The sequence below is a fragment of the Collinsella aerofaciens genome (genome assembly GCF_028209395.1).
Taxonomy (GTDB): domain Bacteria; phylum Actinomycetota; class Coriobacteriia; order Coriobacteriales; family Coriobacteriaceae; genus Collinsella; species Collinsella aerofaciens_AZ.
Genome location: NZ_JAQLDQ010000011.1, coordinates 1 through 57,671, shown reverse-complemented (window position 1 = coordinate 57,671; position 57,671 = coordinate 1). Strand labels below are relative to the sequence as shown.

Here is a 57,671-nt window from a genome sequence, read left to right as displayed (position 1 = left end):
GTGGAAGGACGTTGAGGACCGTACCTCGGCCGTCACGCCCAAGTATGTTGGAACCCATTGCCCCGATGCCTTTGTGGTGGGCTACGGCCTCGACTATGCCGAGCGCTATCGCAACCTTCCGTATCTGGGCATTTTGAAACCGGAGGTTTATTCGTAAGATGCCCGACGACCGTAACGATAACAATTCCCAGACTCCCCGGGAGCCTAAGATCCCGGGGATGCCCGGAGGCAAGAAGCCCACGCGTACGGGCTGGCTGTATTTTATTTTGGCTTGCGCGCTTCTGGGCTACGCCTTCTTTAACATGGGCTCCGGCTTTGCCAATTCCAGCAATACCGTAAAGCTCGCGACGAGTGAGATGGTCAATGCCATTAAGCAGGACCGTGTCGAAGATTTGACCTATACGGTTCAAGACGGAAGCGTGGCGGGCCATTACTGGAAGACAAAAAAGGACAAGGGCGACACGAGCGAGCTCAAGAGCTTCTCCTCGACCTATGTCGGCTCCGATTCGCTTGCCGAGCTTATGGCAGAGCACCCCGATACCAAGTACATCGTCAACACCAATGACCCCGATTTTTGGGCCGACTTTGCGATGAGCGCGCTGCCGACGATTGCCCTGATCGCCATCATGTTCTACTTTATGCGCCAGATGATGGGCGCCAACAACAGGAACATGCAGTTTGGCAAGACCAACGCCAAGACCAACGAGGCAACGCGCCCCAAGGTCAAGTTTGAGGATGTTGCCGGTGTAGACGAGGCAGTCGAGGAGCTCGAGGAGATTCGCGACTTTTTGAGCGATCCGGACCGCTATCGCAAGCTGGGCGCCAAGATCCCGCGCGGTGTTTTGCTGGTGGGCCCTCCGGGTACCGGTAAGACGCTGCTGGCCAAGGCCGTTGCCGGCGAGGCCGGTGTGCCGTTCTTTAGCATCTCGGGCTCCGACTTTGTCGATATGTTCGTGGGCGTCGGCGCCAGCCGCGTGCGCGACCTCTTTAAGGAGGCCAAGTCTCAGGCCCCGTCGATCATCTTCATCGATGAGATTGATGCCGTGGGACGTCAGCGCGGAGCCGGCTTGGGCGGCGGTCACGACGAGCGCGAGCAGACGCTCAACCAGCTGCTGGTCGAGATGGACGGTTTTGAGGAGAGCGAGTCGGTCATCCTGATCGCCGCCACCAACCGCCCCGACATTCTGGATCCGGCGCTGCTGCGTCCCGGCCGTTTTGACCGTCAAGTTACGGTCGACCGTCCAGACGTAAAGGGCCGCGAGCAGATCTTGCGCGTGCATGCCGAGAACAAGCCGATGGACGAGGACGTTAAGTTTGAGAAGCTCGCCCAGATGACCGTTGGCTTTACCGGCGCCGACCTGGCGAACTTGCTCAATGAGTCTGCACTGTTGGCTGCCCGCCGTCATCGTTCTGTGATCTCGATGGACGAGGTCGAGGAATCGATGGAGCGCGTGATTGCCGGACCGCAGCGCAAGGGTCGCGTGATGACCGAAGCTGAGCGCACCACGATTGCCTACCACGAGAGCGGCCACGCTTTGGTGGGTCACATCCTGGAGCACTCCGATCCGGTCCACAAGATCTCGATTGTCAGCCGCGGCCAGGCTTTGGGTTACACACTACAGCTTCCGCAGGAGGATCACTTCCTCAAGACCAAGAACGAGATGCTCGACGAGCTTGCCGTGTTCTTGGGCGGCCGCGTTGCCGAGGAGCTTATGTGCGACGACATCACGTCGGGCGCGAGCAACGACCTGGAGCGCGCAACCAAGATGGCGCGCGAGATGGTCACGCGTCTGGGCATGAGCGAGGAGCTGGGCACGCAAGTGTTTGGCGAGGCACAGCACCAGGTGTTCCTTGGTCGCGATTACGCCGATCACCAGGATTACTCCGAGGAGACGGCGCGTCGCATCGATATCGAGGTTCAGCGCATCATGCGCGAGGCCCATCGCCGTGCGGTCGAGATTCTGGATGCCCGTCGCGATCAGCTCGATCTGATGGCGACGGTGCTGCTCGAGCGCGAGACCGTCGAAGGCGACGCCGTGAATGCCCTGCTCGACAACGAGTGGGACGCTTACCTTGAGCGCGAGGGCGATATCCTGGCGGCCAAGGAGGAGCGCAACGCCAAGGCTGCCGGTATGCCGACCAAGAAGCGCACGCCTCGCATGAGCGAGGAGGAGCTTGCGGCAGACGCCGCGGCTTTTGCGCAGGCGGCCATGCAGGAGGACGCCGGCGTCGCGTCTGAGGATGCTGACGATGCCGAGAGCGCTGACGAAAAGAAGGCCGGCGGCAATACTGACGTCGACGAGTAATCTTTGTAGCAAAAGCCTCCGCGGGGAAACCTGCGGAGGCTCTTTCTTTTGAGCGATATGTTGATTGGGGACAGACTTAAATGAGCGTTTTCACGCATTTAAGTCTGTCCCCAATCAACATTGCTGCGGCACTTTGCTCAGCTAAAGCGTACAATAGCGCCTATGCGAAAGGGGAACAGATGATCAACGAAACTATGTATGCTCGCGGTGCGGAAAGCTCCATCATCCGTGAGATCTTTAGCTATGGCCTTGAGCGCAAGGCGCAGATCGGTGCGGAGAACGTATTCGATTTTTCGCTGGGTAACCCGAGCGTTCCGGCACCTGCCGCCGTGGCTGAGTCCATTAAGAAGGCCTTGGAGCTGCCGAGCGACCAGCTGCATGGATACACGCCTGCGCCGGGTCTGCCGCAATGTCGAGCAGCCGTCGCCGACTCGCTCAACCGTCGCTTTGGCACGAGCTATGAGGGCAAGGACGTCTTTATGACGGTGGGTGCCGCGGCTTCGCTCACCTGCACGCTCAATGCCGTTACGAACCCGGGCGATGAGGTTGTTGTTATCGCCCCGTACTTTCCGGAGTATCGCGTGTGGATTGAGAAGGCCGGCTGCACGTGTGTTGAGGCGCTCGCCGATGAAGATACGTTCCAGCTGAGCGTGAGTAACGTGCTCAAGGCGATTACCGATAAGACGGCTGCCGTCATCATCGACTCGCCCAACAATCCGACCGGTGCCGTATATACACGCGACACGCTGACGCGACTGGCCAATGTTCTGCGCGAGGCCAACGCTCAGCGCGATCCCGAGAATCCGATTATGCTCATCTCTGATGAGCCGTATCGCGAGATTGTCTATGGCGCCGAGGTGCCTTGGGTGCCTTCGATCTACGAGCACACCATCGTGTGCTACTCGTATTCCAAGTCGCTTTCGCTACCGGGCGAGCGCGTCGGGTGGATCCTGGTTCCCAATACGAATCCTCAGGCAGCTCGTCTAATGCCCGCCGTTGCCGGTGCCGCCCGTACGCTGGGCTTCGTGTGTGCACCGGCGCTCTTCCAGCGCGTGATCATCGATTGCATCGACGAGCCGAGTGATGTCGAGGCCTATGCTCGCAACCGCACCGCGCTTACCGACGCACTAGCGGAGTACGGCTACACCTATGTTGAGCCGGATGGTGCATTCTACCTGTGGGTGAAGGCACTGGAGCCCGATGCGAATGCGTTCTGTGAGCGCGCGAAGAAGTATGAGCTGCTTGCGGTGCCCTCGGACAGCTTTGGCATGCCTGGTTGGTTCCGCCTGGGCTATTGCGTGAGTTACGAAACGATTATCAATTCGCTACCCGCTTGGAAACAGTTGGCGGACGAGTATCGTTAAAAGTAAAGCGCTCTGCTTACAATGTTTTACGTGAAACGGGGTTTGGTTTTAAGCCAGACCCCGTTGTCTATGCCGTTGTGTGATTGGGATGAAGCAGTTTTACGACTGCCGAAAGCTATGCGTACAATGAATATACGCGACGGCCATACTGGACAAGGAGACCCGATGCCCTACCTTCTTTCTTGTGATATTCATACTCATACGATGTTCTCTGCGCATGCGTACTCAACCATCGAGGAGAACATCTATTGGGCGGCGGAGCGCGGCCTTCAGGTGCTCGGTTCCGCCGATCATTTAAGCTCGATGGTTACGCCTTGTCCCAATGACCTGCGCAGTTTCCAATTCTTTATTAACCAGGATATCTGGCCGCGCATTTGGAGCGGCGTGCTGGTGCTGCGTGGTGCCGAGGCTGATATCGTTTCGCTGGACGGCAGCTTGTTTGGCGAAGACATTCCCGTTTCGCTCGATATCGCCGGCGATTCGTATAGTCGTGAGCATTCGCTGTTCGATTTGGTGACGCGTAATTTGGATTATTTGGTGGCAAGCGTGCATAACCCGCAGTTTGCCGAAGGCGCGACGCTCGCCCAAACGACCCAGATGTACATCAATGCCCTGGAGCACCCCAAGGTGTTCATGCTTGGGCATGCGGGTCGTTCGGGCGTGCCGTTCGATATCGATGAGGTGCTGCTGGCGGCCAAGGCCAAGCACAAGATTATCGAGATCAATAACCATAGTCTTGAACACGGTGTCGACACTGAGCATTGGGCCGTATGCCGCAAGATCGCCGAGCGCTGCGCCGAGCTGGGCGTGGGTATTGGCGTGTCGACCGATGCCCACATTGGCATGGCCATTGGCAAGCTCGATCACGCGCGCAAGATGCTCGACGAGATTCACTTCCCGCTGGATTTGATCGTGACGCGCGACCGCGAGACGCTGCTGCGCGAGATGGCGGCAGCCGGCGTGTGTGACCTGCGCAAGGGGATGTAGCGGAGTTCATAAACCAAGCGAAGGGGGCGGTCCAGACGGGCCGCCCCCTTTCTTGTCTCGAAAATCTACCGGGGTGGATTAGCGGCGCTCGAGGACCGCTACGGTTTCGGTGTGGTCGGTATGGGGGAACATGTCGACGGGCGTGATCTTGAGCAGGCGATAGCCTCCGTCGAGGAGCTGGTGCAGGTCGCGCTCTTGGGTCACAGGGTTGCAGCTGATATAGGTGATGCGGCGCGGCTTGAGTGCGCAGGCGGCTTCGAGGAACTCGGGGGTGGAGCCGGCGCGCGGCGGGTCGATGGAAAGGACATCGATCCGCTCGTTGTTGTCGGCGGCGTCCAGGATGTAATCGGTGGCGTCGTCGGCCATAAACCAAGCGCTGCGGGTGAGGCCGTTGAGCTCGGCATTGCGACGTGCGTCGGAAATGCCCGCCGGGTTGCGCTCCACGCCGAGCAGCATAATGCCGATGCCCTTGTCCTGGGCATCCTTCGCGGCGCACAGGCCGATGGTTCCGCTGCCGCAGTAAGCGTCCATAAGAATATCACCCTGCTGCAGGTCCATGCCGTCAATGGCAAGTCGATAGAGCAGCTCGGTTTGCTGCGGATTGGTCTGATAGAACGCGGTGGGGGAGATATCGAACTCGCAGCCGAGCAGCTGGTCGCGCATGCATTCGGCGCCATAGACGATACGAGTCTCCTCACCCAAGATGGCATTGCCGGGGCGACCGTTGATGTTCTGAGCGACGGTGACGATATGCGGATCGAGTGCGGCGACAGCCTCAAAGAACTCCTGCGCATGCGGCAGGTCGCGCTGAGCGGTCACGAGGGTGACCATAATCTGGTCGGTGCGCCAGCCGCAGCGAACGACGGCATAGCGAAGCAGCCCCAGATGCTTGTCTTCGTTAAAGGCGGGAATATGCAGACGTTCGGCCTCGCGAGCGATGCCGTTGAGAATCTGACGAGCGCCCGGCGCCTCGACAGGGCATTCAGGAACAGCAACGATTCTGTGTGTCCCACGTTCAAAAAAGCCGCAGCGGACAGCGCCCTCTTTGCCGGGAGCAAACGGAGTGGCAGCCTTATGACGAAAACCACGCGGCGCAGGATACTTGCCCGGGTCACCCAAGGTGACACCCATACCACGAATAGGATCGACGGCAATACCCTCACGCTCGCAAAGCGAGGCAAAAAGCTCCTCCATAGCAGCCTGCTTGGCCGCCAACTGCTTCTTATAAGGACGATTGAGCGCCGTGCACCCACCGCAAGCTTTCATGATCGAACAGGGAGACTTGGGGTCCACAACCTTACGCGCAGACGAAACCGGATCTTTATGCGAGCGCTTGGAGCGAGTCTGAGATGCCTTATCCTCGCTCCGACGAGAACTGGGGCGCTTGGCCTTAGCCTTGCCCTTGGCCGACTTGGATTTCTTAGAAGATTTTTTCTCCTCCGACCCCTCAGCCGCCTCGATCAAAGCACGACGAGCCCTACGCTCCGCACGAGATTCTGCCATGAATTAACCCCACTATTAAATAAAAGAAAAGTCCGAAGCAATTGTACCGTGCATTCAACGTGCCCGTTTGGAGAGGAGGCTATTTAAGGTTCCGAACACGTTGTCTCCCGGCTGGGTGGCGCCCGGCGCGGAGTTTAATTTGTCGCGAGTTCCGCACGAACAGGAGGCCACTTAATGTGGCCTCCGTCGTGAGCAGGACTGTAGAGCAGCAAATTAAACTCCGCGCCGGGCGCCACCCAGCCGGGTGCTCCAACCTAGTGCTCCATACGTGCTTTCCGTCTTGCGCAGGACTGTAGAGCAGGAAACTTAATTACGCGCCGCTCCCCGCCCGCGCCGGGCAACCCCAACCTTGTGCTCTATCAAGGTAAAGTGTATGATTCTGAACGTTACATGACTCACTTTACCTAACTAAAGTGCTATCGAGGGGGAATACCATGAATACCGATATGTCTCGTCGTCAGTTTGTTGGTCTAGCCGGCTCGCTCGCCGCGGTGCTTGGCCTTGGTCTTGTCGGTTGCGGCGGTGGTGCTGGCAAGGGCTCCGCTGCTGGCTCTGCCGCGGCCAAGGATGTGAAGGGCGCCGCGGAGTCCAAGAAGCTCGTGGTGGGCTTTGATAAGTCCTATCCTCCGTACGGCTTTGTGGGCGACGATGGCGAGTACACCGGCTTTGATCTCGATCTGGCCAAGGCTGTTGCCGATAAGCAGGGCTGGGAGGTCAAATACGAGGCCATCGACTGGGACGCCAAGGATACGCTGCTCAACTCCGGCGCCATCAACTGCATCTGGAACGGCTTTACCATGGAGGGCCGTGAGGACGGCTACACGTTCTCCGAGCCGTACATGCTCAACGAGCAAGTGCTCGTGGTCAAGAAGGACGCGGGTATCAAGAGCTGGGACGATCTCGCTGGCAAGACCGTGATCACTCAGACCGATTCCGCTGCGCAGGATGTGCTCGAGGGCGACCAGAAGGATCTGGCCGCGACGTTTGCCACGCTCGATACCATCGGCGAGTACAACACGGCCTTTATGCAGCTCGAGAGCGGCGCGGTCGATGCCGTGGCTTGCGACCTTTCGATTGCCCAGTATCAGCTTGCCGCCAAGCCCGATGCCTATACGCAGCTCGACAAGCCGCTGTCCAGCGAGCACTACGCCGTCGGCTTTAAGAAGGGCGGCACCAAGTCGGCCGACGCCGTGACCGAGTCGCTCAAGGCGCTCTACGAGGACGGCACGGTCAAGGACCTGTGCGATAAATATGCAAGCTATGGTCTTTCCTTCGACAACTGGGTGCTCAAATAGCGGCTTTCCCAGGCACCCGATTTTGCCGTTCAAACCGTCGCTTGCGTACATTTAGTACGCGGCGCTCCTCTTTCACGGCAAACTCGGGCACCTGGAAAACCCGCTTTAGCATTGGGTTCGCTGTTCCGTTACTGTGAAAGAGAGCTTGGGTTGTCTATTCAGGTCATGATGCAGATGCTTGGCCAGGGCTTCTTGGTCAGTTTGCAGTTGTTTGTGCTGACGCTGCTGGGGTCGATTCCGCTGGGAATCCCCGTGGCGTTTATGCGCATGAGCAAAATTGCGCCGCTCCGCTGGATTGCGCGCATCTACATTTCGGTCATGCGCGGTACGCCGCTCATGCTGCAGATGTTTGCCATCTACTTTGCCCCGTACTACGTGTTTGGCATTTCGCTCACGCCCGATTCCAAGTGGACGGCGTGCGTCGTGGCGTTCATCATCAACTACGCTGGTTACTTTGCCGAGATCTATCGCTCGGGCTTGCAGTCCATTCCGCGCGGTCAATACGAGGCTGCCGAGGTGCTGGGCTATTCGCGCGTGCAGACGTTTCTGTATATCGTGATGCCGCAGGTCGCCAAGCGTATTCTGCCGGCGATGGGCAACGAGATCATCACGCTGGTCAAGGACACGTCGCTGGCGTTTGCCATTGGCGTGGGCGAGATGTTCTCGACGGCCAAGGCGCTGGTTGCCTCGCAAGTGAGCATGGTGCCGTTTGCGATTGCGGCGCTGATTTACTGGGTCTTTAACTTTGTGGTCGAGATGCTGCTGGGTGCCGCCGAAAAGAAGCTGGACTATTATCATGACTAACTCAGTGATGAAAATCGAAAGCGCGCGTAAGGCGTTTGGCGGCAATGAGGTGCTCAAGGATATCTCACTCGAAGTCAAGCGCGGTGAGGTCGTGGCGATTATCGGGCCTTCGGGTGGCGGTAAGTCCACGCTGCTGCGCTGCGCTACGCTGCTCGAGACACTCGACGGTGGCTCGCTTTCGTTTGGCGACCTTGCGGTTGCGACGGATGTGGGATCGGGCGCGGTCTATGCGAAGGGAGATGTTCCCAAGCAGGCGCGCTCGCGATTCGGCCTGGTGTTCCAAAATTACAACCTGTTCCCGCACTATACCGTGATGAAAAACATCATCGACGCGCCGATCCGCGTGCTTAAGCGCCCGCGCGAGCAGGCGGAAGCTCGTGCTTATGAATTGATTGCTCAGATGGGGCTTATGGGCAACGAGAATAAGGTTCCGTGTGAGCTTTCGGGCGGTCAGCAGCAGCGCGTGAGTATTGCCCGCGCCCTAGCGCTCGACCCGGAGATCCTGTTCTTTGACGAGCCGACCTCGGCGCTCGATCCCGAGCTGACGGCCGAGGTGCTGCGTGTCATTAAGGACCTGGCGGCGCAGAATATGACGATGGTAATCGTGACCCACGCGATGCAATTTGCGCGCGATGTTGCCGACCGCGTGGTCTTTATGGACGGCGGTCGCATTGTCGAGGAGGGATCTGCCGAACAGGTTATCGACCATCCGCGCGAGCAGCGCACGCGTGAGTTCTTGAGCCGTATCGAGGGGTAGACTCAGGTATTTACTCAACTATTAATTGAGGCGAAGCCGCCACAGGTCTTACGGTCTGTGGCGGCTTTTTGTTTACATCGACGGGGTTCAATAATTGCCCCACAAGCTTGTCTCTTCCTCTCGCCGCCTGTATTCATACGTGTGCCGAAAGGTATGCATGGACAGCCGTCCGTGAGGGTAGGGTGGTGGCATAGGACATTTGGAGGGTGAGTCGGCTCGGCTGCCGACCATGCTGCTCCCGGGACGGCACCGACCGCGAACTCTCCCCGTTGGCGTCGCGCATTGCGCGCGGCCCTGCAAGGAGGTCATCATGGGTGCTCCCAAGACCGGTAACGTAAGGAACGTGGTGCTCGTAGGCCAAGGCGGGGTGGGCAAGACTTCACTCGCCGAGGCCATGCTCCACCTTTCCGGCAAGACCGCCCGCCTGGGCGGCCACGACGGCACCAGGCCCACGCTCGACTATGACCCCGAAGAGGTCAAGCGTGCATTTTCCATCTCGACGACCATTGCGCCGATCGACTGGAAGGGCGCGCGCATCAATGTGCTCGATGCCCCGTGCTACCCCGATTTTATCGGCGACGCCTTTGCCGCGATGAGCGTCTGCGAGACGGCTCTGTTTGTGGTCGACGCCGAGGCCGGCCCGCAGCCTACGACGGTTAAGCTCTGGTATGCCGCCGAGGACCTGCGCCTGGCGCGTGCGGTGTTCGTAAACCGCCTGTCGCGCTCCGAGGCCAGCTTTGCGACCACAATGGACCTGCTGCAGGAGCGCTTTGGTACGCGCCTGGGCGCCGTGACTCTTCCCTGGGGCGAGGGCGAGGACTTTGACGGCATCATCGACCTGGTGCGCATGAAGGCGCGCCACTGCAACGGCGCCGAGGCCGTTGAGTCGGAGATTCCCGAGGAGTATCGTGCCCAGGCCGAGGAAGCCCATGACCATCTGTGCGAGTTGGTGGCCGAGGCCGACGATGAGCTGATGATGAAGTACCTGGAAGGCGAGGAGACGCTGACGCAGGAGGAGCTTGAAGGCCTGCTGTCGAAGGCGATCGCCGAGCGCATCTTTGTGCCGGTCTTTGCGGGCGATTGCATTAAGGAGCAGGGCGTTAACTCGCTGATGGACGACATCGCCACATACTTCCCAGCGCCGACCGACTATGGCGAGATGCCGCTCATCGACGGTGATTCGCTTAAGATCTCGAGCGACGATGACCGTCCGGTGGCGTTTGTGTTTAAGACGCTGGCCGATCCGCAGCAGGGCCGCATCAGCTTTATCAAGGTACTGACGGGCACGCTTGAGCCGGGCCTTGAGCTGGTCAACGCGCGTACCCGCAAGAGCGATCGTCTGGCTCACCTGTATGTGATGTGCGGCCGCGACATGACCGAGGTCGGTCACGCCTATGCCGGCGACATCATCGTGGCGCCTAAGCTGGCCGCCGAGACGGGCGATACGCTCTCCATTACTGGCAAGGTCGAGGCGGCGGCATTTAAGTTCCCCAACTCGCAGTACCGCATCGCCATCGAGGCCGAGAATCGCGGCGACGAGGAGAAGCTCTACACGTTTATCGAGAAGGCCTGCAAGGCAGACCCGACCATGAGCATCGACCGCGACGAGGAGACTGGCCAGACCATTATCTCTGCCGTTGGTGAGGCACAGGTTTCGGTGCTGCTCAACCGTCTGGAGGACCGCACCAAGGTCGCCGCCAAGAGCGTGCCGATCCGCATTCCGTATCGCGAGACCATCCGCCGCACGGCGAGCGCCCAGGGTCGCCACAAGAAGCAGACCGGCGGCGCCGGTCAGTACGGCGACTGCTGGCTGCGCGTGGAGCCGCTCATTGGGCCCGACGGCACGAGCGACGGCTATGAGTTTGTTGACGAGGTCGTGGGTGGCCGCATTCCGCGCTCGCTGATTCCCGCCGTGGACAAGGGCGTCCAGGAGACCATGAAGGACGGTATTATTGCCGGCTACCCGCTCACGGGCATTCGCGTCGCGGTGTACGACGGTTCGTATCACAGCGTCGACTCCAACGAGATGGCGTTCCGCGCGGCGGCTCGCATCGGCCTGCGCAAGGCATGCGCCGATGCCGATCCAGTGGTGCTGGAGCCTATCGAGGAAATCACGGTGACGATCCCCGAGAGCTACGCCGGCGCCGTGATGGGCGACATCTCGGCCTCGCGCGGTCGCGTGACGGGCATGGAGACCGATGAGCGCGGAGACACCGTGGTCATCGCTCAAGCGCCGCTGGCCGAGCTGACGGATTACTCGACGCGTCTGCGCTCCATCACGCGCGGCACGGGTGACTTTACCATGAAGCCCGCCGGCTACGAGCAGGTTCCCTATGACGTTCAGGCCAAGCTGGTCGAGCGCTATGAGGAGGGTCGCGCCAAGTAGCGCGTGGCGTTGCCTGCAACATGCATGCCGGTGCAAGGGCCGCTCTGGGCAATCCAGGGCGGCCCTTTTTGATCCCTGGGGGACGGAGGAAAACGGATCATTTTAGGTTTTGGGGCAGCTTGGTCGGCCCTAGTCCCCCGAGGCCTGATTGCGGCCGGTGGCGTAGTCGATCTGCACGTGCGGCTGCAGATTGTAGCAATATACGTGGAAGCAGAGGGTCTTGCCGTGGTCCTCGACCGATTGCGCCTCAAGGCGCACGCCGCGGCAGACGAGCTCCTCTTCGTTATACATAGGCGTGACGCGGTAGAGCACATGGTTGCCTGTGTCGTGGATGTAGTCGAGGATCTGCTCTTCAAACGGCAGCATGCCCGTTTCGTTGAGATAGCGCGTGCCGGTGAGCAGATTCTTGCGGTTGGCGTTTTCGCCGCAGAGCGACCAGGCGATAAGGTGGCAGCGGTTGTAGAGGCTCTGACCCGGAATAAAGTCGTAGCGCTGCTGGTGCCACCCGGCGGGATGGATACGCGAGATATCGCCGCGCTTGCCCTGACCGAGCGATTCGGGACCCACGCAGGCGAGTGCCTTGCGGGTGCGGCCCAGGCTATCGAGCTTGGAGAACTTCTTAAAGCAGCCCTCTTCGGTGGCTCGCTCGTATTCGTCGAGCGTGAATGATGGCGTGCCCAACGGGTGCGTGCTGTCGGCGCGAAGGGCAACGTAGGGGTTGCCGGCGTAGTCGGGAATGCTGCTGAGATATACGCCGCGGGCGCGGTCGAGATCGGGGTTTTCGACCTCGTCGATGGGGGTGACGTTTGAAGAGGCATCGTCAGCGGTGTCGGTCGTGGCGGATTCAGAGCCATCGCCGGAGTCCTGATCATCTTCGGAGTCCGTGGAGCTCGCTGTTCCCGATTCGAGCCGGGCGACCAAGTCCGCTTCGTCGTCGGTGCGGTTGGGGCTCTCGCTTTGCTTCTCGGCCAGAGCAGCCGCCTGCTCATCGCTTTGCGGCGAGAGCAGCTTGGGCGCTCCGTCGAGCGACCCTGTGAACAGCGCAAACCCCAGCACCACGGCGGTGCCGATGGAAAGTACTTGCTTGTAGGCGGACTTGCGCGACATTGAGGCTCCTGGCTAGACGGTTCGGAATTTACCAGTCTAGCAGGAGCCGGCAGGGGCCGTTCTATCGAACAAATACTTAAGATTTGGGACAAACACTCCTGATTTATTTGTCCCGCGGTCTAGATCGAGGTGGAGTCGAGCCAGTTGAGCTTGCACTCGAGAATGCGCTGCTCGCCGGGTTCGCTGCTGCCGTCAAGTAGGGCGAGCAGCATCTCGGCTGCTTCGCGACCTTCCTGGTCGACGGGCTCGATGATGGTGGAGACGGTCGGTGTGGTGAGATTAGTCCAGTCTTCGCAGTTGAGTCCCAAAAGGCCGATTTGCTGCGGAAGCAGATGGGCCATGGGCTGAAGTGCCTTGTAGACGCGGGGGAGCGCCCATTGGTTTTGGACAAAGATGAGCGTGCGCTTGGCGGGGTTGAACTTGTATTTAAAGTATTCGGTGAGCTCGTTGATTGACGGCTTGTTGTGATCGATGGGGATGGCTTTGTAGAGCTGCCCATTCGCGGCTAATGCCTCGGCATATCCCTGAAAACGTTCCATGCGGGTGCGCATTTCGGTCATATTGGCGGCAATGGAGAAAAAGTCCTCGTAGCCGGCATCGAGAAGCGCCTGCGTGGCGTTGTACACGCCGTCGTAGAGGTTGGTTTTGATCCAGCTGGTGCCTGGGCTGTAGATGGCCGCGTCAAAAAAGACGACGGGCTTGCCGGCGCGTCTAATGCGGTCGTGCACGGCTTTGAAGTTTGCCGTGGGCTGGATGATAAAGCCATCGACGCCCAGCGAGAGCATCTTGTCGACGTACATGAGCTCGGTCTCGGGGTTAAAGTTGCTCGTGCAAACGACCGTCTGGTAGCCCGCGGGGAGCATGACCTGCTCCATGCCGTTGAGGACGAGGCCCGCCCACTTGTTGGTGTTATCCAAAATGATGATGGCAATGACGTGGGTCTGTTTGCCGGTGAGCGTTTGCGCTTGGGCGTTGGGAACGTATCCGAGTTCCTTGATGACGCGCGCAATCTTTGTCTGCGTCTTCTCGCTAAGCTTTTCTCGTTTGTCGTTGAGGTAATACGAGACGCTTGCCGTCGAGGTTCCCGCCTCTCGAGCGACGTCTGCAATCGTAACGCGCTGTTTTGCCACAGCGACTCCTTCCGACAGATGAGCATTTTCCAACATGATGACTTTGAGTCTTGGTGAGGGATGCGCTTCGGTGAGCGACCTTTTCCTTTCATATGAGTATGCAACAAATGCGGTATACGGGTGGGGTCGAAATTTGTGACCGGCATGCGTATCTGCCGTCTACCGAGAAAATCAAATACTTCTTGACTTTTGAAATCGAGGGTAAAATCGCAGGATTCATTTTTGGTTAAACGCATAACTAAATAGCGTAACCAACGCTCTGACCTGCGCGTTTACCGAAATAAGCTGGCATTAAGAAAATTGAGCACCTATATTGGTCTTGTCGAAAAGACAGCAAGTCCAAACGGCAGGGGATGCTCCGGAGGCCTCCGCAAACGGTGTCTTGCGCACGCAACTCTATGAAAAGAGGGAAGCAATGAAGATCGTAGGCGTTGCCGCCTGTACCGTGGGTATCGCCCACACGTATATGGCCCAGAAGGCGATTCAAGATGAATGCGCCGCCCGTGGCATCGAGTGCAAGGTCGAGGCTCAGGGTGGCCTGGGTATCGAGAATGAGCTCACGCAGGAAGACGTGGACTCCGCCGACCTGGTCCTGGAGTCCGTCGACGTGGGTGTCGAGAACGAGGACCGTTTTGAGCAGAAGATGGCCGAGGGCAAGTTCCTCAAGGTCGGCACCTCGGATGTAATCGCCGATCCGGTGAAGATCATTGACCAGGCCGTTGAGATCATCAAGGCGACGGGTGGCGCCGTTGACGCGCCCAAGGCCGAGGCCAAGGCAGAGAAGAAGGCCGTCTCCGCTGCCCCGCAGGCCCCGACACCGGCGTCCAAGCAGTCCATCTTTGCCGATCCTGGCAAGACGCTGCTCAATGCATTCAATACCGGCGTTTCCTATTTTATCCCCATCGTCGTTATCGGTGGCGTGTTCCTCGCCTTCTCGTTGGCATCCGGTACTGCCGGTGCTAGCGGCATGGAGGTCACCAACCCGTTGATGGTGAGCCTTAACACCATCGGCATGGCCGGCATCTCTATGATGATTCCGGTGCTTGCGGCATACATCGCTTACTCGATGGCCGGCAAGCCCGCACTTGCCCCTGGCTTCGTCCTGGGCTACTTGGTCAACAACGCCGTCGTCACCCCGAGCGGCAACAGTGTTTCGACTGGCTTCTTGGGTGCCATGATCATGGCTGTCATCTGCGGCTACTTTGTCCGCTGGATGAAGACCTGGAAGGTCAACAACACCATCCAGACCATCATGCCGATCCTGATCATCCCGATTCTGACCTCGCTTGTCCTGGGTATGGCCTATATCTACATCCTGGCCACGCCGCTTGGCTTTGTGATGGACTGGCTCACCAGCGTGCTCGGCAGCCTGCAGGGCGGCTCCGCCGTCGTCCTGGGCCTGGTCATTGGTGTTATGACCGCCTTCGACATGGGTGGCCCCATCAATAAGACCGCCTCGACCTTTACCATGGCTATCATGGCATCCGGCATCTACGGCCCTAACGGTATGTTCCGCGTTGCCGTCGCCGTTCCCCCGATCGCCTGTGGCCTCGCTGCGCTCATCGCCAAGAACAAGTTCGATGACGCCGACCGTCAGATGGGCATCTCCGCACTGTTCATGGGCTGCATCGGTATTACCGAGGGCGCCATTCCCTTCGCGGTCAAGGATCTCGGCCACACCCTTCCCGGCATCTGCATCGGCTTTGCCGTGGGCGCTGCTCTCGCCGCCTTCCAGGGTATCGACTGCTACGTCCCGCACGGTGGCTTTATCGTCGCCCTTGCCACCAACAACGTCGCGCTGTTCTGCCTGGACATCGTGATTGGCTCCGTGGTCGCCGCTGCAATCCTGATTGCCATGAAGCCCACGCTCGATAAGCAGGCCAAGTAAACCTTTAAGGACTCCGGTTGTGCGGAGAGATGGATTTGACTCCGCACAACCGCCCCTACACAACAAAATCCATCCGTACTGATAGGGCCCGCATCTGGGTCCCAGGGAACTTTTGTCAAAAATCCTCTGGAGAAGGAGAACAAAATGTCCAACCTCACCATCCGCCAGGCCGTTCAGGGCATGCTCAAGCTGCAGGATAGCGGCGATCACGCAACCATGGTCGGCATTGGCCCCATGAGCCCCAACCTGATTCAGGCCGTGTTCGAGCTTGCCAAGGACGAGGATTTCCCGCCCATGTTTATTGCCAGCCGCAATCAGGTCGATATGGACGAGATGGGCGCCGGCTACGTCAACGGTTGGGACCAGACGCGCTTTGCCGCCGACATCAAGAAGGTTGCCGACGAGGTGGGTTACACCGGTCCGTACTACCTGTGCCGCGATCACGGCGGTCCGTGGCAGCGCGACGAGGAGCGTAACGCCCACCTGCCCGAGGACGAGGCCATGGAGCTCGCCCGCAAGTCCTTTGTCGCCGACATGGAGGCGGGCTTTGACCTGCTGATGGTCGACCCCACCAAGGACCCCTATCAGATCGGCAAGGTTATTCCGCTCGACGTGGTGCTTCGCCGCACGATCGATCTTATCGACTACCTTGAGCAATACCGTCGCGAGCATAACCTGCCCGAGGTTGCCTATGAGGTCGGTACCGAGGAGACCAATGGCGGCTTGACCTCTACCGATAAGTACGAGGAGTTCATTTCTCAGCTGCAGCCCGAGCTCGAGAAGCGCGGCTGCCCCATGCCCACCTTTATCGTCGGCCAGACCGGCACCCTTACCCGCTGGACGGAGCAGGTCGGTCACTACAACTTCAAGAACGCTCGCGAGCTTGCCGATATGGCCAAGCGCTACGGCGTGGGTCTGAAGGAGCACAACGCCGACTACCTGGATGACGCGACGCTGCTCGAGCATATCCCGGCACACGTGACCGCCTCCAACGTTGCTCCGCAGTATGGCACCGAGGAGACCCGCGCTTACCTCAAACTCTGCGCTACCGAGCAGATTCTGGTCGACAACGGCCTGTGCGACGATCCCTCCGACCTGTATCACACGCTGCTGGTCAAGGCTATCAAGACCGAGCGTTGGCGCAAGTGGATGACTGGCGACGACGTCAACCTGCAGGTTGACGACATCCTGGCTGACGACGAACTCAGCCTGAAGATTCTGGATGTCTCCGGCCACTACGCCTTTAACGATCCCGAGGTCAAGGAGCAGGTCGAGAAACTCTATCGCAACCTCGCTGCCCAGGACATCGACGGCAAGCGCTTTGTGATCGAGCACATCAAGCGCCCGATCAAGCAGTACGTCGTCGGTCTTAACCTCAAGGGCGTCACGAGCCGCATCGAGAAGGCTCTCTAAGTAGCTTTTCCTACACGACGCCGGGTCCGGGGCATGTCCCAGCTGCGGGCCCGGCACATAGGACAAAGGGACATCCCCTTTGTCCTATTTTTTGAGTTTTGGATTCCTTAGAAGGAGTTTGCACCATGAAGTTCTTTATCGATACCGCCAACCTTGACGAGATCGCCGAGGCCAAGAGCTGGGGCTGCCTGGCCGGTGTTACCACCAATCCGTCCCTGTATGCCAAGACCGGCGGTAAGCTCGCCGACTTTGAGCCCCATATGCTCAAGATTGCCGAGCTCTGCGAGGGTCTGCCCGTGTCTGCCGAGTCTACCGCCACCACGGCCGAGGGCATGATCGAGGAGGGCAAGCGCCTTGCCGCTCTGGCTCCCAACATCGTGGTTAAGCTTCCCGTGTGCGAGGCCGGCCTCGCCGCCTGCCGCGCGTTGGCCGATGCAGGCGTGCGCGTCAACATGACGCTTGTCTTCTCGCCGACGCAGGCCCTCATGGCCGCCAACGCCGGTGCCCGCTACATCAGCCCGTTTGTGGGACGCTTCGACGACATCGCCGAGGACGGTATCTCGCAGCTCGACAACGTTGTGACCTGCATCAAGAACTATGACTGGACTGGCAAGAACGTCGACGACACCGTCGAGATCATCACCGCATCTGTCCGCACGCCCAATCACGTGACCCAGGCGGCGCTGCTCGGTGCCGATATCGCGACCGTCCCCATGGTCGCTCTCAAGAAGTGCCTGCATCACCCGCTGACCGACCAGGGCCTCGCCTCTTTTGAGGCTGACTGGCAGAAGGTCGTCGCTCAGGCTTAACGAGTGGATTGCCCCGGCATCGCGTCATCCGGTGCCGGGGTTGTTCTCAAGAGAGGAATTCGTATGACCAACCAGGAGCTGGCGAAGGTCGCCAATGAGGTCAGGAAGGGTGTCGTGACTGCGGTGCACGCGGCCAAGTCGGGACATCCGGGTGGATCGCTCGGTGCTGCCGACATCATGACGTATCTGTACTTTGAGGAAATGAATATCGATCCTGCCGACCCTCACAAGGCCGATCGAGACCGCTTTGTGCTCTCCAAGGGTCACGCGGCGCCGGGCCTGTATTCGGTGTTGGCAAATCGCGGCTATTTTTCCGTCGAAGAGCTCGAGACGCTCCGCCATATTGGCAGCCGACTGCAGGGCCATCCCAACATGAACGACACCCCGGGTGTTGATATGTCCACCGGATCGCTCGGTCAGGGTATCTCCGCCGCGGTTGGAATGGCACTCGCCGCAAAGCACTGGGGTGACAGCTACCGCGTCTACACGCTGTTGGGCGACGGTGAGTGCGAGGAAGGCCAGGTGTGGGAGGCGGCAATGTTCGCCGGCAACCACGACCTGGATAACCTTGTCGCTATCGTCGATCACAATGGCCTGCAAATTGACGGCAGTATCGACGAAGTTAACTCGGCTATGCCGCTTGCCGACAAGTTCCGCGCCTTTAAGTGGCATGTGATCGAGCTAGCCGATGGCAATGACATGGCGCAGATTGAGGCGGCTTTCGCCGAGGCTCGCGAGGTGACCGGCGCGCCCGTCGCTATCATCGCCGAGACGGTGAAGGGCAAGGGCGTCTCCTTTATGGAAAACCAGGTGGGCTGGCACGGCAAGGCACCCAACGATGAACAGTTTGAGCAGGCCATGGCCGAGCTCGCAGCAGCAGGGGAGGAGCTCTAATGGCAGACGTCAAGAAAGTCGCCACGCGCGTTAGCTATGGCGAGGCACTTGTCGAGCTGGGCAATGAGCACGATGACTTTGTGGTTCTCGATGCCGACCTGGCCGCCGCCACGCAGACCGGTAAGTTTAAGGCTGCGCACCCTGAGCGCTTCTACGATGCCGGCATTGCCGAGAGCAACTTGATGGGGCTTGCCGCCGGCATTGCGACCACGGGTCGCGTCGCCTTTGCGAGCACCTTTGCCATGTTCGCCGCCGGTCGTGCGTATGAGCAAGTGCGTAACTCCATCGGCTATCCGCACCTCAACGTCAAAATTGGCGCTACGCATGCGGGCATCTCGGTCGGTGAAGACGGCGCTACGCATCAGTGCTGCGAGGATATCGCGCTCATGCGCACGATTCCGGGTATGACGGTGATCGTCCCCGCCGATGACATCGAGGCTCGCGCTTGCGTGCGCGCCGCCTATGAGTTTGAGGGACCGGTCTACATGCGCTTCGGCCGCCTGGCAACACCGGTTATCAACGACCGCGAGGACTATGAGTTCAAGATTGGTCGCGGCGTGGTCGTGCGCGAGGGGTCCGATGTGACCATCGTCGCTTGTGGCCTCATGGTCGCCGAGGCGCTTGAGGCTGCCGAGGCGCTCGCTGCCGATGGTATCGACGCCGAGGTCATCAACATGCATACGATCAAACCGCTCGATGAGCGCCTGGTGGTTGCCAGCGCCAAGAAGACTGGTCGCGTGGTCACCGCCGAGGAGCATTCGATTATCGGCGGTCTTGGCGAGGCCGTGGCCTCGGTGCTCGCGGAACAGCATCCGGTGCCGATGCGACGCGTCGGCGTGCGCGATGTATATGGCGAGTCCGGCCCTGCGGTCGATTTGCTGCACAAGTACGGTTTGGACGCCGACGGCATCGAAGCCGCGGTCAGGTCCGTGTTGTAAGGAAGGTTTTCCATGGGGTTTGTATCTGCCAACCAAGTGACGATTGGCTACGCCGCCGCCTCGCGCGAGGACGCGCTGCATTATCTGTCCGAGCAGGCTGTTGAGCTTGGTTTTGCCGATGACGCATCTGCTGTAGAGGCGGCTTTTATTGCTCGCGAAAACGAGGCCGAGACTGGCCTCGTCGCCGGTTTTGCCGTTCCGCATGCCAAAAGCGACGCGATTCATACGCCGGGCGTGGCCGTGCTCAAGCTGTCCGAGCCTGTTGAGTGGCCGAGCTTTGATGGCGTGCCCGTCGATGTGGCACTCGCGCTGTACGTGCCCGCCGGCGAAGCGGGAACCACGCACCTGCGTCTGCTCTCCAAGGCTGCCGTGATGCTGATGGATGCCGGCTTCCGTGACAAGGTGCGCACGAGCGCCGATCCCGCCGAGATCGCGGAGCTTATTAACGCCGGGCTCGAGGGCTAGGTGCAACCAGCCCGCTCAATCTATTGATCCTTCTCCAAGGAGCAGGGCCGCGACGCTATAGGCGTCGCGGCCCTGTTTGCGTTTCCCCAGATAAAACCTGCCAAAATAAACCTGTCCCTTTTTGGCAGGTTACGTCATAAAGTTTCTGTCTATGTAACGAAAGTACAATATGATATATACGTTATATACAAGTTTGTGACGTGCAGTAGATTTGCGGCAACGCAAGCCGATGAAGGGGTCGATATGATCAAGGCTGTCATTTTTGACATGGACGGAACGCTGGTCGATACCGAGCGTTTGGACATGAGGGCATGGAAGGTGGGCGCTGCCGAGCTGGGGATTGCGATTGATGATGCGTTGATCCATCAGTTTATCGGCCGTTCGAATGCCGATGTTAAGGACATCCTTGAGGCGCATTACGGCAAGGGCGAAACCGCCGACGCGATTTTTGCCCGCAACATTGAGCTACACAGCGAGATGGCCAAGACCGACCTGGAACTTAAGGCCGGCGCCGCCGAGTGCCTCGACGAGCTGCTGGCTGCGGGCTATCACGTGGGCCTTGCGACGTCGTCGCGCCGCGTTGCGGCCGAGCGCAACCTTAAATCGGTCGGCCTCTTTGACAAGTTTGAAACGGTGACCTTCGGCGAGGATGTCGCATATGGCAAGCCCGACCCCGCGATTTACCTGCTCGCTTGCGAGCGCGCGGGCTTTGCTCCCGAGGAATGCGCCGTGGTCGAGGATTCGCGCAACGGCTGCGTCTCGGGTATCACGGCCGGCTGCCATGTCTTTGCTGTGCCCGATATTGTGCCGCTGCCGCAGGACGTGGCGGATGGCTGCGAGGCCGTGCTCGACACGCTGTTCGATCTGACGGCGGCGGTCAAGGCCGTGCGCTAAAGGTATGCGCCGAGGTCGATGGCGGTGGCTTCGACGCAGCTGCTTGCCTGGGTGCTGGCGCGCTCGGCGATCTGGGCGCCGATGCCGTAGCTGTCGGCTGCGGTGTTCCATTCATTAGAGGGGTCGCGCTCGTCTCTCTAAAGATAAAGTCGGTTAGAGAGACAGCCTTAGGTAATCTAGCAGCGAATTCGTTATATCTCTCTAAAGGTCTCTCTAAAACAAAGTGCTTATCTCTCTAAAGTTAGAGAGATAAATCTATTGGTTTAGAGAGACGGAATGCCAATGCTGCCGGATAAAGGACTCATTGAAGTAATGGGTTCATCGACGAGCTGTAACCGCCGCTATCGGAAAAAGTAGGTGCGGCCGAGACGCCTCTCAAGTGCCTCTCGAAGTTAGAGGGGTGCTAGAGAGGCAGTTGTCTCGTGACATTTTCCCAGATAAAACCTGCCAAAATAAACCTGTCCCTTTTTGGCAGGTCTGCGGGTCAATGCCCATCAAACGAAGTTGCGGTGGAATAGTTCCTGTTTGGGCCCGATAGGCCGCAAAACAGGAACTATTCCACCGCAACTTATTTGGGATGCGCTATTGATTCATGTTGCCGTGGATGTAGGGGGTGACCTCGGGGGAGATATGGCCGCAGCCTAGGTTGCGCAGGGCAGATTCGATGGCGGCGGGAAGCGGGGCCTTGCCCTCGTCGTTGACCGCGGTCCTGCCGAGGGCGGCGATCTTGGCGACGTCTGCCGGCGCGGCCTCGATATGCATGCAGCCGCCGACGAGGCGTGCGCGGACCTGGTCCAGGCCAAGGTCGTGCAGGTAGTCCTCGCAGGCGCGGATTACATCGACCTTCTCGCGCGTAAGCTCCTCGCCCGTGGGGACGCGGGTGGCAAGACATGCTCCCGCCGGCAGGTTCCAGACGGGGTATCCCCAGGCGCGTAGCAGCTCGCGCTCCTCGTCCTTGGTAAAGCCGACCTCCATGAGCGGCGATCGCACGCCGAGCTCCTGGGCGGCGCGCATGCCGGGGCGGTAGTCGCCGCGGTCGCTTGCGTTACTGCCGTCGATAACGGTGGGAAAGCCCAGCGACCTGGCGTGATTGACGATGGCGGTAAAGCCGGCGCGCTTGCAGTGGTAGCAGCGGTCGGCGTCGTTGCAGGCTACCTGGGGGAGCTGCAGCTGATCGACCGAGAGGTTGAGCACGGGGAGCTTGAAATGCGGCCCCTCATCGGCCTGCCCGTCAACCGCCCACTCAAACGAAGCCTGCTCGGGCGTGCCGATGAGTGGCGTGGTGAGGTGAACGAGAAGCGTGCTGGCGGGCATGATGCGGGCGCAGACCGCGGCCAAAAAGCTGCTGTCGACGCCACCGGAAAAGCCGATGGCGACGCGTCCGTATGCCAAAAGCAGCTGCTCGAGCGCTGTGAGTTTGTCCTGAAGCCCCTCTGCAGGTGCAGTGGTGTCTGAAAGCATGAATCGATCCTTGCCGTTGAGTACTCGGTCGAAAACTATAATCCTACCGAGCCGCTTGTCATAAGACTTCTATCTATGTAACGAAAGTGCAATATGCTATATACGTTATATACAAGTTTACAGGTGCGGTAAAGTTGCGGGGGTACAGCAGCGCGAAGCGATGGGGGACCGATATGATCAAGGCTGTTATTTTTGACATGGATGGAACGCTGGTCGATACCGAGCGTTTGGGTATCAAGGCGTGGAAGGCAGGCGCCGCTGAGCTGGGGCTCGCGATTGATGAAGCGCTGCTCCATCAGTTTATCGGTCGCACGCTGCCCGATGTCATGGAGATCCTTGATGAGCATTACGGCAGCTGCGAAACCGCTGAGGCAATCTATCGTCGCCATAGGGAGATTCGCGACGAGATGGTCAAGACCGATCTGGAGCTTAAGGACGGTGCCGCCGAGTGCCTCGACGAGCTGCTGGCTGCGGGCTATCACGTGGGCCTGGCGACGTCGTCGCGCCACGTTACCGCCGAGCGCAACCTTAAGACGGTTGGCCTCTTTGACAAGTTTGAGACAGTGACCTGCGGCGAGGACGTCGTGAACGGCAAGCCCGATCCCGAGATGTACCTGCTCGCCTGCGAGCGCGCGGGCTTTGCTCCCGAGGAGTGCGCCGTGGTCGAGGACTCACGCAACGGCTGCGTCTCGGGCATCACGGCCGGCTGCCACGTCTTTGCCGTTCCCGATATCGTGCCGCTGCCGCGGGACGTGGTGGACGGCTGCGAGGCTGTGCTCGATACGCTGTTCGATCTGACGGCCGCGGTCAAGGCCGTGCGCTAGCGTTTGCACGCGAGTTGCCATGCCCCGCGCCCGATCCCGCAGGACGGTGACGGTAACGGCGCCTGCGTGGAGGCGCTGACGCAGTCAGCCCCTCTTATCACGCCAAGATTGCTGTTTTGGCCGATAAGAGGGGCATTGTGCTTTAAGCGACTGGGGCTGCGGCCTTGGTAAGGAGCTGGCGGAGGGTTATGACGCTACAAGTTACTCCAGGAGCCAGTCGATCACGTTGCGCTTGCGGACTCCTTCGTAGTTCGCGTCCGCAAACAGCGTGTCGAGCGTAAGAAGCGTCTTGGGGTAGTTGTCTCGGACCTTCTTAAAGGGGGCCAACTCTCGATTGAGGGTAGTTTCGTCGAGCGTTGTGGCTGAAACCTGAAAATAGGCTGTCTCGTCTGACTTTAGGGCAACAAAATCGATTTCCCCGCCGTCGATATCGCCCACGTAGACGTCGTATCCACGGCGTAGGAGCTCGAGATAAACAACATTTTCGAGGATATGACCGATATCGCTGCTTTGGGTTTTGACGAGAGCGCCTCTAAGTCCAAGGTCAACGGCGTAGTATTTGCCGTTTGTTGAAAGAAGCTGCCGACCGCGCACGTTATAGCGCGGAGCAAAGTACAACACAAGGCTGTCTGTTAAGCCTTTGAGGTACTTGGCTACGGTTTTCTGGTCGGTTTTGTTGCCGTTGGACGAGAGCGTGTCGGAGATTTTTTTAATCGAGATCCGGTTTCCAATGCTATGGAGTAGGAACTTGGTGATATCGCGCAGGGTCGGGACGTCCGAGACCTTCAGGCGTTCGATAACGTCGCGTATGACGATGGTATCGTAGAGGCTCATAAGATAATCGCGCGCCTGGGGTCCCTGAATACCCGTCTCGGCGATAAAGGGAAAAGAGCCCCGGGTGATGTACTCGTCAAACAACTGCGCGGGAGCCTTTCCGTCATTGGTTTTTGCCGAGCAAAACTCTTTAAAGGATAGGGGCAGCATCTTGAGCTCTACGTAGCGGCCGGAGAGCAAAGTTGCCAGCTCGCTCGAGAGCAGATAAGCGTTGGAACCGGTTATGTAGAGGTCGACATTGTCCTTGATAAAAAGACTGTCGACGGCTTTTTCGAAATGCTCGACGTGCTGTATCTCGTCCAGAAAAACGTAGTTCATCTTATCGGGGACGAGTCTGGCGGAAATGTAGTCGTAGAGTGCTCTATACGACGTAAGCGACTCGAACTCCAGGTCTTCAAAGTTGAGGGATATAACCTGGTCGCCTGTGATTCCATGATCGCGCAGGTAGCTACGGTAGATTTCGAATAGCTTTGATTTGCCGGACCTTCGCACGCCCGAAACGACCTTGATGACGTGCGAGTCTTTCCACGAAATGAGCCAGTCGAGGTACTGTTTGCGATCAATCAGATTCATGAAACCCCTTTCTTGGCGAGAAAAAACTGGAGCAAAATCAATACTTATAGGAAATATCTAAAAATATGGAATTGAGTCTATTTTAACAAAAAAGTTAATGAAAAAAAAGGATTACATTCCATAAATATCCGTAGTCGCAGGTCCGGCTAAACGGGGAGGGAACATGGGGCCAGCAAAACGCCGCAGCGGGACTGTTCCCGTTGCGGCGTTTTTTGTTACAGGTAGGCGCCCAGGTTGATGTCGGTTATTGGGGCCGCGGATGGGCCCGTCGGGTGCTGCTCGGCCTTTTGGGTGCTCACACGTTCGAGCAAGAAGGGGCGCACGAGCTCCTGACGGTTAATGTCCTCGGCGGCCGTGGCCGTGGTGACGGTGCGCGCGGCGGAGCCGATGCGGACTCGTTTGGTCTTGGCGGCAGGTTTATCCTCGATTTGCTCCATGAGCAATTGAACACCCTTGCGGCCAATTTCGTAGCCCGGCGGCGCCACGGTGGTAAGGGGGACCGACCCGCTCCAGGCAAGTGGATTGCCGTCGCAGCCGGCCACGCGGACCTGCTCGGGGACGGAGATGCCTTTGTCTATCAGCGCCGAGATAACGCCCGACGCCAGTACGTCGGTCAGGCCGATGACAAAATCGGGGCGTTCGTCGGCGGGGCGCGCGGCGATTTGGGCGCCGATGCCGTAGCCGTCGGCGGCGGCATTCCATTCGCCGGCGTCGATGACTTCGATCTTGATATCGGGGTGTAGGGCGAGTGCCTTATGAATGCCAAGGACGCGCAGGGTGAGTTGCATAAATGCTGCTCTACCCACAACGGTGATATGACGTGCACCGCGGGCGATGGCAAGTTCGGCAATGATGCGACCCTGGGCCTCGTTGTCGGCCGCTACGTAGTAGCCGGGCTCGGAGCAATGGATGTCCAGATGGACGATCGGCACGGGCATCTTGGCCATGGCGGGGTGCCAGTCGGGGGATGCCATGGGCTGAACCATGACGCCGGACATCTGGGTGCCCATAAAGTAGCGCAGGTAATGGTCCTGGAGAATATCGTCGTTATCGGCGTTGGCGATGAGCAAGTCATAGCCGTGCTTGCGAGCCTCGTTGTGGGCGCCGCTGGCGATTTGGAGCGAAAAGCCGTGATCGAGACGGGGGAGCACCAGGCCAAAGGACTTGGTGGCGCCGCCCGCGAGCTGACGAGCGCTTTGGTTGGGCAGGTAGCCAAGGCGATTGATGGTCTCGTTGATGAGCTTGAGGGTCTCGGGGCGCAGCTTTTCGGGGTGGTTGAGCGCGTTGGAAACCGTGCCCAGCGAAACCCCGGCCTCGCGCGCGACGTCGCTGATTTTTACCTTTGCCATAGCGGCCCCTTTGATGCGTTTCAAGTACAAGCCAGATTGTAGCATCCCAAACCTTCCAAAAAGGGACAGGTTTATTTTGGCAGGTTTTATCTGGGGAAACGCCGTTGCCAGCGCGACCACCACGAAGGGGACAGGCACCTTTGCGGTGGTTTGGACCGGCTGGGCATGTGTGCATCGGGTGGTATCTAAGTTGAGATACCACTTCTGGTATATCAGCTTGCGCTTGCGTGAGTACAATACTCGAACGTTATACGTCTCAGCGCCCCCTGTGCGTGGACGTCTTGCAGTCACGCGAACGAAGGGATTTATCCTATGTGCGGAATTGTCGGCTACACCGGCTCTGATATTGCAAAGAACATCCTGATCACGGGCCTCAAGCGCATGGAGTATCGCGGCTATGACTCCTCGGGCGTCGCGCTCGAGGTGGGCGAGGGCGCCGCGGCGCACCTCGACGTCATCCGCCGCGTGGGCAAGGTCGCGGGCCTGGAGAGCGAGCTTTCCAACATTGACAGCGACGCTACCTGCGGTATCGGCCACACCCGTTGGGCCACCCACGGCAAGCCTTCGGTCGTTAACGCTCACCCCCACACCAGCTGCGACGGTCGTATCGCCATCGTTCACAACGGCATCATCGAGAACTTCGCCGAGCTGCGCGAAGAGCTGGAGGACCGCGGCCACCACTTTAAGAGCGAGACCGATACCGAGGTCTTCGCGCATCTGATCGAAGAGGCTTATGCCGAGACGCACGACCTGATGGCCTCCGTGCGCGAGGCTTGCACCCACGTGGTCGGTGCCTATGGTCTGGCCGCCGTGTGCGCTGACGAGCCCGGCGTGATCGCCGTGGCCCGCAAGGATTCCCCGATCGTAGTCGGTGTGGGTGAAACCGGCTCCTATGTTGCTTCTGATGTCATCGCGCTCATCGACGCCACCCGCGATGTCGTGGTGCTCGAGGACGGTCAGTTTGCCAAGCTCACGCCCGCAGGCGTCGAGTACACCGACGAGGCCGGCAACGTTATCGAGCCCAAGGTCACCCACATCGACTGGGACCTGGACATGGCAGAAAAGGGCGGTTATCCCGACTTTATGCTCAAGGAAATCCACGAGCAGCCGCGCGTCGTGCGCGACACGCTGGTCGGTCGTATGACGCCGGCCGGCGAGCTCGACATCGACGAGCTGGGCCTTTCGCTCGAGGAGCTCAACGACATCGACCGCGTCTACGTGATCGCTTGCGGCACCAGCTATCACGCTGGCCTCATTGCTAAGAATCTCATCGAGGGCTGGGCTCGCATCCCCACCGAGGTTGAGGCGGCCAGCGAGTTCCGTTATCGCAATCCCATCATTACGCCGACGACGCTCGTCGTTGCCGTGTCCCAGTCGGGCGAGACGGCCGATACCCTTGCCGCCATTCGAGACGCGCGCATCAAGGGCGCCAAGGTCTTCGGCATCACCAACGTGGTGGGCAGCCCCGTGGCGCGTGAGAGCGACGGCGTCATCTACACTAAGGCCAACAAGGAGATTGCGGTCGCCTCGACCAAGAGCTTTATCGGCCAGGTCGTGAGCCTCACGCTTTTGGCCCTGCTGCTGGCGCAGGTCAAGTACCGCTTGACCACCAAGCAGGCGCGCATGCTGTTCCGCGAGCTTTCCGATACGGCCGAGCAGATCCAGTGGATTTTGGATACCCAGACCGAGGCCGTGCATGAGGCTGCCCTGCTGTGCAAGGACGCGCAGTCCGCACTGTTCGTGGGCCGCGGCATGGGTGCCGCTATTTCCTACGAGGGCGCGCTCAAGCTCAAAGAGGTCAGCTACCTGCACGCCGAGGCCTACGCCGCCGGTGAGATGAAGCACGGCCCCATCGCCCTGATCGACCCGGGCTTCCCCGTCATCGCCGTGGCAACCAAGAGTGCCACCTACGACAAGACCGTGTCGAACCTCATGGAGTGCAAGGCGCGCGGCGCCAAGGTCATCGTCGTTGCCACCGAGGGCGACGGGGAGATCAACAAGATCGCCGACTGCATCATCCGCGTGCCGGCCGTCCGCGACGTGTTCAGCCCCATCACGGCGAGTGTCCCGCTGCAGCTGCTCGCCCGCGAGGTCGCCATCCTGCGCGGCTGCGATGTTGATCAGCCCCGAAACCTCGCTAAGAGCGTGACCGTGGAATAGTTGGTTCCGCCGTTCTAGCGACCAAGGCCCGGCTCCGTTGCAGCGGAGCCGGGCCTGGTTGCATTTGCCCAGATAAAACCTGCCAAAATAAACCTGTCCCTTTTTGGCAGGTTAGCGGAGCTTGCTGGTCTCGAAGTACTCGGGGAACTGGTCCAGAACCTCGGTTTGGTTGCGGAACATCATATGCAGGTGCTTGCTGACCAAAAAGCTCGCTTCGATGGGGTCGCGACCGGCGATAGCACGGCGAATCTGCTTGTGTTCGTTCACAATGTCCTGATTGTCGAGAACTTGCGTGGCAGCGCGCAGCCAGCGGAAGCGCTCTAGGTCGGCATTGGTCTCTTCGAGCCACGACCACACGGTGCTGCGACATGCGATGCTAAAGATCATGTGGTGCATGAGGTTATCGCTCAAAAAGAAGCCGATGCGATCCTCATCGGCCATGGCCTTTTCCTGCAGCGCGATGGCTCGGTCGAGCTGCTCGATGCCTGCCGAGGTGGCGCGCGCACAGCACTCCACGATTACCTGCTTTTCCAGATGCTCGCGGATGTAACAGGCACTCTCGGCAAGGGTGAGGTTGATGGGCGAGACATAGGTGCCGCTTTGGGGCACGGTGCGCACCAGGCCTTCCTGCGCCAAGCGAACCAAAGCCTCGCGCACAGGGGTGCGCCCCATATCCAGGTCATCGCAAAGTTGCTTGACGCCCAGCTTTTCGCCCGGCTTGTAGTCCAGGTAGACGATTTTGCGTCGAATGGTGTGGTAGGACTGGTCCTGTAGGCTCGTTTCCTGCTCGCCGACGTGCATCGATTCTTCCATAGCGCCTCGCAACTGTTCTATCAAACTCATATGTCAGTTGTTAATTATGCCGCGAATCAGCTCTCCGCGGTGGGTAATTCGGCTGTTGCCTGAGAACTATTGCGGCATCTTAGTCTGTGTTTGCGCAAGGCTGCGCTCAATGTTGCCGTATCATAAGCCGTCGCAAACGTGAAATAGAAAGAAGGAGTCCCATATGCAACTGGCAAATATCGTACGCGAGCGCTGGAAAGGCGTCTTGTTCTGCCTGATCGTCGCCATTCCCGCGACGTTGCTCGGCAAACAAATTGAGGTGGTCGGCGGTCCGGTATTTGCCATCCTCTTTGGCATGGTCCTGGCGCTCGTCTTTCCCAAGAATCGTCGCGAACAGCTCGCCGCCGGCGTTACCTATACGTCCAAAAAAGTCTTGCAGTACGCGGTTATCCTGCTTGGCTTTGGCATGAACCTCTCCCAGATTCTGTCCAAGGGCGCCCAGTCGCTGCCGATTATCGTGGCGACAATCTCGACCTCGCTTGTCATCGCCTTTGTGCTCTGCCGCGTTATGAACGTGCCGGGCAAGATCGCGACGCTTGTGGGTGTGGGTTCGTCGATTTGCGGCGGTTCTGCCATCGCCGCGACCGCGCCCGTCATCGATGCCGACGATCGCGAGATTGCCCAGGCCATCTCGGTCATCTTCCTGTTTAACGTTATCGCGGCGCTCGTGTTTCCGACGCTCGGCGGCATGCTCGGGCTGACCAACGAGGGCTTTGGCCTGTTTGCCGGCACCGCCATCAACGACACCTCGTCCGTAACGGCTGCGGCGAGTGCCTGGGACAGCATGCATCCCGGCGCCAATGTGCTCGAGAGCGCCACGGTGGTCAAGCTCACCAGGACGCTGGCCATTATCCCCATCACGTTGGTCCTCGCATGCTGGCAGATGCATCTGGCGCGCAAAGCCGGCGGCGACGCCAAAAGCACGTTCTCCCTTAAACGCGCGTTTCCCATGTTTGTGCTGTTCTTTGTGCTGGCGAGCGTGATCACCACGGTGTTTCAGCTTCCCGTGTCCATCACGGCGCCCATCAAGGAGCTGTCGAAGTTCTTTATTGTGATGGCCATGGCGGCTATTGGTTTTAATACCGATATCGTCGAGCTGGTCAAAAAGGGCGGCAAGCCCATCGCGCTGGGCTTTTGCTGCTGGATTGGCATTGCGTGCATGAGTTTGGGAATGCAACACGTGCTGGGAATCTGGTAGAGAAGTAGCTTATTTGCGTGCTGCGTGCCGGTGAGCGCATTCTCACGGTGGAGCGATAGGAGCTCTTGCGGGTATGGCTTGTCCGCAGGTTTATAAGTCCCGAAGAGCTCTTATCGCCCCGCCAGGATGGCGATGCGGGGCAACACCTATACTCGCAGGACGGCGCTTTCTGCCCTATAGTGTTTGGTGAGCAATATCGTTCAATTTTGAAACACTCGGTCGTGCGACCGGCGGCGGTTGCACGTCGCTGCGGACAGGGGCAAATCATGGATAGCGATGACAAGCTGAACATCTTGACCGATGCCATAGCTGCCGCCGGGGCCTCGGCATTGGCAATCGATGCGCGTGGGGACGTCGCGATCTCGACCATGAATGACGCGGCGCTTGAGCGGGATGTGGCGGCTTTTGTTGCTGAGCGCCTCGACCGTATAGGAGACGGCGCGCGTCTTGTTATGGGGCGTGCGGGTACGCACCTGAGCCTGACCGTTCGCCCCACCGACAAAGAGGGCGGGGGCCTTTGGGTGGTCGTGGCGCGTGAGGTGCGCGGTGCCGCGGCGCATGCGGGCATCGAGTGGCTCAACGCCGACGAAGTTGAGGCCCGCTACGAATCGAGCGCGTACGGCATCGTTGAGGGTGCCGCTGCGGTGGCTGCACCGGTTGCCGAGAGCTACGCGCGCGGTGTGCCCCTTATGCTCGAGGGCGAGCTGGGAGCGGGTCAGGTCGAGATCGCCAAGCGCCTCTATCTGGACGGTCCTTTTGCCGATCAGCCCTTTGTTTCCGTCGCGCTCGATGAACTCACCGATCGCGGTTGGCGCCATGTGCTCAAAAGCTCCGAATCGCCGCTGTTCCAAACGGGGCTGACACTTTGCATTGAGGGCTGGAACGCGGTTGGTCCCCAGCGCCTTCGCGAGCTCGTTTCCACGATGGCCGACACCGCGTTGGCGACGCGCTGCCATGTGGTGCTGACGGCGAATGACATGCCGGGCGGCAGCGAAAGTGATCAAGCCGCCTTTGTGTCCGAGCGCTTCGCCTGTGCGGTGAGCGTGGCGCCGGCAATCGCCGAGCAGGGAGCCGCGTCGACGAAGGTCGCGCGCTATTTGGAATATCTCGCTGATGCATTTGGGACGGCAGCGCCCACGCTGTCTGCCACGGCGACGAAGACGCTCGATACTTACCGCTGGCCGCGCAACTATCTGCAGCTCCGCGAGGTCTCGGAACGACTGTATATATTGGTGGGGGCGGGCACGGTGGGCCGCGCTGTGGCGGAGGAAGTGCTCGCCCAAGAGGACGTGATTAAGACCGCAACCTTTGGCGCCCCGACGCTCGAAAGTGACCTGTATATCCTGCGACCGCTGGCCGATACCGAGCGAGATATCGCGCATCTGGTTGTAGATCATCTCCACGGCAACCGGACTCGTGCGGCAGAGGTGCTGGGTATAAGCCGTACAACGCTGTGGCGCTTGCTGAAGGACGATGACCGTTGAGCGAGGCGCCCGTGACCGCGCGCGACGCGTGTGCTACAGTCCAAAGCGTTATTGTTTCGATTTGGTTACGGCGTGCGAGGGCATATGGCTGAGACTTCCAAACCGAGCCGCAGAAGACGGAGTGCCGCGCCGGTCAACCGACGCACAACATCGGTGACGTGGGGTAAACACGCCTCGGGGTTTGATGGCTCATTCAAGCGCACTAAATACGGCTATCCTTCGGCAAGCGCCCGCTTGGCAATGCAGGCAGAGTCCTCGCTGTGGGGCCGCAAACGCGTGGTGGGCTCAAAGCTCAAGCACGACGGCACGCTTGGTTACATCAGTCGCGGGGCGGCTCGCCGCAGCGGGCTCAACCCGGCTGGTTGGCATCGTTATGTGCCGATCGTGGCCGTCGTTGCAGTTATCGTCATCGCACTCGCCGCGCTCGGCTACGCCGGCGGTGGCGCCAACTTGGACGCAGTGTTTAAATCGCCCGAGCTCGCGCATGCAGGCACAGAAGTTATCGAGGGCGCTCAGACCCAGACGGGCGTTGCGCCCCAGCGCGGTATCGTCGCGGCGGCCTCCACCATCGCCGATGCGCAAAAGGACGAAGACGAACAAGGCAGCGAAGCCGAAACGGCCCAGACGAACGAAACGACGACAACTCAAATATCAACATAGCTTGCCGGCAGAAGGGGACGTTCCTTTTCTGCCGGCAGTTTGGGACACTCCTGCGCTACTTGACGTATACCACGTTGTCGCGGCGCGGCTTTGCCTCGGGTAGCGTGTCCTCGGCGTAGCCAAGAATGCAGTTACCGACACCGCGCAGACTGCCGTCGGCGGGCAGGCCCCAGCTGGCCAGCAGCTCCAGGCCCTCGGGCGAGTCAAAGACCTCATGCGCGCGGTGAATCCAGCACGAATCGACACCCAGCGCATAGGCGGCGTTGAGCAAGTTGCCCATGGCGAGCGAGCCGTCTTCCAGATGTGTGGGCACGCTGCGGTCAACCAGCACCACCACAACGGTCTTGGCGCCATAGAAGGGGTCGCTGTTGCTGCCCATGACCTGGGCGTTGAGCCGTGAGAGACGCTCGACGGTCGCGGGGTCGTTGACGGCGACAAACGTCACCGGCTGGCGGCCCATGCCGCTCGGTGCATATTGGCCGGCTTCGATAATACGTGCAAGCTTTTCGGCCTCGACGGGACGATCGCTGTAGTTGCGGCAGCTGCGGCGGTGAATGAGTGCTTCGATAGTCTCCATGGTGTCTCCTTGCGGTGGCGTTGCAGATGCCCCGTTCATACCCGTCGGGCTCAAACGATAGACGGTCAATTGCCTGGCCAAAAGGATAGATTCCAATTGGGAAAGTAGGTTTGCATAAAAGTACCTTCAGAATGTGACAAACAAATGGGATGGTTAAACGTTTTATCCCGTCTACCCTGCGGTTTTTTACCACTTGCCTAAATGACGAACGCATAACCTTTGATAAAGGTTTTACTAAAGGAGTACCAACGTTTATCAATGCGCCGTGGTGGCGCCGGGCCAGGAGGTAACATCATGTTCCAGGCTGGAGATGTCGTCGAGACCGATTTCGAAGGATTTCTGAAGCTGCTGCGTTCCAAGACGCGCGCTTTCGTGTCGATCAACGATCACGAGTACTACATCACGCACACCGATGGCTATTGGCGTGTTCAGGATTGCGAGGCCCTCAACGACAAAGGCCACTTTACTGACTGCTCTGAGTTGGTCAACACGGTCTGCGAGGTCGTCGAGCTGCCGTGGATTGCCGGCAAGAGCCTGCATGACAGCTTCTCGGGCGCTACGGTCTATGAGGCCGTCGCCGCTTAACAGGCAATAAAACTCGATTTTCACGTGACCGCTGGCGCCGCCCCCGCGCCGGCGGTCTTTTTCTGCCGATAGGCCATAAAAATGCACGCATTTGCGGAGAGCCTGTTGACGATAGTCAAAACTCGGACTAATCTAGAGACACATAATTGGTCAAAAATCGGACAATTGAATGGTGGGATAGATGAATAGTGCGGTTACGCTGGTCGACTTCGATCGGTTGCTCAATGGACTCGACCATATCTATTCGGAGTTCTCGCGTGCCTGCGGCCTTTCGGACTGCGCTTACTGGATGCTCGTCGATACCAGCACGGCGGGCGGCAGTATTGCCGTAAGCCGTCTGACAAGCGAATGGTTCTACAGCAAGCAGACCATCAATTCGGCAATTAAAACCTTGACGGCGCGGGGCTTCGCAACGTTGGAGTTTGCCGAAGGCAGTCGTAAGAACAAGGTTGTGAGCCTGACCGAAGAGGGCAGGCGATTTGCCGAGCGTTATGCGCTGCCGGCACTCAAGGCCGAGCAGCGAGCCTTTGGCGCGCTTGAGCCATGTGAGCAGCGCGAGATTATGCGCTTGATCGGCAAATTCTCTCAGGTGCTCGGCGATGAGTGCGATGCCTTTAAGCAGCATATCGCTGCCGAGAGCCAGGCCGAGAATCAAGGTGAGGGGGAGTCGTGCGACTGTTAATGAGGTTTTTGAAGCCCTATCGAGGGCTTGTCGCAGTGACGCTGCTGGTGCTGCTGGTGGATAACGTCGGTACGCTGTTGGTTCCCACGATGCTGGCGAACATGGTCAACACCGGTATTACCACGGGCGATGTCGACTACATTTTACGCAACGGCCTATACATGTTTATCGCGACCAGCATGGCTAGCGGCGGCACGGTGCTGGGCTGCTATCTTTCGGCGCGCCTGGCCGCCAACGTGGCTTGCGATATCCGCAATGCCGTGTACGACAAATCGCTCGAGCTCGCGGCCAGCGATTTTGAGCGCTTTGGCACCGGATCGATGATCACGCGCTCGCTCAACGACATCAACGTGATTCAGCAGGCGATTCTGCAGACGATTCAGCTGGTGCTGCCCGTGCCGTTTTTGGCTGTGGCGGGCATCATCTTCGCCTGGTTTATCGATCCCGCCATGGGCACGCTGCTGGGCGTAGTCGTTGCGATTGTGCTGGTGGCGGCGGTCTTTACGGTTGCCAACGCGGCGCCGATTTTTATGCGCCTACAGGGCTTTATCGACCGCATGAACGTGGTGCTGCGCGAGAATATTGTGGGCGTGCGCGTCATCCGTGCGTTTAACAAGGAGCGCCACGAGGAACGGCGTCTGGACGAGGTGTTTAGCGAATACGCCGCCAACGCCATCAAAGTCAACCACCTGTTTGTGGGCCTCGACAGCTCAAGCTTCTTTTTGATGAACATCGCCGAGGTGGCGGTGCTGTGGGTGGGCGGCAACCGCGTAGGCGCCCACGCCATGCAGATTGCGAGTATCTCGGCGGTGCTGGAGTATGCAATTCTGATCCTGTTCTTTGTGATGATGGCGCAGATGGTGGTGCTGACGCTTCCGCGTGCTGCCGCGTGCCTGAACCGTGCGCAGCAGGTGTTGGAGATTGAGCCGAGCATCGTCGATGGCGAGCGCACGCTGGATGACGGGGCGCCTGCCTCCGAGGACGATGCGGATGCTGTTGCCGTGTTCGATCATATGTCGTTTCGCTTTGACGATGCCGACGAGGACACCCTGTGCGACCTGAGCTTTGCCTGCCGTCGCGGTCAGACGACTGCGATCGTTGGCTCGACAGGCTCGGGCAAATCGACGGTGGCAAAGCTTCTGCTGCGCTTCCACGATGCCACCAAGGGCTCCATTCGCCTGAATGGTGTGGACCTGCGCGAGCTTACGCAAGACGAAATCCGCGGGCGCATTGCCTATGTGCCGCAGAAGGCGTGGCTGTTCTCGGGCACGGTGGCGAGCAACCTTCGCTTTGGTAACGAAGGCGCGACCGAGGGCGACATGCTTCACGCGCTTGAGGTTGCCCAGAGCACCTTTGTACTCGACCAACCGCAGGGGCTCGATACCCCGGTTGCCCAGGGCGGTACGAACTTTTCGGGCGGCCAGCGCCAGCGTTTGGCAATCGCCCGTGCGCTCATGAAGCATGCCGATCTATATATCTTCGATGACAGTTTTTCGGCCCTGGACTTTAAGACCGATGCCGCCCTGCGCCATGCTTTGCAAGGCGAGACGCGCGATGCCGCGGTGCTCATCATCGCGCAGCGCATCTCGACGATTTTGCACGCCGACCAGATCGTCGTGCTCAAGGATGGCGAGGTTGTGGGCCTGGGCACGCATGGCGAGCTTATGGAAACCTGCGAGGTGTACCGTGCCATCGCGGAATCGCAAATGAAGGGAGGTGAGTAGCATGACCGGGGAGCTCAAGAAGCAGGGCGGCGTTGATGACGCCGTTGCCGCGGGGCTGGTCGAGGAAACGGTTGCCGTGGCACCCGAGCTGGATGACGCCGCCAAGGCTGCAGCCGAGCGCGAGGCTCGCCGCCAAGCGCTCTACGAGGAAAACGAACGTGCCGAGGACGAGCGCGCCCGCGCCGAGGCAGAGCGCATGCGCGACGTGGACGACGAAGACGACGACGAGACGCCTCGAGATACCTGGGCGACGGTGCGCCGCCTGTGGAGCGAGGCTGCCGGCGACCATTGGCGCTTCTATATCGTGTTCGCGAGCATTGTGTTCTATGCCATCTTTAACACTGCCGCGCCGGCATATAGCGCCCGCGTGATCGATGAGCTGTGGAGCCACATTCAGGTGGCGTTTGCCAACGATACCACCTTCAACATCACCTGGGAGAACTGCGGCAGGACCATCTTCATCTACTTTATGATTTGGACGGCCGCTGCCTCGTTCTACGCGCTCCAGAGCTTTTTGATGTCGAGCGTCGCTGAGCGTCTCAATCTGCGCCTGCGCAACCGCATCGCGCAAAAGCTCAACCGTCTGCCGCTTGCCTTCTTTGACGCGCATCGTCCCGGTGAGGTCGTCAGCCGTGCGACCAACGACTTGGACAAGATGTCCGAGAGCATGCAGCGCGGCTTGCTGCAGCTTCTGGTGTCGATCGGTACCGTGGTGGGCGCTGTGATCGTGATGTTCGTGTTTAGCGTGCCGCTCACGCTCGTCTTTTTGTTCTTTATGACGCTGTCGCTGCTGGTGACGAAGGTCGTTTCGCGCCGCACGCACGATGTGACGGGCGAGCGCCAGGAGTGGGTGTCCAAGATTACGAGCGCGGTCGAGGAAGGCTATTCGGGCCGTTTGGTGATTCGCGCATTCAACCGCGAGCACCAGAGCTCTGCCGAGGTGCACCAGGCCTCGGGCGAGCTGGCGCGCGTGAGCACCAAGGCCGACTTTATGATCAATGCCGTCGGCCCCGCGGTGCGCTTTATCGGCCGTTTGGCGCAGATCGTTATTGCGCTTGTGGGCTGCAGCATGCTGGTTGCCGGTCACATGACCGTCGGCGTGTTCCAGGCGTTCTTCCAGTTTATTTACGAGGCGTCCGAACCCATGACGCAGCTGTCGTTTACCTTTAACTCGCTGCAGAGCGCGCTGGCGAGTGCGGAGCGCGTGTTCGACCTGCTCGATGAGCCCGAGATGGAGGCCGATCCGCTGCCGGACGAGGCCGCCAAGCTGCCGGGTCGCGTTGAGGGTCGCGTCTCCTTTGAGCACGTGCGCTTTGGTTATTCGCCCGACAAGCCGCTTATGCGCGACGTGTCGTTTACCGCCGAGCCGGGCCAGAAGATTGCCGTGGTGGGAACCACGGGCGCAGGCAAGACGACGCTCATCAACCTGCTCATGCGCTTCTACGAGATTGACGGCGGGCGTATTACGCTCGACGGCGTGGATACGAGCCGCATGGATCGCGGCGAGCTACGTCAGCAGTTTGGCATGGTGCTGCAAGACGCCTGGCTGTTCGACGGCACGATTGCCGAGAACATCGCCTACGGCTGCCCCGAGGCAACGCGCGAGGAGATTGTTGCGGCTGCGCGCGCCGCCCAGGTTGACTTCTTTGTGCGCACCATGCCGCAGGGCTACGACACGCGCGTGGCCAACGATGCCGAAAGCATCAGCCAGGGCCAGCGCCAGTTGCTGACCATTGCGCGCGTGCTGCTCAACAACCCGGCGATTCTCATCCTGGACGAGGCGACCTCAAGCGTGGACACGCGCACCGAGCTTGCTATCGGCCGCGCCATGGACGCGCTTATGCGCGGGCGCACGAGCTTTGTGATCGCGCATCGCCTGTCGACGATCGTGGACGCCGACCTGATCTTGGTCATGGACCACGGCAACATTATCGAGCAGGGCACGCATAAGGAGCTGCTCGCAGCCGAGGGCGCTTACGCCGACCTCTATCTGAGTCAGTTCGCATAATGTGACAAAGGGACAGTCCCGCATGTCACATCAAAAGGAATGGCGCGCCGGGGATTGATTCCCTGGCGCGCCTTTTGCGTCGGTGCCGATGTCGTTTTGTGCCGCTTGCGTTCCTAACGTTCGTCCACGAGCTTGGCGACGAGGGCCTTGAGCTCGGCCACCTCTCGCTCGAGTTCCTTGACGCGGCGGGCATTCTCGGTGATGCCCTGGCGGTTGAGGGCGGACTGCTCGGCGGCGTCATCGGGCATGTACTCGCGATGCTGCTTGGCGTCGAAACTCTCCTCGAACACACGGCAACCGTTGCGCTTGATGATACGTCCCGGCACGCCCACGACGGTGCAGTTGTCGGGGACGTCCTTAACGACGACCGAGTTGCCGCCGATTTTGACGTTGTTGCCGATGCGGATGTTGCCGAGCACCTTGGCACCCGTGCCCACGGTGACGTTGTTGCCCAGGGTGGGGTGGCGTTTGCCGGTCTCGTTGCCGGTACCGCCGAGCGTGACGCCCTGATAGAGCACGCAGTTGTCGCCCACAATGGTGGTCTCGCCGATGACGACGCCCATGGCGTGGTCGATAAAGAAGTGCTTGCCGATCTGTGCGGCGGGATGAATCTCGACGCCGGTGATATGACGGGTGATTTGCGAGAGCACGCGGGCGAGCGAGCGATGTCCATGCTCCCACAGCCAGTGCTCGGGCACGTGGTTCCACTTGGCGTGCAGGCCAGGATAGGAAAGGAAGATGACCAGACCGTTTTGCGCGGCGGGGTCCTGCGCTTGGACGGTCTTGATGTCCTCGCGAATGGTATTGATAAAGCTCACCGGCCGCCCTCCCTTAGCGCCATGGCAATGCGATTCAATAAAGTATAGCGATTCGCTAGGGATTAGGAAGGACAATCTTGGCGGCATTGCGCGACAGGTGTCAGTTATGCAAACTTGCTGGTAATGGAGTCATGCTTTTGTGGGGTTGCGCACGAGGGGGCACCGCAACCGTATACTGGTCAACTTGGACGTATCCGCGCCCACAACTGAGAGGTTTTACTTCATGGGTTTCATCAATTTTATTGCCGAGCTGCTTAAGGACCCGCGCACCGCGATCGCCAGCTGGATCGCCGCCGGCCCGCTTATGGCCTACGGCTGCGTGTTCCTGATCATCTTTATCGAGACGGGCGTGGTGTTCTTCCCGTTCCTTCCCGGTGATTCGCTGCTGTTCGCCTCGGGTTTCTTTGCCCACAATGGCGGCTTTAACATTGTGGCGCTTCTGGCCACCGCATGGGCCGCTGCCATTTTGGGCGATCAGTGCAACTTTATGATCGGTCACTTCTTTGGCCGCAAGATCATCGCTTCGGGCAAGGTCAAGGCCATGACGCCCGAGCGCATCAAAAAGTCCGAGGACTTCTTGGACAAGTGGGGTCACCTGGCCATCTTCCTGGGTCGCTTCTTCCCGTTTATCCGCACCTTTGTGCCCTTTATCGCTGGCATGGGCGGCATGCACTGGCGCAACTTTGTCGTCTTTAACGTGCTGGGTGGCATTACCTGGTCGACGGTCTTTACGCTGCTGGGCTACTTCTTTGGCGGCATTCCCTTTGTGCAGGAGCACTTTGAGCTGCTGATTATCGGCATCGTTGCCGTGTCGATCATCCCGACCGTGGTCGGTCTGGTTAAGGCCAAGCTGGGCAAATAGAACGCCTAGCTCGAGCCAGCGCGCAGACCGTACAGTTGAGGCCCGTCACCGCTTACGGTGGCGGGCCTCTTTAGCTTCGGTCAAATGAAAATACTTTAGTTAGTTAAAGAAAAACGTTTTATCCGACGCGCGTGCGGAGTACAATCTCGTGCATGCGAATCGACGTGCCATCGGCTTTGATGCCGTTTGCGTGTCCCGTCCGGCTCTACGCTCCGGGCGTGCGACGTTGCGACGCGGTCGGCCTCGGTCCTTGCGTGCGGGTTCGCGAGTATGCAACTGTGTATGTAAGGAGCGACATATGACTGTCGAGAAGAAGGATATCGATTGGGGTAGCCTCGGCTTTGGCTACATGAAGACCGATTACAGCTACGAGGCTCATTGGAAGGATGGCGAGTGGGACGAGGGCGGCCTGACCACCGACCACACCCTGCATGTCTCCGAGTGCGGCGGTATCTTCCATTACTGCCAGGAGGTCTTTGAGGGCCTGAAGGCCTACACCGCCGAGGACGGCAGCATCGTCTGCTTCCGTCCCGACATGAACGCTGAGCGTATGTATAACTCTGCCCAGCGCCTCGAGATGCCCCCGTTTCCCAAGGACAAGTTCGTTGAGGCCGTCAAGCAGGTCGTTTCTGCCAACGCCGCCTGGGTTCCGCCCTTCGGTTCCGGCGCGACCCTGTACGTGCGTCCGTTTATGATCGGCTCCGGTGACGTGATCGGCGTGGCTCCCGCTCCTGAGTACACGTTCCGCATTCTCGTGACCCCGGTCGGTCCGTACTTTAAGGGTGGCCTCAAGCCCGTCAAGCTGCGCGTTTCCGAGTATGACCGTGCAGCACCGCATGGCACCGGCAACATCAAGGCCGGCCTGAACTACGCCATGTCCCTCAAGCCCACGATGGAGGCTCACCGCGAGGGCTATGCCGAGAACCTGTATCTCGATTCCGAGTCCCGCACCTATGTCGAGGAGACCGGTGGCGCTAACGTCCTGTTCGTGAAGGAGGACGGCACCCTCGTCGTTCCGCAGTCCCACACCGACTCCATTCTGCCTTCCATCACCCGCCGTTCGCTCGTTCAGGTTGCTCAGGACCTGGGCATGACCGTTGACCAGCGTCCCGTCGAGTGGGCCGAGGTCAAGGCCGGTACCTTTGTCGAGTGCGGCCTGTGCGGCACCGCTGCCGTTATCTCCCCGGTTGGCGAGATCGACAACAAGGTTTACGGCGCCGACGAGACCGTGACCTTCCCGGCTGGCTACACCGAGATCGGTCCTGTGATGAAGAAGCTCCGCGAGACCCTGACTGGTATCCAGTCCGGTGCTGTCGAGGATAAGCACAACTGGGTTTACACCGTCGCGTAATTTGTCTTACCTATCCGGGCAGAGAACAAGTTCCCTCCCGGCGCGTCCTCGGACATGCAAGAAGCCCTCGCTGCGCACTTCGTGCGGCGAGGGCTTCTTGCGTCCTGCGGAGTGCGCCGGGAGGGAACTTGTTCTCTGCCCTGCGGGTTCGGCGATGTCACAACGGGCAATGATTAATCTGAATAAAGATGGTGCGCGGCCTTTTAGGCTGCGCTTTTGCTTTGCTTCGCGCCATGTGGGGGCGGTGGCGACGTGCATTTTTGCGAGTATTCTGCAATCGAAGGCCCCTGCATACCGGCCTCGGGCAAAAAATCGGGATTTCTCGATGTTTTCTACGAATGATGGGCGGGGTTATGGGCTGACAGCGTTTGGTTTGCAGGGATATTCGCGGTCTTTGGCATTTGCCGTGGCGCCCGAAGCTCTTGGTTATGTTGAATACTCCTAAAAATGCACGACGCTTAGAGGGGGACCTTCGCGAAAAAGGAAACCGCCCCGTCGAAGTATGCATTCGACGGGGCGGTTTATGCATTTGGCCGATTAAGGATGCGCTGTCAAACTACTAGAACTTGACGGTCGGGGCCTGGCGGGCTGCTTCGGCGGCCTCGAAGCCCTGGCGCTCCTTAAACTGGAAGATGCCGGCAAAGATGACAGCCGGGAACGTCTGAATGGCGTTGTTGTAGCTGAGCACGCAATCGTTGTAGCTCTGGCGTGCATAGCTAATCTTGTTCTCGGTATCCTCGAGCGATGCCTGGAGCTGCGTAAAGTTGGTGTTTGCCTTAAGATCGGGATAGGCCTCGGCTACGGCGAAGAGCTGGCGCAGCGCACCGGTCAGCACGTTGTCGGCTTCCATCTTGGCCTCGGGCGTGGTGGCCTTGACGGCGGTGTTACGCGCGCTGATCACGGCGGAGAGCGTCTCCTGCTCGTGCTTGGCGTAGCCCTTGACGGTCTCGACCAGGTTGGGGATCAGGTCGTTGCGGCGCTGCAGCTGCGTATCGATGTTCTGCCAGGCGTTATCGATGCGGTTACGCTTGGTGACCATGTTGTTGTAGATGCCGGCGATGGCGCAGACAATCACAATGACAACAACGATGCCGATGATGACGGTAATCATGATGTCTCCGTTTCGAATGGCCGCGGCGGCATGCGCCAGCTGCCGTTGGTATAACGCTACTAGTATACCCGCAACGTTTTGCCGTGCCGAACTTTCCGGTAAGCGTTGTGTTTTCGGCGGGGTTGGCACCGGGGCAAAGCGCGCGAGGTACAGGTGTAAGATATGCGACAGATTGACGAGTGTTGTCTTTGCCCTGAGGATGGCGATACCAGTGGACCTTCGCATTAAGAAAACCTACCGCGCCCTGTTCGATGCCTTCACCGAGCTTCTCGAGGAGCATCGTTTTGAGGACCTGACGGTTGCCATGCTGTGCGACCGCGCCATGATTCGCCGCACGACGTTCTACAAGCACTTTCGCGACAAGAACGATTACTTTGCCTTTTATATCGATGAGCTCATGTCGGGCTTGCCGCAAAAACAGCCCGATGAGGCCGGTGCAGTGTCTGCCGAGGACGTGCACGCGCTTCGGCACGCGATTTTGGACGATGCCATGGATTTGATTCTGGCGCACGAGCAGCTCATGGATAACATTTTGGCAAGCAGTATGTCGGGCATGTTGACCAACGTTATTTGCGACCGCATTGCCCGCTCCATCCGTGAGCGTGTGATGAACGTGCTTGCCGAGGATGCCCTGGCTCCCGTGTCGCTCGAGACGACGTCTGAGTTTGTCGCCGGCGGTATTATTCGACTTTTCACGATATGGTGGGAATCGGGCCACAATCTTGAGCGTCGACCCGAGATAGCCGACGTGGTCGATGCGCTGTTTGAGCGGACCATGACACCGGTGAATCACTAAAGTGGCGGAGAGAGGGGGATTCGAACCCCCGGAACGCTCTCGCGCTCAACGGTTTTCAAGACCGCCGCATTCAACCGCTCTGCCATCTCTCCGTGAGTCGTAATGATAGCATCGTTTTGAATTTGCAACAGGGAAGGCGAACGATGACGATCACCGAAATCGACGAGAAGTTCATGCGCGAGGCGCTGGCCGAGGCGCGCGCCGCCGCGGCGGTGGGCGAGGTGCCCATCGGAGCCGTAGTGGTGCGCGACGGCGAGATTGTCGCGAGGGCGCATAATCGACGCGAGCTCGACCAGAACCCTTCGGCGCATGCAGAGTTCGCGGCCCTGTGCGCCGCCGCCCAGGCGCTTGGCCGCTGGCGCCTTTCCGATTGCACGGTCTACGTGACGCTCGAGCCCTGCTGCATGTGCGCGGGGCTTATGGTCAACGCGCGCGTGGGGCGCTGCGTGTATGGCGCGAGCGACGCCAAGGCGGGCGCGTTGGGATCCCTATACGATTTGAATGCCGACTCGCGCCTGAACCATCGGTTTAATGTGACCGCCGGCGCGCTGGCAGACGAGTGTCGTGAGGTGTTGAGCAGCTATTTTAGTGGGCTGCGTGGCACCGATGGTGCTGGCTGCGGTTGCGGGGCCGATCTTGAGGCGCATGCCGCTCATGCCGAGGCGCTCGCGTGTGCCGAAGATATCGCCGTTGAGGCGCTCAACTTTGGTCCTGTGTGCCGCCGGCCCCGCCGTGTGCTGTTGGCGATTGATTCCTTTAAGGGCAGCGTTTCGAGCGCGCAGGCGGAGGCGGCCGTTGCCGAAGGCGTACGACGCGTTTGGCCCGATGCCGAGGTGCGCACATTGCCGCTGGCAGATGGTGGTGAGGGAACGCTCGATGCCGTTGCCGCCTGCGGTGGCGAGCTTGTGACCTGCGAGGTTGCAGGGCCCTTTGGCGAGCATGTGCCTGCCCGGATGCTGGTTGATGTCGAGCACGAGTTGGCTGTTATTGAGATGGCCGAAGCCGCGGGCATCGGGTACTCGCCTTGCACGGAGTCGTCGGCGCTGGCTGCTACAACCTATGGCGTGGGTGGGCTGATGCTCCGTGCGGTTCGTGCCGGGGCAAAGACTATCTATATTGGCTTGGGCGGCAGCGCCACCAACGACGGTGGCGCCGGTATGCTGCAGGCGCTGGGCGCGCGCCTTGTCGATGAGCACGGCCGCGATATCGCTCCCGGTCTCGCGGGTCTCGAACACGTGGTGAGTATCGATTTGGCGCCAGCGCTTCGGGCGCTGAGCGGCGCGCGTGTCGTGGTGCTTTCCGATGTCGAGAATCCGCTTGTGGGACGCCGAGGCGCCCTAGCGGTGTTCGGTGGGCAGAAGGGCCTGCCGACGGATGATGCCGAGGCGCTGAGCAGGTGCGACAGCTGGATGGTCGACTACGGTCGCCTGCTCGATGCGGCGATTGCCGAGGCACGGGCTCAGGGGCTACTGCGCGTGCCCGAGGGTGCGCGGACGTTTGGCTCGGTGCTCGGCGTGCCCGGTGCCGGTGCCGCCGGCGGCCTGGGTGCCGCGCTGTTGGCGCTTGGCACGGAGCTGTGTTCGGGCGTGGAGACGGTGCTCGATCTCGTGGGATTTGACGAGCGCGTGCGCGATGTCGACCTGGTCATAACGGGCGAGGGCAATATGGATGAGCAATCCGCTGCCGGCAAGGCGCCGGTGGGTGTGGCTCGTCGTGCGAAGCGATATGGCAAGCCGGTGGTCGCCGTCGTGGGCGGTCGCGCCGTCAACCTGGATGCGGTGTATGGACAGGGTATTGACTTGGTTTTGCCGATATGCCGCAAGCCTATGTCCCTCGACCAAGCGCTTAATCCGCAGGAAGCTACGGCCAACCTCATTTGCGCCGGCGAGGCAGCCGCTCGATCCTACGACCTCGCCCGCCTCTAAAACCCATCTCTCTATAAGTTGCGGTGGAATACGGAGTGTTTTTGCCTTTAAGGTGCCAATTCAGTCCGTATTCCACCGCAACTTCGTGAATGGTCATCCGAGGCTGGCCGCCTTGGGCCTTGGGTCGGACCTTCCGTCACGAAATGCGGCCATCTACTACGTTTAACCGAGCTACCTCGACCATCCCGGATTTTGTGAAATTAAAACTGCAGGTAAACGGCTTGCCGATTTTCGAAAAGGCCGGCTATGGTTGACCCCTGCGGTCTAAACATAGTAGATAGGCCCTTTTCGTGGCGCAGTGTCAGACCAGTCTTTTTGGGACGGGGCTATTTTGACTACATGCCGATCTGATTGCCCAAGTAGTCAAAAAAGCCCCGTCCCAAATTAGCTACCTTGTGGGGCTGTGGGGATAAAGATTGCCGACGGTTTTATCCCGCCGAACCCCTTTGATGGCGCGAATGGTTCGATTTGACGACCGAGTGGCAACCTGACGCGGAATAGTGGGTCGTTTAAATTGCTACAATTTTAAGTATATTGCGATGTCCCGCCTTGCGTTTCTGCGCGGGGGGGGGCGTATATTTGCATCGATGGGGACGACACACATATATAGCGAGCCGCTGCTTGCCGTCCTCATGGATTTGGGGAGGGCCTTCATGAATCGCGTGTGTGCGAGAGCTCGAGAAATGCTAAAGCCTTTTGGCAAGAAAACCAATACCGCCAAGCGTGCCCTGAGGGTTTTGGCCGTCCCGCTGGCGGCGTGTGCGCTCATGTTTGGTGCGACGAGTGCGTCGGCCGATCAAGCGGTTCCTTTTAGCAACCATACCGTGCAGACGGTGAATCCCACCGGCACTACGGTCAATCTGTTCGACTACTGGGTCGTGAACGGCGACAACGACAGCTCGAAGAACATAAACAACGACAACAAGAATGACAACACCGGCATCAATAAAGACCATCAGCTCAAGTTCAATGGTGGCGCCGGATCGGGCATTAATAAATGGACGGGAAAAGTGTTATTGGCGGCTTTGGACGTCTTTCGTTTGTGAAGAACACACTGGTAAAGGGCTATCCGTCGATCAATGCTGGCACCTACACCTCGTATAACACGCACGGTACGTACAAAGACGAGTCGCTCGATTATCTCTTTAATAACGACAGCCAGGCAAATGGCAAGCAGGACGGCAAGGCCGTTTACAACAACGTACAAGGCCTTTTCCAGCTCAAGGATGGCTATTACGTTTACGACTCGTACGGCTCTGACGGCAACTATGCTGTGTATAACTTCACGACTAACTCCTTTGACGTCTACAATAAGGCGGGCGTATATAAGGACAGCGTGTCGGATGCGAATCGGGGTCAGTTCTTCCCCTTTGACTCGGCTGACAAGGTTTTTGAAGAGAGGAACGGCCGGCTCTCTCCTATAGGAATAACGGACGGAACGAACGATAAGCTCAACCACCACTTTGGCATGTCCATGACCACGGAGTTTGTCCAGCCTGCGAGCGGCAAGACCACCGGTGACAAGGACATGGTCTTTGAGTTCTCGGGCGACGACGACGTCTGGGTGTACATCGATGGCGTGCTCGTGGGCGATCTGGGTGGCATCCACGAGAAGGCGACGCTCAAGATCAACTTCGCCACCGGTGGCGTGCATGTCGGTCATGTTGACAATGCAAATGATCCCGAAAAGACAATTCAAGACACCACCATTAAGGCGATGTTCCAAGCTGCCGGCGCAGATACCACCAACTTCTCCGGCAACACTTTCCGCGACAGCACCAAGCATACGCTGAGTTTCTTCTATCTGGAGCGCGGCGCTGGTGCATCGAACATGTCGCTTAAGTTCAACCTCACCACCCTGCCGTCGTCCGAGGTCGCGAAGGTCGACCAAAACGGCGAGGCAGTCAATGGCGCAACCTTCGAGCTGTACCGGTCCGATGGACCAGTTAGGGACTGGAATAAGGGTGAGCTCGTCGCTCAGGGCACGACGAAAGACGGGGGTCAGCTGATACTTCAAAAGCCGAACGGCTCCGTCCTCTCGTTTGACGAAGAGCACAACACCAATCATTGCGACTACTTTGTACTCAAAGAGGTTGGCCTGCCCGCGGGATATCGCTCGAGTCTGACCTCATCGACCACTGCAACGCCAGGTGAGCTGCACCTGCAGTACAAGGCCGCGGCAGGTGGCACGGGTGGCGTGGTGGTTGCGCCGCAAACAACGGTCACAACAGCCAACAACGAACAATGGACGGGCAGCCGCATGTGGCTGAACGGTGGCTATCTGGCTGCCAAGGAGACCATTTCCCTAGATAAAGATACGCAAGACAATAAGGGCAACGCCATTAGCTCGGGTACGACCTTCGCCGTCGTGCTCAAGCTCACCGGTGCGAGCGAGGACCACACAAGCGAAGACGCGTGGACGGCGGTTACGGGCAACCCGCTCAATGGCTATAAGCTGTGCTCCAAACACGGCATTGAGGGCGCGGTCGAGGCTGCTAAATCGGCGGACACGAGCGTCTTTGGCGTCAACACCAAGGGCGACTACGTAGTGACGGTCAGATCGCTGCCTGGCGATATCGAGACGTACGCCGCCATGCTGCAAGATGAAGACAAGTCGAAGGCGGAATATACCGTGGCGGTGTATCACACCACGGCATCATCTCTGGCGGAGGCAACCAAAGACAACACCTCTATGGTCAAATATCAAACGATAAACAGGCAGTTCTCTACGGTGATTCACCTCACCAACGTCCAGAATCGTCTGTTTGTGCAGAAGGTTGACGACCTGGACAAGCCCGTGAACGGCGCAACGTTTGAGCTGTACCAGGCCAAGGACGTTACCGGCGACAGTCCCAGCACGTATGCCATTAAATCGGGTGCCGAGCCGTATGACACCGTGAAGGCAAACGGCATGACCTATCCGTATGACATTGAGGATGCTGCATGCTTCCCACTCGATTCGACAAAGCATGCACCCCTTATCAAGGGTACGTACTACCTGCGTGAGTCTAAAAGCCCGGATGGTTATGAGATTAACAACACTATCACCAAGGTGATCGTGGATGATTCGGGCGTATACGTGGACGCCGGTGAGGAGAACGACGGCGTGCGTAGCATGAACGGCCCGGGTTCGCTGATTGCCTCGTTGGCGCAGTTTGGCTCTCCCGACTCGATCGATAATACGCTGACGCACATCAAGGGCAAGCTGCAGAGCGCGGCCGTTGACACCAACGGAAACCTGACATGGGCCCCGACAAGTCCTACGGACAACTGGATGCATATGCGCTATGACAGGACGACGCAAGGTGCCAAGACCGTCTTGCGCTATGTCGAGGATGGTGGCGATCGCGACGGTCAGCTGGCGACGATCTTTGCCGATACGGGCGTAAACCGCATGGCTCTTTATCAAGAAGACGATTCAGCATATATAGACGATGCCTCCAAGACCCGTACTAAGCTGGGCACACTCCAGCTCAATCATCTCTTTACCACGGCAACGGCCGTGCAGTATACCGATCGTCGCGTGGCACGCCTGCAAGTGACTAAGACCGTGACGGCGGACAGTGGCCTTACCGCGCCCACCAAGGATGCGAACGGCAGCGATCTGACGTTTACGTTTAAGTTCACCCTGCCGGAGTCCCAGAAGGGCTACGAGGCGCACGTGTTCGATGCGAGTGGCAAAGCTGTGGGCAAATCTTTCACGCTCAAGAACGGCGACACCCATTCCATCAAGGCCGGCGAGACCATTCGCGTATATGACCTTAAGCAGGGCGACAAGTATAGCGTGAGCGAGCTCACCACCAAGGGCGAGGCGTCCAACGGTGACGTGCTGGCGAGCATCGTTAACACTGTTACCGGCTCTGCTGACGAGTCGGTGCTTCCGGCCGGCTTTAGCCTCGTGAAACGTAAGGTCGGTGGCGAGGAGCAGTCGGGAACTGGCAACACCATCGAGGGCAAGATTGTCGCGCTTGCGGGCGGACAGATTCCCGCTGAAAACACGCTTGAGTTCACCAACAACTACAGCGCCAACCGCGTAACACTTGAGGCCAAAAACGGTCTGAGCGCCAAGAAGGTGCTCGAAGGTCGCGATTGGGCCGATGGCGATTCCTTTACCGCGCAGCTTACAGCCGACGACGGCGTTCCTATGCCCGGCGGTGCCAAGAGCAAGGTGGCGACGGTCGAGCTCACCAACGACCAGCCGGCGACGTTTGGCGATATTACCTATACCAAGCCAGGCACGTACACCTATACCATCAAGGAGGTTATCCCCGGCTCCGATGCCGGTGCGGACGGCATAAGCTATTCTGCTGCCGTCTATACCGCGACAGTCGTGGTGGAGGATAACCATGCCGGTGCTCTGGCCGTTGCGAGCGTGAAGGTGGTGCAGGAGTGCGACGACGCGGGTGCCGACACCAAGACGGATGTTGCCGGTAAGGTTGCAACCTTCACCAACCACTACGATACACACGAAGCGAAGATCACCATCCATGCTCAAAAGATCCTGACCGACAACGCCGGGAGTTTCCCGCTTTCCCAGAACGCCTTTAGCTTTACGCTCGAGGGCGTTGGCGGCTATGCGGATGTCAACGCTGTGTTCAGTCCCAATACGGTCGATGCGAGCGTGACGGCTCCCATGCCCGAGGGTGCCGAGGACAATACCGTAACCGTGGGCAACAACGCTGACGGTACGGTGGCATGGCCGGCGATCTCCTATACCGCCAAGGCGGATGCGGGACGCGCCTACGTGTACAAGTTCGCTGAGAATCTCGGTAGCATTACGGGCATGACCTACGACGGGTCGGTCTATTATGCCTTGGTGCGCAACGCCAAGAAGGGTGCCGGCATCCAGACTTCGATCGAGTACTACAAGGTTGCAGAGGACGGCTCGGTAAAGCAGCTGGACAAGGATGCCACACCTTCCTTTACCAATATATATAGCGTGGAGCCCACGAGCGTGACCCTGCAGGGCCAAAAGACTGTGAGCGGTCGCGACTGGAACCAGGGCGAACGCTATACCTTTAACCTCACCGCTGCTGCGGACGATGCCAACGCAACTGGTTTGAGCAAAACCACTGCACAGGCGGTGAAGGATGGGGTTGTTGCCGTTAACGCCAACCAGGCAGTCGCCAGCACGCCCGAGTCGGGACGCGTGGCCTCGTTCTCCTTTGTTGGCACCGAAGCTGCTCCGACCGTGACGTTCAATCGCGCGGGCACCTTTAGCTTCAACATCACCGAGAATGCTGCGCAGGATGGCCAGGCGGGCATGTCCATGGACAAGCACACCGCACGCGCGACCGTCGTGGTGACCGATCTGGACGAGTCGGGCAACCACACGGGCAAGCTGCGCGTGTCGAGCGTGACCTACGCCAACACCGGCGCCTCCGATGCGGACAAGGCCGTAACCGACAAGGCCGCCTTTACCAACGCATACCATGCGTCGGGCACCTTTGATGGCGTGACGGTCAGCAAGACCCTTGAGGGTCGCGCTTCTGCCGCGGGCCAGTTTACCTTTGCCGTGACGGGCCTTTGGTACAACGGCGTTCAGACATCGGTCGACGGCGCCGAGGCTAGCCTATCCAATACGGCTGCGGGGGCCGGCGTGTCCGGTGCCGTGGTGGGCGCAAGCGGGCAAGAGAAGCTTTTTGCCCGTGAGCTCACGGAACAGGACCTGGGGCGTACGTTTGCCTATCGCATCCAAGAGAACCAGCCTGCGGCTGCCGGCTACGCCTATGACACCAGCTACACGGGTGATGCCATCGTGCTCGTTAAGGTCCTTGCGCGCAAGAACGACCCTGCCAAGCTCTACACCGTGACGACCGTGCTCAAGGGTGCGGGTGTGACGGAGCTGCTGGGCGCCGGCGCCGACGCGAGCGCGCTGACGGACGAAAAGATTGTCCAGCTCAAGCAAGATTCGCATACTTACGTGCAGCAGTACGATACAAGTGAGGCCGGCGCCACGACGCCTACTGTCTCGTTTGTGAACCGTTACACGGCAAGTCTCGACTATGGCGCCGCTGGCGGCCTGTGGATCGAGAAGACGTTGACGTATCCCAAGGACGCGACCATTTTTGGCTCGCCTAAGAGCTCGTTCCGTTATATCGTCAAGCCTGCTGACGAGACATCTGCCAGCAAGGTTGGCATTTCCACGAATGGCAAGGTCTTTGAGACCGCAAATGTCGAGGCCGATGCTCTCAAGACCGTAAGTTTGGCACCTGCGGGTGGGCTGATCTTCAATCAGAATGATGCCGGCAAGACGTTCACCTATACGGTGAGCGAGATTGACGACAAGGCGACGGGCTATACGTACGACAAGACGGTCCATACGGTTAAGGCTGTCGTGGCGGATAACGGCGACGGTACGCTTAGAGTCACGACAGCGGTAAGCAAGCAGGTCGATGGCAAGGACGAGCTCGAGGGCCAGTGGATCTATCCGTCGGGTGCAACGTCCACCGGTGTCGCGACGGTCAAATTCAAGAACACCTATACGGTCACCGAGGCGGCAACCTACACCCCGTCCGTGACGAAGGTGGTTGCCGGTGCCGATGCTCCGGGCAAGTTCACCTTTGCTATGACCGCGGCTGACGATGCTACCAAGACTGCCATCGATGGCAAGCTCATCACCGGATCTTCGATGAGCGTGGACAACGGCTATGCTGAGGAGAAGCAAACGACGGCGGCCCTCAAGGACGGGGAGCACGAAAAGATTGACTTTTCGAAGCTCACCTTCAACAAGCCGGGCACGTATATGTTTGCTATTAACGAGCTGGCCCCGAATGGCGGCCTCGGCGAGTGGACGTATGACGCGCACACCTATAACCTGACCATCACTGTAACCGATGAGGGCGGCAAGCTTGTGGCCCGCGCCGATGGCGCGACCGGCTCGGAAGACTTCATCTTCACCAATAGTTACCAAACTTCAACGAGCTACGAGCTCCAGGGCGGTCTGGAGATCGTCAAGACGCTCAATGGGCACGACCTGCATGCCGGCATGTTTGGCTTTACGGTAACGGGCGAAGACAACGCCTCGACCGTTAAGCTCAACAAGCTGCTGCGCGCAGATGAGGGCAAGCTCACCGTGACAAACGATGAGCCGCAGGCCGATGGCACGTCCCATACCGACATTTTGGGCGGCCTGACCTTCGCGACGGAAGATGCAGACAAGACGTTCACCTACAAGGTTGTCGAGAATGGCGGCGGCAAGCACGGCTATCAGTACGACTCCACCTATTGGAAGGTAGAGATTACGGTTAAGAAGCGCGATAACGGTTCGCTCTATACCGTGACCACGGCCAAGCACTATGACGCCAAGAACGTCGAGCTTTCCGCTGATGCGAAGTTTAGCTCCGAGAGCGGTACCGCCAAGGCCCAGGTGTCCTTCACCAACAGCTACATCGCGACCGGAACCTTTGAGGGCCTTGCTGCCGAGAAGGTAATGGACTCCCGCGACAAGATCGAGGCGGGTCAGTATACGTTTGACCTGTATGCCGAGAAGGCCAACGGCTCGCTCGAAAAGATGGATGAGGGCACGACCCAGGCGGGCGAGAACGGTACCGCAACGGTCGACTTCGGCAAGGTTTACTTTAAGCTCGGCGATGCCACCAGCGGAACTGATGAGCAGACGATTGACCTTGCCGACGCCGTCAGCGATGGCGTTGCCACCAAGCGACACAATGCCGACCACACTACCACCTATAGCTTTAACCTAGTGGCAAAGGAGTGCTTGGCCAACCTGCCCGATGGTGTGCGTCCCGTGGATACGTCCGCGACGTGCCGCGTGCTGCTCGAGGTGACCGACAACAACGACGGCACGCTGACGTCCAAGGTGACCTATCGCGATGGTACCGAGAACGGCAAGATCGTTTTCCACAACACGCACGATAAGGTCAAGACGATCGGCACGGTCGCGGAGCCTAATGTGGACATCGACGGGCAGCTGCTCTCTGTGGGCGACTCCTACGTCTACACCATCAACTGGGCCAATACTGCGGTCGATGCCGACGGTAACCTGGTTCCGGCCAACGTGACCGTAACCGACGAGCTGCCCACTGGCGTCGTGTTCGAGGCCTTTGAGGGCAAGTATGCCGATAAGGGCGCCGCGAGCGGCCAGTCGCTTTCCTGGAACCTGGGCGAACAGCCTGCGGGCGGCTATGGCTTGGTGCGCGTGCGCGTAAAGATTACCGAGGACGCCGTGAAGGACGCCCAGGGTGCGGTCGGCGCCGTCAACAATGCTGCCACCATTAAGGTCGGCAACAAGAGTTATACCGGCACCACGACCAACTACGTGCCCAAGAAGTCCGAGAGCGATGCCCAGGATTCGAATGAGTCGGGCGTGGCGCTGGGCGACGAACTCACCTACACCATCGGCTACAAGAACACCGAGGGCGCGTCTGCCACGGTGACGATCACCGATGCCGTTCCCGCGGGAACCGAGTTCGTGGAGTTCGCCGGCGACCATAAGGATGTCGGCTCCAAGGACAATGACGGCAACCTCACCTGGACGCTGGCGGACGTTCCCGCCGGCAAGGAGGGCACGGTTCAGTTTAAGGTCCGCGTGACCGAGGACGCGTTTAAGAACGGTGGCGCTTCGGGCAATATTTCCAACCAGGCGTCGGTGGCGGTCGGCAACAACCCTGCCGTCAAGACCAACACCACTACCGATGAGGTCACTGACGGGCGCCTGACGTTGAGCAAGACGGTCACGGCCGCCGAAGGCATCACCGCGCCCAACAAGGCATTTACCTTTAAGGTGCTGCTCTACCAGGCCGATGGCACAACGCCTCTGGTCGGCACCTTTGCGTTCGCCGGTCGCCCCGGCGGCACCAATGGCACTTATATAAGCGGACAGATCAAGAGCGGTGACACCATCGCGCTCAAGGCTGGCGGCTCCGTCACGGTTACCTTGCCCACGGGTGCGCACTACGAGGTGCAGGAGCTCGACTCCAAGGGTGAGCTCATGACGAGCGAGGATGGCTTTGCGGTTGTCGATAAGGCGAACCCCCAGAAAGGTACCGTCGGACAGGCGACGCAGGTGGGCTTCACCAACGTCTACAGCGTGGAGTCCACAAAGGTGGAAAACGCCTTCAAGGTCCAAAAGAAGATTTCCGGACGCAACTGGATGACATCGGATGCCTTTACCATGACGCTGACTGCCCAGGGCGAGGCACCTATGCCCAAGGGCGTCAAAGACGGCGTGTCGACGATTGAGCTGCACAAGGATGCCCAGGTCGGCAACTTCGGTACCATCGAGTACACCAAGCCCGGTACCTATACCTATGTGATTACCGAGCAGTCGGGTGACGAGGCGACACTCACGTTCTCGAAGGCCACCTATCGTGCCACCGTCACGGTGACCGACGGCGGCGCCGGTAAGCTGTCTGCCAAGACCAAGATTGCACAGCTGACCGACGATGCGGGCGACGCTGCTGAGCGCACGGTCGAGGCGGCGGTCTTTACCAACATCGCCAAGACTGGCAGCCTCACCGTCAAGAAGACGGTCGTCGGCGGCGACAGCCAGCGCGAGTTCGGCTTTACGGTCGCGCTGACCGACGGGGACGGCGAGCCCGTCTCCGGCACCTTCGGAAAGGGCGAGCACGCCGTGACGTTCGCGGACGGCAAGGTGGCCTTCAAGCTTAAGGACGGCGAGGAGAAGACCGTCGCCGGCCTGCCTGTGGGCGCGCGCTACACCGTGGCCGAGGACGCCGCCGAGGGCTACACGACCGCGGTCAACGGGGCTGACGGCTCCAAGGCCGAGGGCGCCGTGACCGAGGACGGCGCGACCGTCGCGTTCACCAACACGTACGGAACGGCCGCCGAGGGCAGGGACGTCTCCACCGCGGGGCTCTTCACCAAGACGCTCAAGGGTCGCGACTGGGCGGAGGGCGACAGCTTCCAGTTCGCGCTCGCGGGCGAGGACGGCGCGCCCATGCCCGAGGGATCTGCCGACGGCTCCAAGACCGTCAGCGTGACGGCCGCCGGCACCAAGGCGGGCGATAGGGTCGCCTTCGACTTCGGCCCCATCCGCTACACGCTCGATGATATCAAAGATGCCGAGTTCGCCGAGGTCGGCGGCAAGCGCGTGCGCGCCAAGACCTTCACCTACACGGCGCGCGAGGTCAGGCCCGATGACGGCTCTGCCATCGCCGGCGTGGCCTACGACGGCCACGTCGCCACGATGACGGTGACCGTGACCGATGACGGCTCCGGCAACCTCGCGGCCACGACGCCCGCGATCGCGGAGGTGAGCGGCGGCGACTTCGTCAATACCTACACGACCGAGCTCGACTACTCGGCCCGCGCGGGCGTGCGCCTGTCCAAGACGCTCTGTGGTCGCGCCATGGAGGCGGGGCAGTTCGCCTTCACCGTGACCGCGGACGCCGAGACGGCCGCCAAGCTCGGCCTCAAGACCGACAAGGACGCCTACGCCGTGGCCGCGGCCGATGACGGCGCGGCCGACCTGGTCGACCTCATCGGCGGGACCGCGGGCAGCGATGTGAAGTTCACCGACGCCGACGCGGGCAAGACCTACAGCTTCACCGTCACCGAGACCAAGCTCGGCGGCGAGGGCTACGCCAACGACACCGCGCCGCGCACGGTGACCATCGCGCCCGCCTACGACGCCGCGACGGGCAGACTCACGGTCACGACCGCGGTTGCCAAGGACGGTGTCGAGGTCGCACGCAGCGAGGTCTCCACGGCAGATGACGCCATGGCGGCGCCCGCGCCCGTGACGGTCGCGTTCCAGAACTCCTACGAGGCCAACGGAACGCTCGGCGGCGAGGGCAACGTGGCAATTAACGCCACCAAGACGCTGACGGGCCGAGCCGCGGCGGCGGGCGAGTTCTCGTTCTCCGTCCGCGATGCCCAAGGTAACGTGGTCGCGACCGCGACCAACCAGGCCTCCGGCGACGGCGAGGCCGCGGGACTTGCGTTCTCGCCCATTGCCTACACTACCGACGCTCTCGAGCGGATGGTGGCGGACGGCATCGCCACCAGGGCCGCCGACGGCTCCTGGGTCATTCCCTATACCGTATCCGAGGACGGCACGGACCGGCTGTCCGCGGGCGTGACGGCGACCGCCTCGAGCTTCGATATCACGGTCAAGGTGACCGATAACGGCAAGGGCGGGCTGGATGTGGCCGTGGTCTACCCCGAGGGCTCCGACGGCACGCTGTCGTTTGTGAACGGCTACGGCACCAACGAGGCGACGGTCGACCTTGCGGGCACCAAGACGCTGGCGCTCGGCCAGGCCGGACTCGGCCTCACGCAGGCCGACATTGCGGGCAAGTACACCTTTAAGATCACGCCGTTGGACGGCGCGCCCGCGCCGGTCGACGCCTCCGGCAAGACGGTGACCGAGGCGACCAACGACGCCGCCGGCAACGTCGAGCTGGGCCATGTCACGTTCAGGCAGCCGAGCGATCTCGATGACGTCGAGATTGACGGCGGCGGCCTGCGCACCAAGACGTTCGCCTACCGGGTGAGCGAGTCCGGTTCGGTCGACGGCGTGGTCAACGACGCGACGGCGACGAGGACCTTCACGGTCAAGGTGGTCGAGGACACCAACGCGGGCACGCTCGTCGCGGAGGTCCTGCCCGCAGAGGGTACGCCCGAGGGCAAGGGCGCGTTCGAGTTCACCAACACCTACGGCGTGAACCCGACGCCGAGCTCCGTCACCGACCAGATCAAGGTGAACAAGAAGCTCAAGGGCCGTGACCTGGCCGAGGGCGAGTTTGAGTTCCAGTTGGTCGAGATTGCCGCCGACGGCAGTGAGAGCGTCGCGGCGACGGGCAAGAACGCCGCCGACGGCACGGTCGCGCTCAGCCCCGTTACCTACACCGCGCCCGGTACGCACGGCTACGAGCTGCGCGAGATCGCCGGCACGGCGGGCGGCGTGACGTACGACAGGGCGGCGTACCGCGTGCGCACGACGGTTGCCGACGCCGGAAACGGCACGCTCACCGTCAGGCACGAGCTGGCGGATGCCGAGGGCAATCCCACGGGCGGCGACTCGGTGACGTTCACCAACGGCTACGAGGCCGCGCCCGTCACCCTCAAGCTGGGCGCCGCCAAGGTGCTCAAGGGCGCCGAGCTCAAGGCGGGCCAGTTTAGCTTTGAGCTCAAGGGCCGGGACGGCAAGGTCATGTCGACCGCCAAGAATGCCGCCGATGGCAGCGTCACGTTCGATGCGCTGACCTTCAAGCAGGCCGGCACCTACACCTTCACGGTGGGCGAGGTCGACGACGGCCAGGCGCACGTGACCTACGACAAGGCGGTGCACAAGATCGTCGTCACGGTGAGCGACGAGGTGGCAGACGGCACCAGGACGGGCTATCTGTCGGCGAAGGTCTCCTACGAGGGCGACGCCAACCTGCCGCCGGTCTTCACCAACAGCTACACCGAGGAGCCCGGCACCCCCGGCACCCCCGAGAACCCCGGCACGCCGGGTGGCGGCTCGGGCGGCGGTTCAGATAACGGCTCCGGCAGCGGCTCCAAGGGCGGTATGCCCGACACCGGCGACCGCAGCCTGCCGGTCGAGGCGCTCGGCGCCATGGCCGGCATCGGCGCTCTGACCGTCGCGGGCGGCGCGGTCCTGTACCGCAGGCGCCGCTAGCGATATGGACGAGTGGGGCGAATCCATCCGATGGGTTCGCCCCACTTGCCGTGGCGGACGGGAGCAGGTAAGATATACCGAGCGCCTAGCGCGTTCGATGGGTTCGGATGACGACATGTTCCGAATCTGGTCAGGTCCGGAAGGAAGCAGCCATAAGGAGCCTCTGTCGGGCATCCGAATCCATCGAGTGCGCAGGCGTTTTTTGGTGCCGCGGCTACCCGCGAGTGCCGGCAGGGCGCTTGGTGTCTCGCTGGTCCTCGGCTTCGCCTGCGGGATCGCTCGACTACCAAGCGCCC

Annotated in this window: 40 protein-coding genes, 1 tRNA gene and 1 other RNA gene (1 of these 42 running past the window's edge); 31 read left to right on the top strand and 11 right to left on the bottom strand. The window is 59.9% G+C overall.

The genetic code is table 11. From position 1 onward, the window contains the following. The 4 genes from hpt to PMW67_RS05920 form a co-directional block, all read left to right on the top strand. Positions 1 to 157: the end of a hypoxanthine phosphoribosyltransferase gene (gene hpt / locus PMW67_RS05935; protein ID WP_055251779.1), read on the top strand. 392 nt of this gene lie to the left of the window's left edge; 157 of the gene's 549 nt are visible here — the last part of the coding sequence; the start codon falls outside the window, past its left edge; its stop codon occupies positions 155 to 157. A 61-nt stretch (positions 158 to 218) separates the two neighbouring features. Continuing rightward, complete coding sequence (gene ftsH / locus PMW67_RS05930; protein ID WP_271739073.1) at positions 219 to 2,306, top strand: ATP-dependent zinc metalloprotease FtsH; 2,088 nt, start codon at positions 219 to 221, stop codon at positions 2,304 to 2,306. A 179-nt stretch (positions 2,307 to 2,485) separates the two neighbouring features. After that, a complete protein-coding gene (locus tag PMW67_RS05925; RefSeq protein ID WP_117736948.1) occupies positions 2,486 to 3,670 on the top strand; it encodes a pyridoxal phosphate-dependent aminotransferase in 1,185 nt (394 codons plus the stop codon). 165 nt (positions 3,671 to 3,835) lie between these two features. After that, positions 3,836 to 4,657, top strand: coding sequence for a phosphatase (locus tag PMW67_RS05920; protein ID WP_117629855.1), 822 nt, complete (start codon positions 3,836 to 3,838; stop codon positions 4,655 to 4,657). Between the two features lie 78 nt (positions 4,658 to 4,735). On the opposite strand, the gene rlmD is transcribed toward PMW67_RS05920, so the two are convergent. Continuing rightward, positions 4,736 to 6,160, bottom strand: coding sequence for a 23S rRNA (uracil(1939)-C(5))-methyltransferase RlmD (rlmD, locus tag PMW67_RS05915; RefSeq protein ID WP_271739072.1), 1,425 nt, complete (start codon positions 6,158 to 6,160; stop codon positions 4,736 to 4,738). 434 nt (positions 6,161 to 6,594) lie between these two features. Here rlmD and PMW67_RS05910 point away from each other — a divergent pair, with 434 nt between their 5' ends. From PMW67_RS05910 to PMW67_RS05895, 4 genes are all read left to right on the top strand, one after another. Further along, on the top strand, positions 6,595 to 7,455 hold the full coding sequence (locus PMW67_RS05910; protein ID WP_271739070.1) for a transporter substrate-binding domain-containing protein: 861 nt from the start codon (positions 6,595 to 6,597) through the stop codon (positions 7,453 to 7,455). A 150-nt stretch (positions 7,456 to 7,605) separates the two neighbouring features. Next, entirely contained in the window at positions 7,606 to 8,259 is a 654-nt protein-coding gene (locus PMW67_RS05905; protein WP_006235606.1) for an amino acid ABC transporter permease, read from the top strand. After that, on the top strand, positions 8,252 to 9,016 hold the full coding sequence (locus PMW67_RS05900) for an amino acid ABC transporter ATP-binding protein (protein ID WP_117767258.1): 765 nt from the start codon (positions 8,252 to 8,254) through the stop codon (positions 9,014 to 9,016). The genes PMW67_RS05905 and PMW67_RS05900 overlap by 8 nt, the downstream gene beginning before the upstream one ends. A 310-nt stretch (positions 9,017 to 9,326) precedes the next feature. Further along, positions 9,327 to 11,402 (top strand): elongation factor G, encoded by a 2,076-nt coding sequence (locus PMW67_RS05895; protein WP_271739069.1) that lies wholly within the window; start codon positions 9,327 to 9,329, stop codon positions 11,400 to 11,402. A gap of 129 nt (positions 11,403 to 11,531) precedes the next feature. Here PMW67_RS05895 and PMW67_RS05890 read toward each other — a convergent pair whose 3' ends face one another. Next, positions 11,532 to 12,509 (bottom strand): DNA/RNA non-specific endonuclease, encoded by a 978-nt coding sequence (locus tag PMW67_RS05890; protein ID WP_161194823.1) that lies wholly within the window; start codon positions 12,507 to 12,509, stop codon positions 11,532 to 11,534. A gap of 119 nt (positions 12,510 to 12,628) precedes the next feature. Beyond that, positions 12,629 to 13,639 (bottom strand): LacI family DNA-binding transcriptional regulator, encoded by a 1,011-nt coding sequence (locus PMW67_RS05885; protein ID WP_233540442.1) that lies wholly within the window; start codon positions 13,637 to 13,639, stop codon positions 12,629 to 12,631. A gap of 415 nt (positions 13,640 to 14,054) precedes the next feature. Between PMW67_RS05885 and PMW67_RS05880 the strand changes: the two genes are divergently transcribed. From PMW67_RS05880 to PMW67_RS05850, 7 genes are all read left to right on the top strand, one after another. Next, a complete protein-coding gene (locus PMW67_RS05880; protein ID WP_271739066.1) occupies positions 14,055 to 15,527 on the top strand; it encodes a PTS fructose transporter subunit IIC in 1,473 nt (490 codons plus the stop codon). Positions 15,528 to 15,671: 144 nt separating this feature from the next. Continuing rightward, complete coding sequence (locus tag PMW67_RS05875) at positions 15,672 to 16,940, top strand: class II D-tagatose-bisphosphate aldolase non-catalytic subunit (RefSeq protein ID WP_055251764.1); 1,269 nt, start codon at positions 15,672 to 15,674, stop codon at positions 16,938 to 16,940. Positions 16,941 to 17,065: 125 nt separating this feature from the next. Continuing rightward, positions 17,066 to 17,749: a fructose-6-phosphate aldolase gene (gene fsa / locus PMW67_RS05870; protein ID WP_117877177.1), complete on the top strand. Its 684-nt coding sequence runs from the start codon at positions 17,066 to 17,068 to the stop codon at positions 17,747 to 17,749. A 63-nt stretch (positions 17,750 to 17,812) separates the two neighbouring features. Next, positions 17,813 to 18,643: a transketolase gene (locus tag PMW67_RS05865; RefSeq protein WP_117800247.1), complete on the top strand. Its 831-nt coding sequence runs from the start codon at positions 17,813 to 17,815 to the stop codon at positions 18,641 to 18,643. Next, a complete protein-coding gene (locus tag PMW67_RS05860; protein WP_117790459.1) occupies positions 18,643 to 19,581 on the top strand; it encodes a transketolase family protein in 939 nt (312 codons plus the stop codon). The genes PMW67_RS05865 and PMW67_RS05860 overlap by 1 nt, the downstream gene beginning before the upstream one ends. 12 nt (positions 19,582 to 19,593) lie before the next feature. Further along, positions 19,594 to 20,046: a PTS sugar transporter subunit IIA gene (locus PMW67_RS05855; protein ID WP_117790460.1), complete on the top strand. Its 453-nt coding sequence runs from the start codon at positions 19,594 to 19,596 to the stop codon at positions 20,044 to 20,046. 243 nt (positions 20,047 to 20,289) lie between these two features. Further along, on the top strand, positions 20,290 to 20,940 hold the full coding sequence (locus PMW67_RS05850) for an HAD family hydrolase (RefSeq protein ID WP_117877179.1): 651 nt from the start codon (positions 20,290 to 20,292) through the stop codon (positions 20,938 to 20,940). Positions 20,941 to 21,522: 582 nt separating this feature from the next. Here the strand turns inward: PMW67_RS05850 and larE are convergent. Next, positions 21,523 to 22,401 carry an ATP-dependent sacrificial sulfur transferase LarE gene (larE, locus tag PMW67_RS05845; RefSeq protein WP_117800249.1) on the bottom strand — a complete coding sequence of 293 codons (879 nt, stop codon included), beginning with the start codon at positions 22,399 to 22,401 and terminating at the stop codon, positions 21,523 to 21,525. Positions 22,402 to 22,574: 173 nt separating this feature from the next. On the opposite strand from larE, the gene PMW67_RS05840 reads away from it, so the two are divergent. Continuing rightward, positions 22,575 to 23,225, top strand: coding sequence for an HAD family hydrolase (locus PMW67_RS05840; RefSeq protein WP_271739059.1), 651 nt, complete (start codon positions 22,575 to 22,577; stop codon positions 23,223 to 23,225). Positions 23,226 to 23,426: 201 nt separating this feature from the next. Here PMW67_RS05840 and PMW67_RS05835 read toward each other — a convergent pair whose 3' ends face one another. Beyond that, the gene (locus PMW67_RS05835; protein WP_117759248.1) at positions 23,427 to 24,632 is read right to left on the bottom strand and encodes an ATP-binding protein; all 1,206 of its coding nucleotides are present in this window, start codon (positions 24,630 to 24,632) and stop codon (positions 23,427 to 23,429) included. 215 nt (positions 24,633 to 24,847) lie between these two features. Continuing rightward, the gene (locus PMW67_RS05830) at positions 24,848 to 25,981 is read right to left on the bottom strand and encodes a LacI family DNA-binding transcriptional regulator (protein WP_271739056.1); all 1,134 of its coding nucleotides are present in this window, start codon (positions 25,979 to 25,981) and stop codon (positions 24,848 to 24,850) included. Positions 25,982 to 26,293: 312 nt separating this feature from the next. Here PMW67_RS05830 and glmS point away from each other — a divergent pair, with 312 nt between their 5' ends. Further along, positions 26,294 to 28,141: a glutamine--fructose-6-phosphate transaminase (isomerizing) gene (gene glmS / locus PMW67_RS05825; RefSeq protein WP_271739054.1), complete on the top strand. Its 1,848-nt coding sequence runs from the start codon at positions 26,294 to 26,296 to the stop codon at positions 28,139 to 28,141. Positions 28,142 to 28,252: 111 nt separating this feature from the next. Here glmS and PMW67_RS05820 read toward each other — a convergent pair whose 3' ends face one another. Then, positions 28,253 to 28,954: a GntR family transcriptional regulator gene (locus tag PMW67_RS05820; protein ID WP_055310169.1), complete on the bottom strand. Its 702-nt coding sequence runs from the start codon at positions 28,952 to 28,954 to the stop codon at positions 28,253 to 28,255. A 193-nt stretch (positions 28,955 to 29,147) separates the two neighbouring features. Here PMW67_RS05820 and PMW67_RS05815 point away from each other — a divergent pair, with 193 nt between their 5' ends. The 3 genes from PMW67_RS05815 (at position 29,148) to PMW67_RS05805 (ending at position 32,326) form a co-directional block, all read left to right on the top strand. Then, the gene (locus tag PMW67_RS05815) at positions 29,148 to 30,182 is read left to right on the top strand and encodes a YeiH family protein (RefSeq protein WP_271739053.1); all 1,035 of its coding nucleotides are present in this window, start codon (positions 29,148 to 29,150) and stop codon (positions 30,180 to 30,182) included. A gap of 266 nt (positions 30,183 to 30,448) precedes the next feature. Continuing rightward, positions 30,449 to 31,666: a helix-turn-helix domain-containing protein gene (locus PMW67_RS05810; protein WP_271739052.1), complete on the top strand. Its 1,218-nt coding sequence runs from the start codon at positions 30,449 to 30,451 to the stop codon at positions 31,664 to 31,666. A gap of 84 nt (positions 31,667 to 31,750) precedes the next feature. Then, complete coding sequence (locus tag PMW67_RS05805; protein WP_260699729.1) at positions 31,751 to 32,326, top strand: hypothetical protein; 576 nt, start codon at positions 31,751 to 31,753, stop codon at positions 32,324 to 32,326. Positions 32,327 to 32,381: 55 nt separating this feature from the next. On the opposite strand, the gene PMW67_RS05800 is transcribed toward PMW67_RS05805, so the two are convergent. After that, positions 32,382 to 32,903 (bottom strand): nitroreductase family protein, encoded by a 522-nt coding sequence (locus PMW67_RS05800; RefSeq protein ID WP_271739050.1) that lies wholly within the window; start codon positions 32,901 to 32,903, stop codon positions 32,382 to 32,384. Between the two features lie 294 nt (positions 32,904 to 33,197). Between PMW67_RS05800 and PMW67_RS05795 the strand changes: the two genes are divergently transcribed. The 4 genes from PMW67_RS05795 (at position 33,198) to PMW67_RS05780 (ending at position 37,902) form a co-directional block, all read left to right on the top strand. Continuing rightward, the gene (locus tag PMW67_RS05795; protein ID WP_006235631.1) at positions 33,198 to 33,488 is read left to right on the top strand and encodes a hypothetical protein; all 291 of its coding nucleotides are present in this window, start codon (positions 33,198 to 33,200) and stop codon (positions 33,486 to 33,488) included. Positions 33,489 to 33,669: 181 nt separating this feature from the next. Then, positions 33,670 to 34,170 carry a MarR family winged helix-turn-helix transcriptional regulator gene (locus tag PMW67_RS05790; protein WP_195503962.1) on the top strand — a complete coding sequence of 167 codons (501 nt, stop codon included), beginning with the start codon at positions 33,670 to 33,672 and terminating at the stop codon, positions 34,168 to 34,170. Continuing rightward, the gene (locus PMW67_RS05785; protein ID WP_271739047.1) at positions 34,170 to 35,894 is read left to right on the top strand and encodes an ABC transporter ATP-binding protein; all 1,725 of its coding nucleotides are present in this window, start codon (positions 34,170 to 34,172) and stop codon (positions 35,892 to 35,894) included. The genes PMW67_RS05790 and PMW67_RS05785 overlap by 1 nt, the downstream gene beginning before the upstream one ends. A 1-nt stretch (position 35,895) precedes the next feature. Further along, on the top strand, positions 35,896 to 37,902 hold the full coding sequence (locus PMW67_RS05780; RefSeq protein ID WP_271739045.1) for an ABC transporter ATP-binding protein: 2,007 nt from the start codon (positions 35,896 to 35,898) through the stop codon (positions 37,900 to 37,902). 113 nt (positions 37,903 to 38,015) lie between these two features. Here the strand turns inward: PMW67_RS05780 and cysE are convergent, their stop codons facing one another. Further along, positions 38,016 to 38,720, bottom strand: a complete 705-nt coding sequence (cysE, locus tag PMW67_RS05775) for a serine O-acetyltransferase (RefSeq protein WP_035138740.1) — start codon at positions 38,718 to 38,720, stop codon at positions 38,016 to 38,018. A 223-nt stretch (positions 38,721 to 38,943) separates the two neighbouring features. On the opposite strand from cysE, the gene PMW67_RS05770 reads away from it, so the two are divergent. Beyond that, positions 38,944 to 39,582, top strand: a complete 639-nt coding sequence (locus PMW67_RS05770) for a DedA family protein (protein WP_138113555.1) — start codon at positions 38,944 to 38,946, stop codon at positions 39,580 to 39,582. 298 nt (positions 39,583 to 39,880) lie between these two features. After that, positions 39,881 to 40,933, top strand: a complete 1,053-nt coding sequence (locus tag PMW67_RS05765) for a branched-chain amino acid aminotransferase (RefSeq protein WP_035138743.1) — start codon at positions 39,881 to 39,883, stop codon at positions 40,931 to 40,933. A 559-nt stretch (positions 40,934 to 41,492) separates the two neighbouring features. On the opposite strand, the gene PMW67_RS05760 is transcribed toward PMW67_RS05765, so the two are convergent. Then, complete coding sequence (locus tag PMW67_RS05760; RefSeq protein WP_082421874.1) at positions 41,493 to 42,044, bottom strand: LemA family protein; 552 nt, start codon at positions 42,042 to 42,044, stop codon at positions 41,493 to 41,495. Between the two features lie 211 nt (positions 42,045 to 42,255). On the opposite strand from PMW67_RS05760, the gene PMW67_RS05755 reads away from it, so the two are divergent. Next, positions 42,256 to 42,840: a TetR/AcrR family transcriptional regulator gene (locus PMW67_RS05755; protein WP_271739043.1), complete on the top strand. Its 585-nt coding sequence runs from the start codon at positions 42,256 to 42,258 to the stop codon at positions 42,838 to 42,840. 2 nt (positions 42,841 to 42,842) lie between these two features. Here the strand turns inward: PMW67_RS05755 and PMW67_RS05750 are convergent. Continuing rightward, a tRNA-Ser gene (locus PMW67_RS05750) sits at positions 42,843 to 42,932 on the bottom strand. Positions 42,933 to 42,983: 51 nt separating this feature from the next. Here PMW67_RS05750 and tadA point away from each other — a divergent pair. The 4 genes from tadA (at position 42,984) to ffs (ending at position 57,565) form a co-directional block, all read left to right on the top strand. Further along, positions 42,984 to 44,765 carry a tRNA adenosine(34) deaminase TadA gene (tadA, locus tag PMW67_RS05745; protein WP_271739042.1) on the top strand — a complete coding sequence of 594 codons (1,782 nt, stop codon included), beginning with the start codon at positions 42,984 to 42,986 and terminating at the stop codon, positions 44,763 to 44,765. Between the two features lie 653 nt (positions 44,766 to 45,418). Continuing rightward, on the top strand, positions 45,419 to 45,811 hold the full coding sequence (locus PMW67_RS05740; protein ID WP_271739041.1) for a hypothetical protein: 393 nt from the start codon (positions 45,419 to 45,421) through the stop codon (positions 45,809 to 45,811). After that, the gene (locus PMW67_RS05735) at positions 45,808 to 57,375 is read left to right on the top strand and encodes a Spy0128 family protein (RefSeq protein WP_271739039.1); all 11,568 of its coding nucleotides are present in this window, start codon (positions 45,808 to 45,810) and stop codon (positions 57,373 to 57,375) included. Before PMW67_RS05740 ends, PMW67_RS05735 begins: the two co-directional genes overlap by 4 nt. 94 nt (positions 57,376 to 57,469) lie before the next feature. Further along, positions 57,470 to 57,565, top strand: an RNA gene (gene ffs / locus PMW67_RS05730) — signal recognition particle sRNA small type. Positions 57,566 to 57,671: the final 106 nt, after the last annotated feature.

Excerpts from the sequence above, each read along its gene's own strand:
- ftsH (WP_271739073.1), top strand. The coding sequence starts at position 219 with ATGCCCGGAGGCAAGAAGCCCACGCGTACGGGCTGGCTGTATTTTATT.
- PMW67_RS05925 (WP_117736948.1), top strand. The coding sequence starts at position 2,486 with ATGATCAACGAAACTATGTATGCTCGCGGTGCGGAAAGCTCCATCATC.
- PMW67_RS05920 (WP_117629855.1), top strand. The coding sequence starts at position 3,836 with ATGCCCTACCTTCTTTCTTGTGATATTCATACTCATACGATGTTCTCT.
- rlmD (WP_271739072.1), bottom strand. The coding sequence starts at position 6,160 with ATGGCAGAATCTCGTGCGGAGCGTAGGGCTCGTCGTGCTTTGATCGAG.
- PMW67_RS05910 (WP_271739070.1), top strand. The coding sequence starts at position 6,595 with ATGAATACCGATATGTCTCGTCGTCAGTTTGTTGGTCTAGCCGGCTCG.
- PMW67_RS05900 (WP_117767258.1), top strand. The coding sequence starts at position 8,252 with ATGACTAACTCAGTGATGAAAATCGAAAGCGCGCGTAAGGCGTTTGGC.
- PMW67_RS05895 (WP_271739069.1), top strand. The coding sequence starts at position 9,327 with ATGGGTGCTCCCAAGACCGGTAACGTAAGGAACGTGGTGCTCGTAGGC.
- PMW67_RS05890 (WP_161194823.1), bottom strand. The coding sequence starts at position 12,509 with ATGTCGCGCAAGTCCGCCTACAAGCAAGTACTTTCCATCGGCACCGCC.
- PMW67_RS05880 (WP_271739066.1), top strand. The coding sequence starts at position 14,055 with ATGAAGATCGTAGGCGTTGCCGCCTGTACCGTGGGTATCGCCCACACG.
- PMW67_RS05875 (WP_055251764.1), top strand. The coding sequence starts at position 15,672 with ATGTCCAACCTCACCATCCGCCAGGCCGTTCAGGGCATGCTCAAGCTG.
- fsa (WP_117877177.1), top strand. The coding sequence starts at position 17,066 with ATGAAGTTCTTTATCGATACCGCCAACCTTGACGAGATCGCCGAGGCC.
- PMW67_RS05865 (WP_117800247.1), top strand. The coding sequence starts at position 17,813 with ATGACCAACCAGGAGCTGGCGAAGGTCGCCAATGAGGTCAGGAAGGGT.
- PMW67_RS05860 (WP_117790459.1), top strand. The coding sequence starts at position 18,643 with ATGGCAGACGTCAAGAAAGTCGCCACGCGCGTTAGCTATGGCGAGGCA.
- PMW67_RS05855 (WP_117790460.1), top strand. The coding sequence starts at position 19,594 with ATGGGGTTTGTATCTGCCAACCAAGTGACGATTGGCTACGCCGCCGCC.
- PMW67_RS05850 (WP_117877179.1), top strand. The coding sequence starts at position 20,290 with ATGATCAAGGCTGTCATTTTTGACATGGACGGAACGCTGGTCGATACC.
- larE (WP_117800249.1), bottom strand. The coding sequence starts at position 22,401 with ATGCTTTCAGACACCACTGCACCTGCAGAGGGGCTTCAGGACAAACTC.
- PMW67_RS05840 (WP_271739059.1), top strand. The coding sequence starts at position 22,575 with ATGATCAAGGCTGTTATTTTTGACATGGATGGAACGCTGGTCGATACC.
- PMW67_RS05835 (WP_117759248.1), bottom strand. The coding sequence starts at position 24,632 with ATGAATCTGATTGATCGCAAACAGTACCTCGACTGGCTCATTTCGTGG.
- PMW67_RS05830 (WP_271739056.1), bottom strand. The coding sequence starts at position 25,981 with ATGGCAAAGGTAAAAATCAGCGACGTCGCGCGCGAGGCCGGGGTTTCG.
- glmS (WP_271739054.1), top strand. The coding sequence starts at position 26,294 with ATGTGCGGAATTGTCGGCTACACCGGCTCTGATATTGCAAAGAACATC.
- PMW67_RS05820 (WP_055310169.1), bottom strand. The coding sequence starts at position 28,954 with ATGGAAGAATCGATGCACGTCGGCGAGCAGGAAACGAGCCTACAGGAC.
- PMW67_RS05815 (WP_271739053.1), top strand. The coding sequence starts at position 29,148 with ATGCAACTGGCAAATATCGTACGCGAGCGCTGGAAAGGCGTCTTGTTC.
- PMW67_RS05810 (WP_271739052.1), top strand. The coding sequence starts at position 30,449 with ATGGATAGCGATGACAAGCTGAACATCTTGACCGATGCCATAGCTGCC.
- PMW67_RS05805 (WP_260699729.1), top strand. The coding sequence starts at position 31,751 with ATGGCTGAGACTTCCAAACCGAGCCGCAGAAGACGGAGTGCCGCGCCG.
- PMW67_RS05800 (WP_271739050.1), bottom strand. The coding sequence starts at position 32,903 with ATGGAGACTATCGAAGCACTCATTCACCGCCGCAGCTGCCGCAACTAC.
- PMW67_RS05795 (WP_006235631.1), top strand. The coding sequence starts at position 33,198 with ATGTTCCAGGCTGGAGATGTCGTCGAGACCGATTTCGAAGGATTTCTG.
- PMW67_RS05790 (WP_195503962.1), top strand. The coding sequence starts at position 33,670 with ATGAATAGTGCGGTTACGCTGGTCGACTTCGATCGGTTGCTCAATGGA.
- PMW67_RS05785 (WP_271739047.1), top strand. The coding sequence starts at position 34,170 with ATGAGGTTTTTGAAGCCCTATCGAGGGCTTGTCGCAGTGACGCTGCTG.
- PMW67_RS05780 (WP_271739045.1), top strand. The coding sequence starts at position 35,896 with ATGACCGGGGAGCTCAAGAAGCAGGGCGGCGTTGATGACGCCGTTGCC.
- PMW67_RS05770 (WP_138113555.1), top strand. The coding sequence starts at position 38,944 with ATGGGTTTCATCAATTTTATTGCCGAGCTGCTTAAGGACCCGCGCACC.
- PMW67_RS05765 (WP_035138743.1), top strand. The coding sequence starts at position 39,881 with ATGACTGTCGAGAAGAAGGATATCGATTGGGGTAGCCTCGGCTTTGGC.
- PMW67_RS05760 (WP_082421874.1), bottom strand. The coding sequence starts at position 42,044 with ATGATTACCGTCATCATCGGCATCGTTGTTGTCATTGTGATTGTCTGC.
- tadA (WP_271739042.1), top strand. The coding sequence starts at position 42,984 with ATGACGATCACCGAAATCGACGAGAAGTTCATGCGCGAGGCGCTGGCC.
- PMW67_RS05740 (WP_271739041.1), top strand. The coding sequence starts at position 45,419 with ATGAATCGCGTGTGTGCGAGAGCTCGAGAAATGCTAAAGCCTTTTGGC.